This window comes from Streptomyces sp. NPDC046557, assembly GCF_040645975.1.
Classification (GTDB): domain Bacteria; phylum Actinomycetota; class Actinomycetes; order Streptomycetales; family Streptomycetaceae; genus Streptomyces.
Map to the genome: position 1 here is coordinate 1 of NZ_JBEYZH010000030.1, position 56,535 is coordinate 56,535.

The window sequence follows — 56,535 nt, forward strand, 5'->3', positions numbered from 1 at the left end:
CGCGTACGGCGAGGTCAGGGGTCGATCACCCATGTCTTCGCCAACCTTCAGGACAACCATGTCTTTCGACGAGCTCCAAGCCGCCTCGTGTGCGGGGCGTTCCGGCGTTCGCCGTAAGGTCAGCCGGTCGCGGCGGCGGCCGGCGCCCGGTCGGCGAGCGCGGCGACGACCTCCGTCTGGCGCTCCAGCGTACGGGCGAGGAGCAGTTCGCGGATCGGGACGCGGACGCCGAGCGCCGCGCCGAGCCTGCGCGCGAGGCGGGTGACGAGCAGGGAGTCGCCGCCGAGTGCGAAGAAGTCGGCGGCCGCGGCGATCTCCTGATGGCCGAGCAGCTCCGCCCAGAGCCCGGTGACGAGGGCGGGCACGTCGAGGGGGGCGGGGTCCGCAGGCTGCTCGCCGGCACCGGTGGACTGCGCCTGTGGGGCGGCCGGCCCGGGGGCGCCCGCGAGGCGGCGGGGGCCGTCCGGCCGCGCCGCGGCCTCGGGGGCGGTCCGGCGCGGCCCCGCGAAGGAGTAGCCGGGCAGGCGTACGGGGCGGCCCTCCGCGCACAGGCGGTCGGCGGCGAGCGGCTGGCCCATGGTCCAGAGCGCACCCAGCGCTTCGAGGACGTCCTCGGCGCGGGCGGCGCGGCCGGCGGCGAGCGGGACGGCGGTCAGGTCCGCGGCCTCCGCCAGGGCCGACAGCGTACGGCCGGGACCGGCCTCCACGACCAGCGCGCCGGGCAGGTGCCGGGCGAGGGCGTCCAGGGCCCGGGTGAACCGGACGGGGTTGCGGGCGGCGGCCGCGAAGGAGTCCGCGGCGACCTCGGTGCCGGGCAGCAGGAGCCGGCCGTCGTTGGCGGCCCACGGGAGCGCCGGCGGGTGCACGGCGGTCCGGGACAGCTCCGCGGTGAGCAGCGGTAGGGCCGGCTCGACGAGGGCCGAGTGGAAGGCCCGCGTGGTGCGCAGCCGGTGGGTGGCGACGCGCCCGTCGAGCCAGGTGTCGAATTCCGCGACCGCCTCGGGGGTGCCGGCCACCACGGCGGCGTCCGGGGAGTTGACGGCCGCGAGCTCCAGTGGCAGGCCGCCGGCGGCCAGCAGTTCCCGGGCCGCGTCCTCGCCGCAGCCGAGGGCCAGCATGGCGCCCTCCGGGCAGTCCTGCATGGCGCGCCCGCGCAGCGTCACGAACCGGGCGGCGTCGGGCAGTTCCAGTACGCCGGCCACGCAGGCCGCGGTGACCTCGCCGAGGCTGTGGCCGATCACCGCCTGCGGGACCAGGCCGAGTCCGCGCAGCGCGGCGGCGACGGCGTACTCGACCGCGAAGAGGGCGGGCTGGGCCAGCCGGGTCCGGGCGAGCTCCTCCTCGGGGAACGCGGGGTCGTGCAGGGCGTGTTCGAGCTCGGCGGCCAGGGCGGGCTCGAAGGTGCCGAGGCACGCGGCGAGGGCCTCGGCGAAGCCGGGCAGGGCCTCGGCGAACGGCAGTGCCATGCCCGGTCGCTGGGCTCCCTGGCCGGGGAAGGCGAGGACGAGGGGGGCGGCGCCGCTCTCGGGGACGCGGCCGCGCACGATCCCGGCGCCGGCGGTGGCACCGGCGGTGAGGCGGGCGGCGAGGTCCGCGGTGTTGCGGCCCGCGACGGCGAGGCGTTCGGGCAGGGCGGCCCGGCCCGTGGCAAGGGTGCGGGTGACGTCGGCCGCCTCCGGCGCCAGGGCGAGCAGGTGGCGGCCGAGACGGTCGGCGGAGCGCGCGAGGGCCTCGCCGTCCGCGGCGGAGAGCAGGGCGAGGTACCCGGCCCGCGGCCGGTCCTGTCCTTCGGACCGGGGCGCGGGGGCGGGCGGTGCCTCGACGACGGCGTGCGCGTTGGTGCCGCCCACCCCGAAGGAGCTGACCCCGGCCCGCCTCGGCTCGGGGCCTGACCACGGCGCCGCGGCGGAGGGGACGTACAGCGGCGAGTCCTCCGTGTCCAGCAGGGGGTTGAGCCGGGTGAATCCGGCGACGGGCGGGACGACGCCCTCGCGCACGACGAACAGCGCCTTGATCAGTCCGGCGAGCCCGGCGGCGTTGTCGAGGTGGCCGGTGTTCGCCTTGAGCGCTCCCACGGCGATCTGGCCGGGGGCGGCGCCCGCGGCGCGCAGGGCCGACGAGGCCGCGGACCACTCGATGGGGTCGCCGACCCGGGTGCCGGTCCCGTGCGTCTCCAGGTAACCGATGCTCGCACCGTCGACGTCCGCGGCCTCCAGGGCGGCTCGGATGACGGCTTCCTGTCCCCCGGCGGAGGGGGCGTAGTAACCGGCCTTGGCCGAGCCGTCGTTGTTGACGGCCGTACCGAGGACGACGCCGTACGGCTCCACCCCGTCCGCGAGCGCGTCCTCCAGGCGCCGCAGGAGGACGCAGGCCACGCCGGAGCCCGCGACCACGCCGTCGGCCTGTTCGTCGAACGGCCGGCAGGCGCCCGCCGCGCTGTGGATGCCGCCGGGCACGTGGAGGTGCCCGGCCTGGGGGTAGGCGACGCCGGCGCCCACGACGAGGGCCTGGTCGCATTCTCCGTTCAGCAGCGCCTGGACGGCGGTGTGGAGGGCGACCAGGGAGGAGGAGCAGGCGGTCTGGACGGCGACCGCGGGGCCGGTCAGGTTCAGTTTGTAGGAGATGAGGCTCGCCATGAAGTCCGGTTCGTTGCCGTGGATGGCGTCCTCGAGGGTCATGGGGTCCAGCCCGCCGCCGGCCAGCATGGCGCGCAGGTAGCCGCTGCCGCTGGCGGAGGCGTACACGCCGGTGGTGAGCGGGGTGTCGAGGGGGCTGGTCCCGGCGTCCTCCAGGGCCGCCCACGCGCATTCGAGCATCATCCGGTGCTGCGGGTCCATCATCTCGGCCTCGCGCGGGCTCACCCGGAACAGGGCGTTCTCGAAGCGGTCGGCGTCGGGGAGGTGCCCGTGCACCGGCACGAACTCGGGGTCGTCGACCAGGCTCTGGGGCACTCCGGCCTCGCGCAGCCTTCGTTTGTCGTACCGCGTGGTGAGGACCCGTCCCTCCACGAGGGCATCCCACCACGCGGCCAGGTCGGCCGAGCCGGGGAACCGGCCGGAGATCCCGGTCACGGCTATGTCGAGGGAACGGTCGCGCGTCATGTGTCCACCTTCGTGTCACGCCAGTACGGAGCAGCAAGGTTGCCAGATTAGGCAACTTGATGGCAATGTTCTTGCCATCGCCTTGTCTGACAGGTGGGTAACCGGAACAGAGGGGAGAGGGACGGCGTGCGACCAGACCCGAAGTGGACTGCCGGCCCGCGGAACACCGCGCCCGACGGGGGACTGCACGAGGCGTTCGCCCGCAGGGCGGCGGAGCGTCCCGGGGCCGTCGCCCTCGTCGAGGGGGACCGCACCACTACGTACGCGGAACTCGACGCGACGGCCGACGTCTGGGCCGCGGGGCTCGTCGCCGCGGGTGTCACCCCCGGCGCGCTGGTGCCCGTACTGCTGCCCAGGAGCACGGAGTTGGTCACCGCGCTCCTCGCGGTCCTGAAGGCCGGGGCGGCCTACGCCCTGCTGGCCCCCGAGTGGCCCGCGGACCGGCTGCGGGACGTGCTGGGCGACCTGCGGCCGCCCCTGCTCATCGCCCGCGACGGCCGGGACGCGCCGGAAGGCCACGGGCCGGCCGTGTGGTCGCCGCCCACCGCGGTGGCCTCGGCCAAAGAGGCGGCGGCCGGAGAGGCGGGAGCCCCCGCCGGCTTCACGCCCGTGGCCGTCGACGCCGGCGATCCCGCGTGCGTCTTCTTCACCTCCGGGACCACGGGCCGGCCCAAGGGCGTGCTCAGCCCGCACCGGGCGACCGCGCGCCTCTTCCAGCCGGGCACCTTCGCCGAGTTCACCGCCGACACGGTGATGCCGCTGGCCGCCGCCACCCCCTGGGACGCCTTCTCGCTCGAACTGTGGTCGGTGCTGCTGAACGGCGGGACCTCGGTGGTCGTGACGGACCCCTACCTCTCACCCGTGGCCCTGGGCGAGGCCGTGTCGCGCCGCCGCGCGGACACCGTCTGGCTGACCGCCAGCCTGTTCAACATGATCGTGGACGAGGCCCCGGACGCCTTCGGAGGGCTGCGCCAGGTCGCGATCGGCGGGGAGCGGCTCTCGGCCGGCCACGTCCGCCGCTTCCTGCGCCGGCACCCCGGCATCGCGCTCCTCAACGGCTACGGGCCGGTCGAATCCACGGTCTTCGCCACCACGCACCGCGTCACGGAGGCCGACTGTGACCTCCCCGGCGGCATTCCCCTCGGGCGCCCGGTGCCCGGTACGCAGGTCCACGTCCTGGACGGGAACAGGCCGTGCGCGGTGGGCGAGACCGGGGAGATCTGCCTCGCGGGCGACGGGCTGGCGCTCGGCTACCTGGGCGACGCGGCGCTGACCGCGCAGAAGTTCACCCATGTACGGATCGACGGCCGCGAGGTACGGCTGTACCGCACCGGCGACCTCGGCCGCTGGGACCCCGACGGCCTGCTGCACTACGAGGGCCGGTCCGACCGGCAGCTGAAGATCCGCGGGCACCGCGTCGAGCCTTCGGAGGTCGAACGCCAGGTGGAGCAGCTCCTGCCCGCCGTGCGGCACTGCCGGGTGCTGGCCCGCGGTGACGCAGCCCGCGGCGAGCGCGAACTGGTCGCGTTCTGCGTGCCGGTGCGGCAGGGGGATCCGCTGGACGGCGCACTCGCCGTGCTGGACGGGGCCCTGGTCGCCTACCAGCGGCCCGCCTTTGTGGTCAGTGTCGACGCCCTGCCGGTCACCGCGCAGGGCAAGCTGGACGAACGCGCCCTGCTGGCGCTGGCCGAGGCGGCCGGTCCGGCCGCCCCCGCCGGCCCACAGCGGGAGGCGGCGCACCCGACGCCGCCCGGCGTGCGGCCCGTCGAGCTGGGCGATCCCGTGCTGCGGGCCGTCGCGGAGTGCTTCGCCTCCGTCCTGGAACTCGACGCGGTCCCCCTCGACGTGCCGTTCGTCCGCCTCGGCGGGACCTCCCTCGGCGCGGGCCGGCTCTGCGCACGGCTCGCGGCGGCGCTGTCCCGGCCGGTCCCCGTCTCCTGGCTGTACCAGGAACCGACGGCCTCGGGCCTCGCCCGCCGGCTGGCCGCGGCTCCGGAGCAGGAGCCGGAGCCGGAACCGAAGCCGCAGCCGGAGCTCGCTGCGGCCGGCCATGCCTCGGCCGGGGGCTCCGCCGGCACTCCGCTGTCGGCCATGCAACTGGTCCACCTCACCCCGCAGCTGCTGGATCCGGCAGACCGTACGGGGCACTGTCTGCTGACCTGGGTGGTCGAAGGCGCGCTGGACCGCGCCGCGCTGGAGGCGGCCGTCGCCGAGGTGCACCGGGGCCACGAGTCCCTGCGGGCCGCGTACGTGCTCGACCCGCGGCCCGCCGCGGAGGTCGTGGACATCCCCCCGCCGCCCCTGGAAGTGCTGGCCCCCCGGGAGTCCGTCGCCGCGGCGGCCCGCGCGGCCCGCGCCGAGCTCGCAGGGGAGCTGGCCCCGGACGTCGGTGAAGTCTGGCGCACCGTCCTGGTCCCCGTCACCGGCCCGGACCCGGACGCGGACGCCGCGGTCTTCGGCTGCGTGGTGCACCACGTCGCCTTCGACGGCTGGTCCGAGGGGGTCCTCGCCGAGGACCTGAGCACGGCGTACCGCACGGCGGTGGCCTCCGGTACCCCCGTACTGGCCCCCCGTCCGACGCTGGCGGCGGTGCACCGGGAGCGTGGGGCGCACCTGCGGGAGGCTGCGGCACACACCCACCACGCCTTCCTGCGGAGCGAGTTGACGGACGTACCGCCGATGAGCTGGCCGGTCGGTCCCGAGCCGCGCGAGGCGGGGACGCCGGGTCTCGTGGAGACCGTACTGGACGCCGGGGCGCTGGCCGCGGCCGACGCCGCGGCCGCCGCCGCGGGGGTCACCCGCTTCGTGGTCCTTCTCTCCCTGTGGGCGGCGAGCCTGTCGGAGGCGACCGGGCAGCGGGACTTCGCCGTCGGCGTCCCCGTCGCCCAGCGCGACGGCGCGGAGCTGGAGCGCGCCGTCGGATGCCACATCAACATGCTGGCCCTGCGGCTGCGCGGGGCGGCCCTGGACGGGGACGAATCCGCGGTCGCGCGGGTCGCCGAGACCACCGCCCGCGCCTTCGCCGCGCAGGACGTGCCGTTCCCGGACGTCCTGGCCCTGGTGGACCCGCCGCGCGGCGGCCGGCCCCCGCTGTACCAGACCCTCTTCGCCTGCCAGGACAACGTCCCGCCGAGGCTGGAACTCGTGGGGACGAAGACCACATTGCTGCGGCAGCCCTATCTGGACTTGCCCCTCGAACTGCACACCGAGCTGTGGCCTGCGGACGACGGCGGGCTGCTCGTCCACACCGCCTTCCGGCCCGACGCGGTCGCGGAAACCACCGCGCGGGAGGTCTCCAAGCGCTTCGCGGAGCGTGTACGCACCCTCTTCCCAGGAGTCAGGCCATGACAACGACCGCCGTATCGCCCGCCGTGCTGACCGACCCCGCACTGCACGCGAGCGGTGATCCGCACGCCGTGTGGCGGTGGATGCGCGCGCACTCCCCGGTGCACCGCCACGAGGCGGCGGGACTCCCCGCGTTCTGGTCGCTGACCCGCCACGAGGACATCCGGTCGGTGTACCGGGACGCCGCCGGTTTCAGCTCGGCGCGCGGGGTGCTGCTGCGCTCCGGCGACGACCCCGGCGGCGGCATGACGCTCGCCCTGACCGACGCCCCGCGGCACAAGCAGCTGCGCGGCCTGATGGCGGACTGGTTCAACACCCGCTCCGTACGGGGCCTGGAGGGCTACATCCGGGCGGCGACGCGCAGCGTCCTCGGGCGGGCCGTATCGCTGGGCACCTGCGATTTCGCGGACGACGTGGCGGGGCGGCTGTCGCTGTCGGTGATCTGCCACATCCTGGGCATCCCCGAGCGGGACCACGAAGACCTGTACCGGTGGACGAACGAGGCGTTCGAGGCCCATACGTCGCTGGTCTCGCACCCCCTGCTCGTCGAGTACTTCATGGAGCTGCTCTACCAGCGGATGGAGGAGCCGACCGACGACCTGGTGAGCGCCCTCGTCAACGGCACCGTGCACGGTGAGCTGCTGACCGAGGAGGAGGCGGTCTTCAACTGCGAGAACCTCATCGGGGCCACCGAGAACGGCCGGCTGGCCCTGATCGGGGGCATGCAGGCCTTCCTGGAGCACCCGCAGCAGTGGCAGCGGCTGGCCGCCGACCGGAACCTGATGCCCGGCGCGATCGAGGAGATCCTGCGCTGGACCTCCAGCGCGACGCACAGCATGCGGGTCGCCACCCGCTCCGCGGAGATCCGGGGCACGAGGATCGAGGCCGGCGACCGCGTCGTCCTGTGGCTGCCCTCGGCCAACCGCGACGAGGACGTGTTCACCGATCCGTACCTCTTCGACATCACCCGCAGCCCGAACCGGCACATCGCCCTGGCCGCCGGGGAGCACTTCTGCATCGGCAGCACGCTGGCCCGGGCCGAGATGCGCATCCTGTTCACCGAGTTGCTCGACACCATGGGCCGGATCGAGCAGAGCGGTCCCGTACGGCGGCTGCGCTCGATCGAGGTGGGCGGCCCCGAGACGCTGCCGGTACGCCTCACCCCGAAGTGACGGCCGCCGCGGCCCCGGCGCCCCCCTCCCCGCGCCCTTTTCCCTGACCTCGCACACGCACACGCACCTCCCGACCCGTCCAGGAGTGAAGACATGACGGACAAGAAGGACCTGCCCGGCCTCGTACACCTCTCCCACCCCGCAGGGGTCGCCCCCAGCTCCGGTTACACCCACGTGGTCACGGGGCCGGGACGGGTGGCCGCGATCGCCGGCCAGATGCCGTTCGACGCCGACGGCGAGCTGGTCGGCGCCGGGGACCCCGCGGCCCAGGCCCGGCAGGTCTTCACCAACATGGAGCGCTGCCTCGCCGCCGCCGGAGCCACGTTCGACGACGTCATCAAGCTCACCTACTTCGTCACCGACATCGCGTTCGTCCCCCTGATCCTGGCCGCGCGCGACGAGTTCATCGACACCGAGCGCCCGCCGGCGAGCACGGTGGTCCAGATCGTGGCGCTCTACCGCCCCGATCTGCTGATCGAGGTGGACGCCCTCGCCCTGCTGCCCCTCGAGTAGATCGGACCCCGCACACCATGACTGCCACCACATCCCCCTCCTCCCCCTCCTCCTCCCCCTCCTCCCCCTCCCCCGCCGCTTCCCCGCGCCACGCCGGGCTGCAGGCTCCGCCGCCGCCCTTCGACGCCGAGTTGGTCGGGCCGATCGGCTGGATCCTCGGTGAACTCCCGATGCCGCTGACCCCGGATCTGATCCCGGACCGGCGCCGCCGCTCCGCCTCCGGGCGGCTGAGCGACGAGCAGATACGGCGCGGCAGGGCGTTCGAGATCGAGGAGCGTACGGTGCCCGGCCCGGCCGGCGCCCCCGAGATCACTCTGCTCGTCTGCCGGCCGGCGTCGGCCCGGGGGCCCGTACCGGTCATCTACCACACGCACGGTGGCGGCATGGTGGCCGGCAGCCACCGCAGCACCGAACTGGTGGGCGAGTTGGACCGGGCCCAGGAGCTCGGGGCGGCCGTGGTCTCCGTCGAGTACCGGCTGGCCCCGGAACACCCGGACCCGGCGCCCGTGGAGGACTGCTACGCCGGGCTGTGCTGGCTGGCGGAACATGCCGAAGGCCTCGGCCTCGACCCGGACCGCATCTTCCTCAGCGGCAACAGCGCCGGCGGGGCGCTCGCCGCGGGCCTCGCGCTGCTGGCGCGGGACCGTTCCGGTCCGCGCCCGGTCGGCCAGGTCCTGCAGTTCCCGATGCTCGACGACCGGTGCGGCACGTTCTCGGCCGGGCAGATGGCACGTGTGGGTCTGTGGGACGGGGAATCCAACCGGGCGGGGTGGACGGCCCTGCTGGGCGAGCGGCGCGGCGCGCCGGGCGTCTCCTGCTACGCGGCCCCGGGCCGGGCAGTGGACCTGTCCGGGCTCCCGCCCGCCTTCATCGAGGTCGGCTCCGTGGAGGCGTTGCGGGACGAGGGGATCACGTACGCGTCCCGCATCTGGCAGACCGGCGGCCAGGCCGAACTCCACGTGTGGTCGGGGGCGTTCCACAGCTTCGACGAGTGGGTTCCGGACGCGGTCGTCTCGAAGGCCGCGCACGCGGCGCGCGTGGCGTGGATGCGCCGCGTACTCGCCGGTTGAGGTTTCCGTCTCGGCCGCCTTGCCGGCGCGAACGCCCGGGGGCCCTGGCTGAAGCCAGGGCCCCCGGGGCATGTTCGGTGCGTGCGGTGCCGGGCGCCGCCGGCGGCCGGCCGGCACGCCGATCAGCGACCGGCGGGGCCGGCCTGCTCGGCGTTCTCCAGCGTCTCGGCCAGGACCCGCCAGATCTCGGCGGCGAGGTCCATGTTCGAGGCACGGCGGGCTTCCTCGCCCAGCTCCTTCAGCCGGGCGCGCCCCTGCTGCTGGTGGCCTTCGACGATCAGCAGCAGGCTGTCCAGCGTCTGCAGCCGGATCCGGTCGCGGTAGGTGAGCCGCAGGTTGTCGAAGTCCAGCCGGTCGTGGACGGCGCGGGCATCCGCGTAGCGGCCCTCCTCGAACGCGAGGTGCGCCTGGAGGACCAGCAGTTCCTGCTGCTGGACGGGCGTGCCGATGAGCGAGAGCGCCGCCTCGGCCTCCGTCAGGCACGTACGGGCCTTCTCGGTGAGGGCGGGCCTGGACTGCAGGTACAGCGAGGCCGCGGCAAGCCTGAGCCGCGCCCACAGGATGGGGTCGACACGGCTGTCGAGGGACTGCATGGCCTGTTCCAGGTAGGTGTGGACGGCCTCGTCGTCCCCTTGGCGGGAGCTGACGGTGGCTGCCGACCACAAGGCCTCGGCGCGCAGCGCGTCCGACCTGCCCGCCACGAGTTCGACGAGTTCCCCGGCGTGCGCCCGGGCGTCGGTCAGACGGCCGGACTCGGCCTCGGCCGACACCAGCGCCAGCAGGGCGGTCCCGGTGTCGGCGACAGAGAGGCCGGCGTCCTTGGCGACGCGGTACGCGCTCTCGGCGAGTTCGAGGGCCCGGGCGACCTGTCCCACCGAGCGCAGACAACGGGCGAGCTGGGTGCCGGACCGGCACTGCAGCGCGGGAAGTGCGAGCTCGTCGGCCACTTCGGCCAGTTCCTCCAGGCACGCCTGCTCCTCGGCGCGTTCGCCGTGGCGGGAGCGGTACCCGGCGATCACCCACAGGGCCTGCCAGCGCAGGAGCGGATCCTCCGCCCCGGCGGTCGCGAGCACGTCGATGAGTTCCTCGACGGACTCGTCACTGTCGGAGGAGGCGGTGATGCTCAGCGCCTGCGTGAGCGAGCTGCCGCCGGTGGCGTGGGCCGCGGCCGCGGCGGGCAGGGCGTCGAAGGCCAAACGGTCCACGCCCAGCTGTTTGGCAAGGTAGGTGATCACTCGCTCGGTGGGCTGGCGTGCGCCCGACTCGAGTCGGGACAGGTACCCGGTGGAGATCTCCTCGCCGGCCAGCGAGGCCTGGGAAAGTCCCCGTTGAAGCCTCAAAGCCTTGAGGCGCGCGCCGAAAGACGACTCGTCTGTCATATGAGTTCTGCAATCAATTCTCGGAATACAACCCTGAATCGCGCCCCCAACGCTTTGGTGGGCATCGTAGCGCTCCCCGAACCGGTTGGCAAATTATTTGCCGGGCGCCTGCCTGGCAGGACTTGCGGACCTGCGGACCCGCTCGACAGCCTTGTGACGCCCGGAAGAATGCTTGGCAACCTGTGGCAAATCATCTTGCCATCGGGGCTCGCGAGATCTAGGTTGATCGAGGCCGAGCCGCTTCAAGCGGTTTTCGAGCCAATACCTCCCACTTCCCGATCCCGTGCCATGGGATCCTCTGTTCGGAGTCGTCCATGCTCAAGAGCGTCCTCGTCACCTCCGCCGCCGCCCTGCTCTCCGTCGCGGCAGCCGCCACCGTCGCCGGCGGCACCACGCCCGGCATCGACTGGCCGGCCACGCCCTCGATCCGGATCGTCAGCGCCGGGCAGGGCGGCGGAGGCGACACCATCGACTGGCCGACGCCGCCCTCCGCCCCCACGAGCACCCGTGGCGGCCAGACCGGCGTCGTCGGCGGGCTCTGACGGCACATGGCGACCATGCACGCAGACGAAGCGCAGACGGACGAGGACCTCGTCCGGCGGCTGCTGCGCGGGCAGTTCCCGCAATGGGCCGACCTGCCGGTGCGGCGCCTGGAGTCCGGAGGCACCGTCAATGCGATCTACCGGGTCGGCACCGACCTGACCGTCCGGTTACCGCTCACCGCAGGCGGTGCCGGCACCCTCGAGCAGGAGGCCCACTGGCTGCCGCGGATCGCATCCCTGGTGCCCGTTCCCGTCCCGGAGGTCGTGGGGCTGGGTGAAGCCGCCGAGGGCTACCCGTGGGGATGGGCCGTCCACCGGTGGATCGACGGCGAGGTGCTGGTCGAGGGCCGGGGGGAAGACCCCCGGCAGTTGGCCCGCGACCTCGCGGGGTTCGTCACCGCCCTGCGCGGTGCGGAGCTCGGCGCGGGGCCCCCGGCGCACCGGGGCGAACCGCTGGCCGCCGCAGACGCGGAGACCCGGGCCGCGATCGAGGAGCTGCGGCACACGGACGAGCCGTTCGACGCCGAAGCCGCCCTCGCCGCCTGGGAGGAGGCGCTCGCCGCCCCCGGCTGGTCCGGGAAGCCGCGGTGGATCCACTCCGACCTCATGCCGAGCAACCTGCTCGGTGCCGGCGGCCGGCTGGCCGCGGTGATCGACTTCGGGACCGCGGGCCTCGGCGATCCCGCCGTCGACCTGATCCCGGCGTGGAACCTGCTGCCCTCCGCCGCGCGGCAGGTCTTCCGCGAGGCCGTGGACACCGACGACGCCTCCTGGGCCCGCGGCCGCGGGTGGGCCCTGTCCATGGCGGTCATCCAGCTGCCTTATTACCGTAAAACGAATCCGGTGATCTCCGCCAACGCCCGCTACGTGATCCGCCAGGTGCTCACGGGCTGAGGCTCCGTCACGGGGAGGGGGCGGGCGCGATGTTTCGCGCCCGCCCCCTCCTTCCGTGTTCCACCGGCTACGCGAGCCGGAACACCTCCTTGGACAGCGCCAGGACCCGGGCCTCGTCGCGGGCCAGGGCCGCCGCGTCGGCGTGCGCCATGTGCACCGTGAGCGGGCTGGACGGCAGGTCGACGGTGGGCCGCAGCCGGTCGCCGGGGCCGGGCTTGACCGTGACCGCCCGTACGGACTCGACCTCGTCGATCTGCGCCAGGACCGACGCGTTCACGGACTCCACGACGCCGGCGAGGTCGGTGGCCACGTGGTACACGAAGGCCTCCCGGAGCCGGCGGTAGGTGCGGCCCGCGAACTCCTCGGCGAACTCCTCCGGGCGCAGCCAGGCCAGTGCGCTCGCCCGGGCCTGGTCGGCGCCGCAGCACGCGGCGTCGAAGTCCGGGTGCATCGCCCCGTTCATGCGGGCGCCGATCTCGACGAGTGCGGGGCCGTCGGGGGTCATCATCACCTCGGCGTGTGCGGCGCCGAACTCGATCCCGAGGGCGTCCAGCACGTCGTGGGTGTAGGCGGTGAGCTCGGCGACCACCGGGTCCTCCGGCGGGACGAGCACGTCACGGTGGGAGACGTTGTGGGCTCCGCGGCGCCGCTTGTCGTAGCGCCAGACGCCGGCGTCGTAGCGCTCTCCCCCGCAGGAGACGGTGTCCACGATGTACTCGGTGCCCGCGAGGTAGGACTGGGCCAGCACCTCGGTGTTGGTCTCGCCGTACATGGTGACGGTGCCGAGGACGGCCCGCGCGGCGGCGCGCACCTGGTCCGGGTCGGTGCAGATGGACACGCCCTGGGCGCCGGAGGCGGCCAGGGGCTTGACCACGACCGGCCGTCCGTCCTGCTCCCGCGCCCAGGCGGCGACGGCGTCGGCGTCGTCGGACCTGAACTGGCGGGCGCAGCGCACGCCGGCCTTCCGGACGGCTTCGATCATGAGGTACTTGTCGCGGCGCGCCGCCGACAGCGCGGAGCCGTTGGTCGGCAGGCCGAGCATTTCGGACATCAGGTCGGCGAGCGGTACGCCGGGCTCCTGCCCGGCCACCACGAGCGCCGGGCGCAGTTCGACCAGCCGCCGGGCGGTCTCGACCGGGTCGGCGGCGACGAGGGCCGCGGCGTAGCTGCTCAGGTCGGGTGCCTTGAGGGACTTCAGCGGTTCGGGCGTGCTGGACAGGTGCACGACCTCCGCGCCGAGTCCGGCGAAGGCCGACCGGAGGTGTCTGCCCGTCCCGTACGCGTCGACGAGGACGACCAAGGGGTGATCAGCTCGCATGCTGCCTCCGCGGAGCACTCAGTTGCCACAGTGGGCAATGTTGGTTGCCAAGATTATTGACCACCTAGGCAACTTCTGTCACTCTTTCTGGACAGAGCCGCTCGATTGAGCCGAAGCACCCGGTCGCCGAAGACGCCTGACACCCCGTCGTGTCCCCGTGCGTGCGACCGGCCAGTTCATCAATGAAGGACGGAGCTCTCACCCATGTCCGTGCAGACGTTGCACACCCCTACCCGGCTGTCCGAACTCGACGACACGCAGAGGGCCCAGTTCGAACGGTCCGGTTTCCTCGTCTTGCCAGGCTTCCTCCCGAACGATCTCGTGACCCGGGTCAAACAGGAGGTCGACACCTGGGTCGACACCGGGCTGCGGGCCCGTTCCATCGCCGCCGTACTCGACTACGCCGCCCACGGGGTGCCGGACGTCCTGGAGCTCGACCTCCCCGGCCACGGCGAACTCCTCGCCCACGAACCGCTGCTGGACCTGGTCGGGCAGCTGCTGGGCCCGGGGTTCGGCTTCCACCACATGCACAGCGACCGGCACGCCCCCGACCTCCCGGGCAAGGGGTGGCACCACGACTACGAGCAGCGCTCGACGTCGCACCGGACCCACACGATGGTCCACGCGCTGCACTACCTGGACGGCATCGACCCGGACATGGCCGGCCTGGCCGTCCTGCCCGGATCACACCGCGAGAGGGCGGAGAAGACGGCGCTCGCCCACCGGGGCACCGACGTGCTCCCCGGTGAGGTGTACCTGGAGGAGCTGCCGGCCGGATCGACCGTGCTGCTGCACTCCGCCCTGTTCCACGCCCGCCGGGCGAAGCCCCAGTTCCCGGGCCGCCCGCGCTACTTCGTCGACGCCTCCTACTGCGAGGCCGGGGTGCTGTGGCCGCCGGTCAAGCCGTACTGGCGGGAGATGTTGCAGCGGGCGCGCCGGCTCAGGCTGGCCGGCGCGGACTGGCCGGACCTCTTCGCCGAGCACCACTTCAGCGAATACGCCCGGCCCGAGTGAGGGAGGACCAGATGCTGCACGCGGGAATCTCATGGCACGCGGGCGGATACCGCCTGGCGGTGGTCGGCCCCGACGGCCACCGCGTCCCCGTGCCGGGTGACTACGCCCCGGACCGCGCGGACGAGCTGATCACGCAGCTGCGCGGGCTCGGCGACCGGCTCGGGATCGTCGTGGAGAGCACCAACGGCACGCTGGACGGCCGCATGATGGCGGCCGGCCTGCGCGTCCACCGCGCCGATCCCTGGCTGCTGCCGGACCGGCCGCTGCTGGGCTCGGTCCCGGCGGAGGAACTGGCCCTCGCGAGCCTGCGCGGCGGGCGGGGCCTGGTACGGCTGGAGGCCCACCGGGGCACCCAGACCGGCCGTGAGGAGGAGCTGGCCGCGCAGATCGCCTCGTCCGCCGCCGCGGACCGGGAACTGGGCCGGGCGGGACGCCTCTTCAGCCACGGCGACCGCGGGCGCCGCGAGGTCGCGCTCACCTTCGACGACGGACCGCTGCCGCCCTACACCGGGCAGGTCCTCGACGTCCTGGAGCGCTACGGCGTCCCGGCGACGTTCTTCTGCGTCGGGATCAACGCGGGTGGGTTCTCCGAGGACCTGACGCGGATGCGCGAGCAGGGCCACGCCATCGGCAACCACACCTGGTCGCACCCGTTCCTGCCCGAGCTGACGCGGCCCCAGCTGGCCGAGCAGATCAGCCGCACCGCGGAGGCGATCGCCGACGCGAGCGGCGGCGAGGCGCCCCGGCTGTTCCGGCCGCCGTACGGATCGCGGACACCCCAGGTGATGGACTGGCTCGCGGACACCGACGCCACCACCGTGCTGTGGGACGTCGCGCCGGACGACTGGGCCCTGCGGCAGGCCGACGCCATCGCGCGCGACGTGCTGGCCGAGGTCCGGCCCGGCTCCGTGATCCTCCTCCACGACGGCGGCGGCGACCGTTCGCCCACCGTGGCCTCGCTCCCGCCCATCATCGAGGGCCTGCTGGAGCGCGGCTACGCGTTCGTACGGGCGGACGACATGATCGGGCGGACCCGGTCCGGTCTGGTGGCGGCGTCGTGAGGAACTGGGCGGGCAACATCGACTTCGGTGCGGCCCCGATCGCGCGGCCCGGCTCCGTCGACGAGCTGCGCCGTATCGTCGCGGGCAGCGAACGGGTCCGCGCGCTCGGCGCCGGCCACTCCTTCAGCGGGGTCCTGGCGACGGCGGGCGGGTTCGTCCGGCTCGACGGGCTGCCGCCGGCCGTCGACATCGACGCGGAGGCGGGCACCGCCACGGTGACCGCCGGAATGCGGTACGCCGACGTGGCCGCCGCACTGCACCCGGCCGGCCACGCGCTGGCGAACCTGGCGTCCCTGCCGGACCTCTCCGTCGCCGGGGCGACCGCCACCGGCACCCACGGGTCCGGTGACACCCAACGCAGCCTGGCCGCCGCCGTGGTGGGGCTGGAGCTGGTCGGCCCCGAGGGCGACCTGGTCGAGCTGCGCCGCGACGTGGACCGGGACACCTTCGCCGGATCAGTGGTCTCCCTCGGCGCGCTGGGTGTGGCCACCCGCGTGACCCTGCAGATCGAGCCGGCGTTCGAGGTGGCCCAGTCGGTGCGGGCGGCGGTGCCGCTCGAGGAGATCCGGGACCGCTTCGACGAGGTCTCCGGCGCCGCGTACAGCGTCAGCGTGTTCACCACGTGGGGGGCCGACGCGTCCGTGTGGCTCAAGCGCCGCACGGACCGCCCCGTCACCGAGCTGGACCTCGGAACCCCCGCGCCGGGCCCGCTGCATCCGGTGCCCGGGGCCGACCCGGCCCCGTGCACGGCCCAGCTGGGCGCGCCGGGCCCGTGGCACCTGCGGCTGCCGCACTTCCGCCCGGGCGCCACCTCGGACACCGGTGACGAACTGCAGTCGGAGTACTTCCTGCCGCGGTCCGCCGCCGCGGCCGCCTTCGACGCGCTGCGCGGGATCGGCGCCCTCCTGGGGCCGGTCCTGCACGTGGCCGAGGTCCGGACCGTACGCGGCGACGACCTGTGGCTGAGCCCGGCGTACGAACGCGACTCGGTGGCGTTCCACTTCACCTGGGTCAAGGACGCCGCGCGCGTGCTCCCGGTGATCGGCGCCGTGGAGGAGCTCCTGGCACCGCTGGGCGCGCGGCCCCACTGGGCCAAGCTCACGGCCATGACCGGGGCCGACATCCGGTCCCGTTACCGCCGGGCGTCCGATTTCGCGGAGCTGCTGGCGAAGTCCGACCCCGAGGGCAAGTTCGCCAACGAGCTCGTCGACGGCTTGTTCTCCCCCGGGTTCCGGTGACCCCCCTTGTCCCAGCGATCGCGGAAGGCACGCGCGTGGAAAAGCGAGTACTGACCAAGGCCGAGCGGAAGGTGTCCGTCGTCGGTCTCGGCACCTGGCAGTTCGGCGACGGATGGGCCCACGTGCGCGAGCACGACGTCCGGGCCATCCTCGACGAGGCCGCCCTGGCGGGTGTCGACTTCATCGACACCGCCGACGTGTACGGCGACGGCCGCAGCGAGCGGCTGATCGGGCAGTTCCTGCGGGAGTTCCGTACCTCGCGCGGCGAGCGGCCCACCGTGGCGACCAAGCTGGGGCGCCGCGGCGCACAGGAGCTCGGGGCGTTCACCCTCGACAACTTCCGCGCGTGGACCGACCGCTCCCGGGAGAACCTGGGGATGGACACGCTCGACCTCGTGCAGCTGCACACCCCACCGGACGCCGTGTTCGAGTCCGACGCGGTCTTCGACGCCATGGACGTACTGGTCGAAGAGGGCCGGGTCAGGGCGTACGGCGTCAGCGTGGAGACCTGCGCCCAGGCGATGACCGCCATCGCGCGGCCGAACGTCGCCTCGGTGCAGATCATCCTGAACGTGTTCCGGCGCAAGCCGTTGGAGCAGGTGCTGCCGGCCGCCCGGGCCGCGGGGGTGGGCATCATCGCCCGGGTGCCGCTGGCCTCCGGCCTGCTGTCGGGGAAGTTCCGCCGCGACACGGTCTTCGCCGCGAGCGACCACCGCAACTACAACCGGCACGGCGAGCAGTTCGACGTCGGCGAGACCTTCTCCGGCGTCGACTACGAGACCGGCCTCGCGGCCGCCGGCGAGTTCACCGGCATGGTGCCCACGGGTGCCACGCCCGCGCAGTTCGCCCTGCGCTGGGTCACCCAACAGGACGGCGTCACCACGGTCATCCCGGGTGCCACCTCGGTGGCGCAGGCCCGGTCCAACGCCGCCGTCGGGTCCATGGAGCCACTGTCCGAGGAGTCCCTCGAACTGCTGCGCGAGCTGTACGACCGCCGGATCCGCGCCCAGGTGCACCACCTCTGGTGACCGCGGGCCCCCGAACCGCCTTCCCCTTCCCAGGAGCCGCAGGATGAAGATCGCCGGAGAGACCGTCCTCCTCACCGGTGCGACCGGAGGCATAGGCCGGGCGCTCGCCGCCCGGCTCGCCGAGGCGGGCGCCGACCTGATCGTGACCGGCCGCGACGGCGAGGCGCTGCGCGCGCTCGCCGACCGGCTCGGCGCCCGGTGGGTGACCGCCGACCTCGCCGACCCGTACGACGTGGAACACCTCGCGAAGGAATGCGCCGGCACCGGGATCCTGGTGGCGAACGCCGCCCTGCCGGCCAGCGGCGACCTGCTGGAGTACACGCCCGATCAGGTCGACCGCGCCCTGGCGGTGAACCTGCGATCGGCGGTCGTACTGGCCCGGCTGCTCGCGCCCGCGATGACCGAGGCGGGCCGGGGCCACCTCGCGTTCGTGGGGTCGATGTCGGGCAAGGCCGCCACCCCGCACTCGTCGCTCTACACGGCGTCGAAGTTCGGACTGCGCGGCTTCGCCCACGCCTTGCGCCTCGACCTGCGCCCGGCGGGCGTCGGGGTGTCGCTCGTCCAACCCGGCTTCGTCGCGGAGGCCGGCATGTTCGCCCGGACCGGGGCCCCGCTGCCCCGCGGCGCGCGGGCGGTCACACCGGACCAGGTGGCGTCGGCGGTGCTCCGGGCCATCGCACACGACCGCGGCGAGATCAACATCGCGCCGCTCAAGCTGCGGCTGCGCTGCGCCCTGTCGGTGCAGTTCCCCTCCGTCGCGGCCTGGCTGCAGGGGCAGGGCGCCCCGGACGACATCGGCCGGCGCATCGTCGACGCGCAACGGGCCTCCCGGTGAGGTGCCGGGTGAACGCACGGCCCCCCACGACCTCATGAGGAGTGAGCACATGTTGGAAAGCGTTCTCGTCATCGGCTCCGGCTACCTGCACTTCCGGGAGTACGCGCTGCGCGGACTGGCGGAGCGGTACCGCGTCGTCCTCATCGGACAGCGCCCGCTGGACTGGCAGCTCCCGTATGCGGCCGAGTACCGGGAAGCCGATCTCCAGGACGAGGCGGCGGTCTTCGCGGCAGCCGACGAGTTGGCCGCCGGCAACCGCATCATCGGTGTCATAACCTGGGAGGAGATGCTGATCGCGCGGGCCGCCGCGGTCGGCGCCCGGCTGGGTGTGCCGACCATGCCGCTCGAGGCGGCGCGGGCCTGCCGCGACAAGGCGGAGCAGCGCAGGCTCTTCCAGGAGGCGGGCGTGCCGTCGGCCCGGTTCCACCTCGCGGGCTCCGTCGCCGAGGCGGTCGAGGCCGCCGGGGCCATCGGCTACCCGGTGGTGGTCAAGCCCCGCGGCCGGGCCGCGAGCGTCGCGGTCCAGATCGTCCGCTCCGAGGCCGAGCTGCGCGCGGCGTTCGACTTCGCCCGCACCTCGGAGAACGCGGCCATCGAGGACGGGCTCGTCCTCATCGAGGAGTTCCTCGTCGGCCCGGAGATCAGCGTGGACAGCTGGGTTCTCGACGGCAGGGTAGAGCCGTACGCGATCGCGCTGAAGCGCACCGGCTACGCGCCGTTCTTCGAGGAGGTGGCGCACGTCGTCGGCACGGTCCTCGACGCCGAGACCGAGGCCGCGGTCCGCGAGGTGGTGATCAGCTCCAACAAGGCGCTGGGCATCGACCGTACGGTCACCCACACCGAGTTGATGCTCACCGCCGACGGCCCCAAGGTGGTCGAGGTCAACGGCCGCCTCGGCGGCGAGCTGATCCCGCGCCTGGCCGAGATCGCGATTCCGGGCCTGTCCGCCGGGGCGCTCCTCGGCGCGGTCGCCACCGGCCGCGAGCCCGACCCGATCCCTCGCCCGGAGCGCCTGGTCGGCATCCGCTTCCTGTACCCCGCCGAGGACCTGGTGTTCGAGGACATCGAGGTGCCGGCCGCGCTCGCCGACGAGCCGTGGGTGTACGAGGTGCAGCGGGTCAGCGACCCGGGCACCGAGCTGCGGCTGCCGCCGCGTCAGTTCCTGGGCCGCGCCGGATACGTCATCGCCACCGGCTCCGGCATCGAGGAGATCGACGCGCGGCTGCTGAAGCTCGCCGACGGCACGGCCGTCCTCGGCCGGCCGCTGCCCCTGTGAGACCCCCTCCCACCCCCTGCTTCGCCCCTTCCGGCTTCCCCGCTATCCGTACAGATGGAGACACACCCATGAAGAAGGCCCTGATCTTCGGCGAGTACAAGATCGCCAGGTTCCTGCCGGTCCTGCGCGACCGCGGCTACACGGACTTCGTCGTGTACTCGGCCGTCGAGTTCGACGCAGCCCTCGAGTTCGACGCCACCGGCGTCGAGGTCAAGCTGCTGAGCCTGGACTGGGACGCGGACGACGTGCTGCGCGTGCTGGACGCCGAGCGGCCCGACGTGGCCATCGCCAACCCGTACGCCCACGGCCAGGAGCAGCTGCCCATCGTCTACGGGCGGGCCGCCGCCCGCTGGGACGGCCGGTTCGTCGCCCACTCCGCCGAGTTCGCCGAGGTGGCCTGCGACAAGGTCAAGCTGCACGAGACCGGAGTGGAGCGCGGCTGGCCGGTCCCGGCGGGAGCGGTCTGCGCGGACGTCTCCGAGGTCGCCGGCGCCGCCCGGAAGCTGGGCTTCCCGCTGGTGATCAAGGAGGCCCAGGCCCAGGCGGGCGACGGCCGGTTCTTCGCCGCCTCGTCCGAGGAGCTCGACGCGGTGCTCGAAGCGGGCCTCGCGTTCCCCGCGATCGTGCAGGCGTTCAAGGTCGGTGAGGAGACCGGGATCGAGCTGATCACCGCGGGCGGCGAGCTGATGCGCTGGCCGGTGGTCTCCATGGGCCCGCTGGACGCGGGGCTCGACCCCTCGAAGCGGGCGCGGGTCGTCCCGTACGCGCTCCCCGAGCGTGCCGCGGCGCGCCTGGAGGCGTTCCTGACCGACATACAGGACAACTTCGCCCCGTACGGCCCGTGGCAGATCGACTTCGCGGTCGTCGAGGACGACATCGTCATCCTCGAGATCAACCCGCGCCTCGGCGGTCTGTCCGACCTGGGCGCCACCGGCAGCGGCACCGACCCGCATGCGGTGTTCACGGCGGCCGCGCTCGGTGAGCCGCTGCCGCAGGCGCGGACGCGCGCGGTGGCCATCGAGCTGCCGTCCGTCGAGATCCCCGGCGTCGAGGTGCCCGCGCACCCCGAGGGCGCCGAGGTCATGCGGGTGACCGCGCGCAAGCCCACCAACCGCTGCTTCATCAACACCGACCGCATGCAGCTGGTCACCACGGTCGGTGACCTGGAGGCGGGCAAGCGCTGGGTGAAGGAGCTCGACGCCGCGGGCCTGCTGCGCTGCTCGGTCGACTCCGCGTTCCGTCAGCTGGAGCAGGGCTTCGGCGTGTTCGACGGGGAGGCGGAAGCGCTGTGAAGGTGCTGATCGCCGGACTCGGCGACAACAAGGAGTTCGGGCTCAAGTCGCTGCGCGACGCGGGGCACTTCGTCGGGATCATCGACCTGCCGCAGCGCATCCCGGTCAACCAGTGCGACTGGTGGCGCGCGGGCGACCGCTTCTCCGTCGACTCGATGCTCGAAGCGGCGAGCTCGGCCGGATTCGAGTGGGACGCGATCCTCTGTTGGGAGGAGCTGTCCACCGACATCGCCCGGGAGGTCGCGCGCAAGCTGGGCGTTCCCGCGCCCCGGATGCCCGCGGGCCACTTCCGCGACAAGGGCGTCATGCACGGCCGGCTGCGCGAGCTGGGCGTCCCCTCGCCGCAGCTCGGCGTGGCCCGCACCGTGGAGGAGTGCGTGTCCCTCGCCGGCGGCCGCTTCCCGGTCGTCGTCAAGCCGACGGACTACGGCGGCAGCGGCGGGGTCCGGGTCGTCGACGACCCGGGTGACCTCGCCGAGGCCTTCCGGGCCGCCGCGGCGCTGGCGGCGAGCGGCCGGGTCGCGGTGGACCGCTACGTGACCGGCAAGGAGTACAGCGTCGAAGCGGTGACGTGGGCACCCGGTGACTCCCAGGTCCTCGCGATCACCGACAAGTACCTGACCCGGCCGCCCTACTGCATCGAGGTCGGCCACATCTCCCCGGCGGCGGTCTCGGACGAGGAGCGCGAGCTGCTGTCCGAGGCGGCGGTCCGCGCGCTCGACGCGCTCGGCATGGAGGCGGGCGTCTGCCACGCGGAGTTCCGCATGACCGAGACGGGCCCGGTCCTGATGGAGATCGCGGGGCGCCCGGCGGGCGGCCAGATCCCGCGGCTCGTCGAGCTGGCCACCGGCTGGAACCTGCACACCGCGGAACTCGCGGCGGTGGTGGGCGAGCGGATGACGCAGGGAACCCCGGCCGCCGAGTCCTCGGCCATCCGGTTCTTCGTCGGTGACGGCCACACCCCGTTCCGCCACCCAGTGACGTGGGAGACGGCGAGCCTGCCGCCGCTGGTGGACACCCTGCGGGAACTGCGCTACTTCGCGGGCGAGGGGACGGTGGCGCGCGTGCCGCGCGGCCCGGAGGACCGGCTCGGGTACGCGATCTTCGCCGGTACCCGCGAGGAGACCGCGGCGGCGCTGGCCGCCGTCGACGACGGCGCCGAGGAGTACCGCGGTGAGTAGCACTCAGGCCCGGACGGCGAGCGCGCCGTCCGGGCCCGGCCGGGCCGACCGAGGCCTGCGGCACAACCACGACTTCCTCAAGCTCTGGTCGGGCGAGACCGTAGCCGCGCTCGGCTCCCAGGTGACCCAGCTGGCCCTCCCCCTGCTGGTGCTGGGCGCCCTGGGCGGCAGCGCGGCGGAGGTCGGCCTCGTCACGGCGATGCAGTTCCTGCCCGCGCTGTGCGTGACCCCGTTCGCGGGCCTGGTGATCGACATGTTCGACCGCCGGCTGATCATCCTGGTGGCCAACCTGGTGCGGGCCGTGGCCCTGGCCGTGGTGCCGGTGCTGTACCTGACCGACAGCCTCGGCGTCCCGGCGCTGTGCGCGATCGCGTTCGTCGTCGGCTCGGGCACCGCGGTGTTCGACGTCGGCTACCTGGCGTACCTCCCGGCGCTCGTGCCGCAGCAGCAGCTCGTGGACGCCAACAGCAAGCTGCAGGGCTCGTACGCCGTCGCCCAGATCGGCGGCTCCGGCGTGGGCGGCCTGCTGATCAAGGTGCTGGGCGCGTGGTTCGCGATCCTGGCCAACGTCGTGGCCTACCTGGCGGCGTTCGTGGCGATGTTCCTGATCCGGCACCGGGAGCCGGCGCGCGACCCGGAGGCGGCGAGCAGGCCGCGCCTGGCCGACATCCTCACCAGCTTCGGGCTGCTGTGGCGCAACCGGATCCTGCGCATGCTGAGCTTGCGGGCCGGCTGGTTCAACATGTGCGAACAGGCGATCCTCACGCTGTTCCTGGTCTACGCGGTCAAGGAACTGCACATGGACGCGGGCGGGGTCGGCTTCGTGCTCGCCTTCGGCAGCATCGCCTCGCTCGCCGGGGCCGCGGTGGCCAAGCGGGCCGGCAACCGGTTCGGGTTCCCCAGGATCCTGATCCTGGCCAGCAGCGCCTCGTCCATCGCGCCGATGCTCCTGCTGCCGACCGGGAGCGGCACCGGATGGAACTTCGCGCTGGCGACGCTGACCTTCGCCGTCTACGGGTTCGGCCTGACCATCTACAACGTCCACGTCGTGGCGTTCCGGCAGACGGTGATCCCGTCGGACGTGCTGGGCCGGGCGACCGCGGCGTACCGGATGCTCACGTACGGGCCGTTCCCGCTCGGCGCGTTCCTCGGGGGCGTGCTGGGCGAGAGGCTGGGGCTGTGGAACTCGCTCCTGGTCTTCGCGGTCGCGTCGCTCGCGGGATGGGTGCTGTTCGTCGTGGCCTGTACGAGGCTGCCGGAGGCGGAGCCGGAGCCGGCGTCGTCCTGATGGAGGGGTCCCGCGTGAAGATGCACGCCGACGAGGTGGACATCGACGAGTCGCTCGTCGAGCGGCTGGTCGCCGCGCAGTTCCCGCAGTGGGCGGGGCTGCCCGTACGGAGGGTGCGCTCGGCCGGTACGGACAACGCCATGTACCGGCTGGGCGGGGACATGGCCGTACGGCTGCCCCGCATGCCCGACGCCGCGGGACAGGTCGGCGCCGAGCAGCGATGGCTGCCGCACCTCGCCCCGCACCTGCCGCTCGACGTACCCGTGCCGCTCGGGCTCGGGGCGCCGGGTGAGGGGTACGGGTTCGCCTGGTCGGTGTACCGCTGGCTCGACGGCGAGAACCTGTACGACCGGCCCCTCCCGGAAGACGGACTCCACGACGCCGCCACCGGGTTGGGGCGTTTCCTCGCGGCGCTCCACCGCGTCGGCACCGCCGGGGCGCCGCGCTCGTTCCGCGGTGGCCCGGTGGACACCGCCGACGACGAGGTCCGCGCCGCGATCCGGGAACTGGGCGCCGACGGCACGCACGACACGGAGGCGGCGACCGCCGCGTGGGAGGCGGCCGTACGGGCACCGCAGTGGCAGGGCGCGCCCGTGTGGCTGCACGGCGACCTGCTGCCGGGGAACCTCCTCGGCCACCGGGGCCGGCTCACGGCCGTCATCGACTTCGGGCTCGTGGGCGTCGGCGACCCGGCGTGCGATGTGATGGCGGCCTGGACCCTGCTGACCGCGGAGACCCGGGAGGTGTTCCGCGGGGCGGCGGGCGTGGACGAGGCCACATGGGCCCGGGGCCGGGGCTGGGCCCTGCGGTTCGGGCTCACGGCGGAGCACTACTACCGCGGCGGCCGCAACCCCGTCCTGGCGGCGATCGGCCACCGCGCGGCGGCCGAGGCCATCGCCGACCACCACCGCGCCTGATGACTCCCCTCCCCCGTTGCCTGCCTCACGGCTGCGCAACGGGGCCTCCGGCGTTCGGGTCCGGTGCAGGTCGCGCGGACGCGCGGTCGATCTCGATCGGGGGCCCTGCCGCCCTCACGGCACCGTCTGCGCACCCCGGCCGGGCGCAGCGGCCGGTGCTCGGCGGCCTCGCCGCACGCAGCCCGAAGACAGGGGCCGTCCGTCCCCCGAAGGATCCCGCGTTGCCGACCTGCCCTGCCGGGCGGTCAGGCGGCGGGGATGCGGTGTGCGGGAGAAGCATGCGGACGGGGCAGCAGCCCGGGGCGGGTGCTCCGGGCTGCCTGAGGGGGTCATACCGGCCGAGGTCGGCATCGGCGTCCGCGTCCGCGTCGGCCTCGGCGGGCAGGGGCCCGGCACGCGGCAGGGCGCGCACGGGAGCCGGGCCGGAGGTCCGTCCTCCGACCCGGCTCCCCGCCGCGTCCGCCGCCGGGCGGTGGGCGGTCATCCGGTCGGCGCCGCCGGCCGCGTCCTGCCCGCCCAGGCCACCAGCGGTCGGCTGCCCAGGCCGACGAACAGCAGCAGAGCGCCGAGCAGCAGCCAGCCGGGCAGCCCCATTCCGAGCGGCAGCAGGCTCATCACCGCCGGGGCGACGGCCTCCACCGCCCCGCTGCCCAGCCCGAACACCCCGGCGTACTGGCCCTGCAGATGGGCGGGCGCCAGTCCGAAGCAGTACTCGGTCGAGGCGGCCGCGTACCAGAGCTCGCCGAGGGCGAAGACGGCCATGCCGCCCATGAGCAGCCCCGTCGCCACCCAGGGGGAGGGACCGCCGGCCAAGGCCATGAGCGTGAGCCCGGCGGCGAAGGCCGCGCCGGCCCAGGCCATGCGCTGACCGGCCGTGCGCACATCGTGCACCCCGCGGCTCACCTTGACCTGGAGCAGCACCACGAAGGCCATGTTGAGCACCAGGACCGCCGAGACCACCCACCGGGGCGCACTGGTGTGTGTGACGATCCACAGCGGCAGCAGGAACCCGGACACGGCGTAGTTCAGCGACAGCACCGCATGGGCGAGCGTGGCGCTGAGGTAGGTGCGGTCGCGCAGTGCGGTCCAGCCCCGCTCGCCCTTCTCGGCGGCCGCTGCCGCGATCCTCGGCAGGCGCAGGAGGATGAGACCGCAGCTCACGTACGCCAGCGCCCGGCAGACCACCAGCGCCAGGTACGCGGGCCGGCTGTCGATCTGGATCGCGAAGCCGGCGGCGACCGAGCCGAGCGCGAGCGCCAGGTTGGTCACCGACCGCAGATAGCCGATGAACACCGTGGGGTTCCCGTCGGCCACCCCGCGGATGAGCGGCGCCTTGCTGGCCACGTCCGCGGGAATGACCATTCCCGAGACCAGTGAGACCGCGAAGAAGGCCCAGAAGGAACCGACCAGGGTGAAGCAGGAGATCGCCACCCCGCCGCAGAGCATGACCGTGACGTGGACGCGTTTGGGTCCCCACTGGTCCGCCAGTCGTCCGACCAGGACCCCGGCGATCAGCCCCATCATGGCCCCGCCGAACAGTCCGACGGCGACCTGTCCGGCCTCCAGCCCCACGACGCGCGTGAAGTACAGCGCGCTCGCGGTGGTGAACATCCCGCCGCCGAAGCTGTTGGCGAAGGTGGCGAAGGTCAGGATCCGCTGCGCCGGCGATGCGGGGAGGAGCTTGCGCAGGCCACCGCGCGCGGGCGCGGTCGTCGTCACCGCCACAGTGCGTCCCCGAAGCGGACGCCGGGGCGCAGCGTGGGCTGGAGCGCGCGCAGTTCGCGCGGGGTGAGGCCATCCGGGACGATCTTCACCTGCGGGCCGAACCAGTCCCAGACCTTGGCGAACCGCTGCTGCAGTTCCTCGGCGGTGTCCGCGGCCACCATGAACTGGCCGATCCGGTGGTCCGTACCGGAGACGGCCGGGGTGCGGTCGCCGACGGGCCGCTCGATCCGGACGAACTCCACCCCCGGCCGCGCCATGACCTGGTCCGCCGAGGGGCAGTCGAGCAGCAGTCCCGGACCGGCGGTCAGGTACGCGCCGCCGATGGCTCCCGGGCGGATCTTGACGTCGATTTCGGGACGCCGCCCGAGTGCGACCTGAATGGCGCACGCGGCCAGGTCCACGTTGAACTTGGCGTGCACGACTTCCTGTACGAGTGCTCCGCCGCGGCGCGCGGCGCACTCGCCGAAGGTGAGCGCACCGGTCTCGGGGTCGTGGAAGAGCTCCATGTGGAACGCCCCGTCCCGCAGGCCCAGCGCCGCGAGCGAGGCCGTGATCACGGGAAGGGCCCGGTCGTAGGCCCAGCTCTCGTCGGCGGGGTCGAAATGGCGGAAGTTGAGCGGGCGTCCGCTGTCGACCGCGGTCAGGCACGGGTCCCCGTACCGGCCGAGGGCGCAGAACAGCAGCTCGCCTTGGTACAGCACGCCGTCGGCGATCCATTCCTCGCCCCGGACGAATTCCTCCAGGATGAAGGTGCGCTGCGCGGTGCCCTGGCGCCGGTACTCCTTGCTGCGGCTGCGCAGGTCCGCCACGGAGGACACGACGGTCGTCCGCTCGGTGGCCGCTCCCGCGACCGGTTTCAGCACGGCTTTGGCGGAGGCGAGTTCGGTGATCGCGGCGACGTCACGGACGTCGTGGACGTCGTCGACGACCACGGCTGCGGCCGTGGCCAGGCCGGCGGCCCTGATCTCGCGCTTTTGCACCGACTTGTCGCGGAAGCGCACGGCGACGTCGGGCGGTACCGCCGGCAGGCCGAGGTGGGCGGCCAGCAGACCGACCATCACGAGGGAGTCTTCGGCGGTGGTGTACACGGCGTCGAAGGACTGCGAGGTCAGCCCGGCGCGGGCGAGCGCCATGAGGACGGCCTCGGCGCTGGTGTGGTCGTCGACGCGGATCACCGTGACCTCGTCGGGTATCGCGATGTGGCCCTGGTCCCAGACGGCCGTCCCGCAGACGACGGTGACCTCCAGGCCGAGGCGGACGCATGCCCGCATGCCGTAGCGGTCGAGGCCCACGATCAGGATCCTGGGGGGGCTTGCGTTCTCCATGCGCTTCCTTCCTCGTGCTGTGCAGCCGTGCCCGGAGTTGCCAATATAGGCAATAACGTGACGGCTCATTAACCCAGCACGGGAAGCAAGTTGTCAATCAGGGCAAACAATATTGCCTAGCTCTGGCAAAGATCCGGTGCGGCACGGCGGTAGCCCTCCGGCGTTGTCAGGCGCTCCACCGGCACCGCGGAGCCGGCCGGCTGTAGGACCGGGAGGCGCACCTGTCGCAGGGTGAGGTGCTCACCTGTTGCGCCGCACGGACGGGGCGGGACCGCCGCGCCACTTCTACGAAGTCACCCACTCGCCGGCCATCGGGTCGGCGATGATCGCGAGGATGGTCTTGCGGTCCTGCTTCTGCCCAGAGCGCGATCGGCCGGCCGGCCGCGGCCGCCTGGCTGCTGGCGGTCGGCCAGGACCGGTTCCATCCCGGGGCCGTGGGCCGGAAGCCGACGCTGGTGGACCGTCTGGGAGCCCGGTACATCCACCGCCTCAACCACACGGCCATCGGCCATGGCCTGGTCGTCAGGAAGCTCACCGACGTCATGACGTTGCGCAGACCCGCGCACGTCCTGGGAATCCCGGACGTTCTCCTGGCCGCCGCCCGCGGGCCCCGGATGCCCTCGACGGTCCCGAACTGACGCCGAGGGAACGGGAGTCCTGGACCGGCCGCCCCTGCGGTCAACCGGAGCCTCCGCCGCCAGGCCAGGCACGTAAGGGAGGCATGACGTCCCGCCGGCCGGGCAACCTGCGGCTGCCCGTCTTGTGAAACGATCGTTTCGTTGCCTCCACTACCGTTTCGTGGTCTAGTGATCGGCAGGTCAGGGGGCCTCTCTGGCCGCATCCTCCCTTCGTGTCCTGATTGGAGGGTCAATGAGCGACGGATACAAGGACCTCGCCACGACCGTCGACACCCTGATGCGCCGAACGGGACTCGATCCGAGGAGTCTGTTCGACCTGAAGAGACTGTCCTTCCACACCTCCCTGTCCGAAGCCGACATCGGGCGACTGCTGGACGGTGAGGAGCCTGAGGCCGCGGAGGTCGACCATCAGGAGGTCGCCCGGCGGATCCAGTTCTTGATGGACACGCGTCTGTGCCGGGAGGAAGGACCCGGGGGCGTCACCTGGGAGCGTCAGTACACCGCCTCCGAGGTCGCCGCGGGGATCGGCATGACGCCGCAGTGGCTGAACACCCTGCTCAGCCAACGCAGGCAGAGTTCGCCGAACCTCAAGCACGCCGGACGGATCGCACGGTTCTTCGACGTACCGGTCAACTTCCTCACCGACGAGCCGGCGGAGGCGCTGAACCGGGTCCTGCGGAGCGAGGCAATCCCGGAGTCGAACGCCTCCATCGGGAACCCCCGCCCGGTTGTCAGGAACCGCTACGCCCTGGAGATACAGCACCGGCTGGGCGACGTCGTACTCGAACCGACCGTGGAGCGGGCGTTGATGCTCTTCGTCGACGGGATCGCACGGGAGAAGAGCCCTGGAGGGCGAGCTTCCCACAACCAGGGGAACGACCCCTCTTCACACGACGCGGGAACGGTCTCCGCGGGCGCGAACTACTCCTAGGCTATTACCGTAAAAGTGGGGTTCACATGGGCAAAAGGAAGATGACCAAGCTCCGGAACGAGATTCTCGCGAACCTCGGGCGGCCGATACCGTCCGATCCCGACGAGCTGTTCGAGTCACTCAGGGTTTTTCTCGAGCGACGGATCAACGAGGAACGCGGGAACGAAATATACCGGCCGGTGCAACTCCTCTTTCGTGAATTCCCCGAGGACACCGCCAGCGGTCTGACGCTCGCCTTCGACGACCGCATGGTCATCGTCGTCGAGCGCCACACCACCACGCTCCATCAGCTGGTGATCCTCGCCCACGAAATGTGGCACGCCCTGATGGGGAAGTGTCTGACCCGCGGCGCCCAGCCCGACGCGGTCTCAGCGGCCGCCCGGTCGCTCGGGGGCGAGTTGGAGCAGGCCGACATCCTCGCTTTGGCCGCGCGTACCCACTTCGACACCCGCGAGGAGAGCGACGCCGAGGCATTCGGCCTGCTCCTCGGAAGCAGTTGCAGGGAGATCCTCGATTCGGGCGCCACCTCACTCCCGAACACCGGTCTGGCCGGTCGCATCCAGTCCAGCATGGGCCGGGGCTTTTGAACATGCAGCGGTCGGACTACTACATACCCGCGTTCGCGCTGGCCATCGCGCTCGTGGTGAAGCTCCCCTCCCTCTGGCACAGTCGGCGTTCACCGATGTCCCAGGCGATCTTCGTGATCATCGTCGCCTCCGGCGGGGGATTCGTCTTCGCCGCGCCGCCGACCGTCGAACGCGTCAACAGGGTGACGGGCATCTCGAACGTGTCGGCCCTGATCGTCTACTGCTTCCTGTCGTGCCTGTCCTGCGCTTCGATGGTCCTGCTGCTGCACTGGCGCGGCGGACCCGAAGCGACCGTCCGGCGGCACACCAGGCTGTGGATCGCCGCCACCGCCTGCGTCATCTCGACCTTCTGCGTCCTGTTCAGTCTCAGCGACGTACCCGCGGAACGGCCGCGTGACCTCGACACCTTCTACGCGACCACCCCCTTCATCGGCGAGATGATCGTGCTGTACCTGACCGCTCACGCGGCCACCGCCACGGTCGTGATGACGAAGTGCTGGCGCTGGTCGGCCGAACTCCGGGCGGCGAAAGCGGGCTGGACCCGCTGGGGCCTGCTCACCCTCGTGACGGCCTTCGGCCTGGGATTGTCCTTCGCCGTCCTCAAGTTCGTCGCCGTGGCCGCCCGCTGGGCCGGAACGGACGCCTGGGACGTGCTCAGCACCGACATCGCCCCTCCCCTGGCCGGCTTGGGCGCCCTCATGACCACCGTCGGGTTCCTCATTCCGGTCGTCGGACCGCGACTGGAATCGATGTGGGACGCGTGGCACGCCTACCGCCGCATGGAGCCCCTGTGGCGCGCTTTGGAACCCTGGGTCGGCACCGGAGCTCCCATGCGCATCGCCAGGACCTCGTCTCTGGAGATGCGAGCCACCCTGAGAGCCACGGAGATCGCCGATCGCCTGCTGAACCTGGCACCCCATCTCGACGCCAGGCACCGTGCGGCGGCCGAACGCTATGCGACGGCACGGGGCTTCGAGCACGAGGCCGCCCTGGTCGTGGCGGAGGCGGCCACGATCAAGGCAGCTCTCGCGTGCGCTCCGGTCGCCTGCCCACCGGACGCCGAGCGCCCGCCGGCGGACGACACCGAGGACGCCTCGGGGCCCCTGCTGATCCGGATCTCGGGAACGAACGGGCTCGCGGAACTCAGCCGGCATTTTTCCAGGATCCACTCGACGGACCTCCTGGTCGACGCCGCCCATTCGGAGAGCAACTGATCATGCGGACTCCTCCCCACGGTGCTCGGGTCAGGGCGATCCACACCCCCACGCCCCCCACCCCGGTTTTCGGCCACTCCGAACCCGGTGGCCCGCAGTGAGCGGCGGCACCGCATTCATCTGTTCGGCCGGCGGCCTTCTGGTCGCCACGCTCATCAAGCTCTGGGACTTGCGAAAGAACCCGAAGGACCCGATCCTTCGAGCCGTCTGCGGGACGCTGTTCCTCGGGGCGCTCATCTTCGTCACCGCGGCCCCGCCACATCTGGCGAAGATCAACAGCTGGCTCGGCACACCCAATATCGCAGCGCCGATCGTGTACTGCATTCTCACCGCGTTCGACGGCATCAACATCGTCTTGTTGATCCACTGGCGGGGAAACGACAACGAGGCACGCACCCGGCGGCAGACCCGTCTGTGCCTCACCGCCTACGTGGTCGTGATGGCGGCGATCGCGCTGCTCTTCGCGCTGGGCGACGCACCCGTCGAGCGGCTCCGCGACCTGGACACGTACTACGCCACCACGCCCTTCATCCGCGAGATGATCGTGCTCTACCTGGCCGCGCACACGGTCGCGGCAGTCACCATGACGGCGCTGTGCTGGCGGTGGTCCCGCCAGGTACCCGGAAGCCTGCGCATCGGCCTGCTCACCATCGCCACCGGTTCGTCCTTCGCGTTCGTCTTCGACCTGCTGAAGTACACGGCCGTCGTGGCGCGCTGGTTGGGCGGGAACCTCGACTGGCTGAGCACCCACGCCGCGTTCTCCCTGGCCGGCTTCGCCGCCCCGTTGGTCGCCGCGGGTTTCCTCATTCCCCCCATCGGGCAAGGGGCCAGCTCCCGCTGGGGGATGTTCCAGCAGTTCCAACAGCTCAAGCCGCTCTGGCTGGAGATCCAGTCGGAAATCCCCCGCACCCGCCCGAAGCCCATGAGCTGGTGGCGGCCGATGGACCTGCGCCTCATGCAGCGGGAGCGGGACATCCACGACGCCGTCCTTCGCCTCGGCCCCTATTTCGACGCGTCGACCGGCAGGAGGGTCTACGCGGAGGCCCTGGCCGAGCACGCCGAACGCCGCCGGGCGCGCGGCGAGGCAGACGCCTCGGTGATCGCCGGTGCCGTCATCGCGAAGGCGGCCGCGCGGCCGGCGGTCAATCCGGAAGACAGGTGGACGTTGACGTCCACCGAAGACGCCGAAGACCTCGTCCGGCTGTCCGACGCCCTGGCCCGTTCCCCCCGGGTCCAGGAGATCCGGCGATCGGCCGCCCTGACGGGGAGCCACACATGACCCCGCACGTACCACAACCGACCCGGTATGGGCGGACGCGGGCTGTCGGTGACCGTGTCGCCGGTCGGCTCCTGGGGCGCCGGGCCCGGTAGAGCCGTACCCGATCCTCCCGTCGGCCGGTCTCCCCCTCTGACATGGCCACGGCTCACCCGGCAACCGCTCACCCAGCCACCGCACAGGCGACAGGACACAACCAATACCGACTACGAGTCGTCAGGGACGAGATCCAGGAGGAACTCCCATGCATCTTTTCGCGCCTCTTGAACTGCCCAACGGATCCTGGCTGCCGAACCGGGTGGCAAAGGCCGCCATGGAGGAGAGCATGGCCCGCCAGCCCGGACAACTGCCGGGGGCCGAGATCGAGGATCTCTACCGCCACTGGGCCCGAGGGGGAAGTGGCCTCGTCATCACGGGCAACGTCATGGTGGACAGACGTGCGTTGACCTCACCGAGAACGATCGTGCTCGACGCCGATACGCCTCTCGAGCCGTTTCGCCGTTGGGCCGCGGCCGCCGGATCGGCCGGCGCACAGGTCTGGATGCAGATCAACCACCCCGGCCGGCAGGTCCGCGCCGACCTGCCCGGCGTTGCCTGGGCGCCGTCCGATGTCGGCGTCAGCCTGGGCAAGCACACGTCGGCGTTCGCCCGGCCCACGGCCATGGACGAGTCGGACATCGAGGCCACCATCGCCCGCTTCGCCACCACCGCCGGTCTCGCCGAGGAGGCCGGCTTCCACGGCGTCCAGATCCACGCCGCCCACGGCTACCTCCTGAGCCAGTTCCTGTCTCCACGGGTCAACCGGCGGGGCGACCGGTGGGGCGGCAGTCTGGAAAACCGGGCCAGGCTGCTCATCGAGATTGTGAAGTCGGTCCGCGCCCGGGTGTCCGAGGACTTCGCCGTGGGCATCAAAATCAACACGGCCGACTTCCAGCGCGGTGGCTTCGACACGGACGAAGTGGCACGAGTGCTCGGGTTCCTGGACGGCCTCGGCGTGGACCTGGTGGAACTCTCCGGCGGCAGCGTCGAGAGCGCGGCGACCATGGGCCGTACCGCCGACGCAACCCTGCTCGACAGGGAGGCGTTCTTCCTCTCCCTGGCCGAACGGCTCGTGGAAGTCGCCTCCATGCCGCTCATGCTGACGGGAGGGATCTGCCGCCGCACGACTGCCGAGCGGGTCCTGGAACGGGGCTTCGCGGTGGTCGGCGTGGCCACGGCCTTGGCCATCCGCCCCGACCTGCCGGCCCGGTGGCTGGCGGGCGAGGACACGCATGTGCCACCGCCCCGGCTTCGCTGGAAGGACCAGGACCTCGCCAGCGCCGCCGTCCTGGCCATCGTCCGGGCCCATATGAGCCGCCTCGTTCGCGGCAGTGAGCCTCGGTTGAAGATCCCGCCGTCCCTCCTGCTCGCTCTGGACATGCTGCGGGACCGGGGCAGTGTGCGGGCTTACGGAGCCTGGTTGGCGGAGAATCCGACACCGCAGGAGACGACGCCGCTCCCTGGGTGAGGGCCTGGCGTGCACATTCCCGGAGTCCTGTTCAGCGAGACCCGTTCACCGAGGGTCCAGGGCTTTCCTCCACCGGCGGTTCGTTCCCTTCGGCGTCAGAGGGATGCCACTGGTAGACAGCGGCGCCGGCTCCGTCAGGCCCGGGTACGTAGCTTCCGATCAGCTGCCCGTGTCTGTGTACCTTCACTGAGACCTTGGTGGTCTGTTCCCCCATGAAGCCGTCGAGAGGTCCTCCGGCGAACCGCGCTTTGATCATTGCCAAATCCTATGGCTCGGAGGTGGGTTACCATCGGTCGCCCCTGCGCTCCTGGGGTGCTGTTCGCTCCCCGGCCATTGCGGTACGCCGGCCGCAGCAGTGCGCGCTCCCCATGGCGACATTGTCGTCGGGGAGCGGTACGCGCTGCCAGACCGTCGCGGGCCGAGCCGCCGGCGGCGGGCTTGCGGTGGGCCGCCGAAGAGGGCGGGCACCGGGTGTGCGGGGTGGCCGCCGGGGCCGGGTGTCGCGTCTGCGGTACCGGGGACGGGCGGGACGCGGGATAATCACGTCCATGGTCAAGCAGCTTCCCTCCGGCAGTGCGGCGCCCTCGGCGGCCGAGGTGTTCCACGCCCGGTACGCGAGTCGGCTGCCCGCCTCCCTGGAGAAGCTCGCAGGTCCGCGGCACGGGGTGGTCGAGCTGCCACTGCACGTGGCCTGGTCCGGACTGCGCGCCTACGACCTGGACCGCCCGCGCCTTCGCATGGGCCTGTACCGCACGGTCCTCGCCGAAGGGCAGTACGAGGACCTCGTGACCCTGCTCGACCGCGACCTGCTCATGCAGCAGTGGCCCGTGCTGCGCACCCTGGTCAGTCGGCACGTCCGGCAGGTGTGGGAGGAAGCCTTCCCCGAGCTCGCGACCGCGAAGTCCGCCGCCGCGTGAAGCTCAGCGACCTGCACCGTCGACTGCTGGCCGCAGTGCTCGACATCGGTGCTCCCTACCCCCTGGTGATCACCGGCGGGTACGCCGTCCAGGCCCACGGCCTCGTCGAACGGCTCAGCCAGGACCTCGACGTCGCTACCGAGAATCCCGCTCCGATGGCAGAGATCGTCACCAGCCTGGAGCAGGGCCTTGCCGAGCGGGGCTGGCGGGTCCGCGTGATCGACGTGGACGCCCTCATGGCCCGGCTGGTGGTCGTCGATCCTGCCACCGGCGAGGAGTGCGAGGTCGACGTCCTCAAGGAGCACTTCTGGGCGCCGCCGGCCCGGACGGAGTACGGTCCGGTCCTCGCTTTCGACTCCGTCATCGGCACCAAGGTGCGTGCCTTGGCCGACCGCGGCGCCGTCCGCGACCTCATCGACGTGCACGCGGCGTCCCGCCACCGCACCATAAACGAGCTCGAACGCCTTGGTGAGCGGCACGGCCGCGACGAGTTCCGCCTCCACGACCTCCGCGACCGTCTGGCGGGCGCGGACTGGGCCGACGATGCCGAGTTCGCCGCATACGGGCTGACGGAGGCCGAGACGGCCGAGCTGCGGGCCTGGGCCCTGGGTTGGGCCGGCGACCTTGACGAGCGTCTTCACGAACAGGACGTGGACGACGAGGTGGATGAGGAGTGGGGCCAAGAAGGGGCGTGAGTCGCCACGTACCGCGCCCACGACCGGCGGTCAGCGGTGTCGCCGGCGCAGGAGCACGAAGGTGGCGAGGGTCGCGGCGGTGGCGAGGGTCAGCAGGATCGTGCTCTCGACCAGTTGCAGCGGCCAGAAGTGGGACTCGGGGTGGTAGAGGGGCGCGCTTGCGTCGGCCGCGGCGGAGACGTCCCAGATGCCCTCGGCGCGCGGGTGTCCGTCGAGGGCGGGCCAGAGCCGGGGGCGGAGCAGAACGAGGGTCGCCTCAACGGCCCCGACCGCGGTCACGGCGGAGGCCATGGCGGGCACCGTGCGTCCGGTCAGCAGGCCGGCCAGGGCGCCGACGGCGATGCCGAGAAGGGCGTAGCCCATCGCGACCGGCCCGATCATCCGGTAGACGGGGAGGTCGTCCCACGGCACCGGGTACCAGGTGTCCAGCGATCCCCGCCGGATCCAGGCTGCCAGGAGTACGAACGCGGGCAGGACGAGGAGTACGGCGGCGACCGGCACCGCCAGCTTCGCGGCGAGCCAGCGGGCCGGACTGACCGACTGGGTCCACTGGAGTCGGTAGGTGCCGGACTCGAACTCGCGCCCGATCAACGGGCCTGCGACGAACGCGGCGAGGAACAAGGGCAGTACCCCCACGGCGATCCCGATGTAGCTGAACATCTTGTTGACGTACAGGCTGCGGGAGAGGAATCCGCGGACTTGGATCCCGCAGCCGTGCACCGTGTTCTCCACCTTGCAGCCGGTCGCCGCGAGGTCCGCGGTCAGTGACTGGACGTACCAGCGGCCGGCGGGCAGGGCGATGGCGGCGAGCAGCACGAGGGCGAAGGCGGCCCACAGCACGTGGCGGTGCAGGCCGATATTGACCCTAAGGGGTCCACGAAGATCGAGGAGGGTCATGCCACTGCCTCCATGGCCGGGGTGAGCAGGGCCGGAACGTGCGGGGCACCCAGGTAGGCGAGCAGCAGTTCCTCCAAGGTGGGTTCGACGGCCTGCCGGCCGTCGCCCTCGATGTCGCCGTCGCCGTCGCCGTGACCGTCGGTGCTCGATGGTCCTTGCGGACGGATCAGGGCGGTGAGTTGGCGCCCGGTGGAGCGCGCCGTGATCACCGTGTGGGGGGTCAGGTCGCGGGTCGGGCCGGAGACCAGGGTGTGGGCTCGCAGGAGGTCGTCGACCGAGCCGCCGAGCCGGACCCGTCCGCCGTCGATCAGGAGCACGTGATCGCAGGCGTCCTCCAGCTCGGAGAGGATGTGCGAGGACATCAGGACGGTGGTGCCGTGTTCGGCGGCCGTCGCCAATACGCTCCCCAACAGTTGGCGGCGGGCGAGCGGGTCCACATCGGAGAGCGCCTCGTCCAGGAGCAGCAGCGTGGGCCGCTTGCCGAGAGCCAGGGCCAGGGCCAGTCGGGAGCGCCCGCCGCCGGACAGGGCGCGGACGCGCATGGCCGGGTCCAGGCCGCCGGCCTCCACCACCTTGCCCGCGGCGGTCGCATCCCAGCGGCCGGGATTCAGATCGGCGCCCATCCGCAGGGTTTCGGCGACGGTAAGTTGGGGGTAGAGCGGCTTGTCCTGGGCGACGTAGGCGATGGCCTCGCGAGGTGGGGTCGTCAGGGTGCCCTCGGTGGGCTTCAGCACGCCCGCGGCCAAGGCCAGAAGGGTGGACTTGCCGGCCCCGTTGCGGCCGACCAGGGCGCATATGCGGCCGGCGGGGAGTCGGAAGGAACAGTCCTTCAGAGCCCATCCACCACGGCGGAACCTCCGTCCGAGGCCGTGCGCTTCGATGGCTGCCGTCATTGTTCGTCCCCCTGGTTCGGTTCGCTGTCGGATTCGCTCAGTACGGAGGTGAACAGTGCGGTGATGTCGTCCTGCTCCAGGCCCGCCCGCCTGGCCCGTGCCAGCCACTGGGCGAGCTCGGTGCGCAGCGCGCCGTCTGCCGCCCTGCCGTCGCCCAGCGTCCGGCGGACGAAGGTACCCAGCCCCCGGCGGCCCTCCACCAAGCCTTCGCGTTCGAGTTCTCGGTAGGCCTTGAGCACGGTGTTGGGGTTGATGGCCAGGGCCTCGACCACCTCGCGGGCCGTGGGCAGCCGGTCGCCCGGCTCCAACAGGCCTAGGCGAAGCGCCTGTTTGGTCTGCTGCACGATCTGGAGATAGGTGGCCACACCACTGCGCCGGTCGATGCGGTACTCGATCACACCGTTCATCCTCCTTTCACTAAGGAAGTAGTGAAAGGGTGGCGTGCCGGAGTCTCGGTGTCAAGGGGCGCGGTGTTCGGTGGGGCGGTGGCGCGGTGGGCCAGGTCGGCGCCGTACGCGGTCGGGCCGCCGTTGCGCATCACCTCGCGCGTGATCGTCGAGGTCGGGCGGTCCAGGCGGCTGGCGATCTACGCGTAGCCGAGGCCGTCGGCCAGTCCCGGCGCGATCTGCCGGCGTTCCTGCCGTGAGTCTGCCTCCCGGCATCGCGGTCTCCTTCGTGTCCGTGGTGCGCCGGCATAGCGTTCGCCTCCAGGCCATTGCAATGATCGCCGAAGCCGTTGTTGCGTTACGTTCGAGAACATTGCAATGAAATCCATAGCTTTATCTGCATAGACTCCAGATACACGCAACGGTAGCGTTGCTAGATCTGTGAATGCAACGTAGCGTTTCCACCACGAGAAACGGCGGTCCGGGAGGAGCGCACGATGCAGAAGGAGAGCACCATGCCAAAGTTCGACACGCCCGCCCCCGTCTCGGTCGTCCTGGACGTCCCGGCGGGACGCATCCGCTTCGTCGCCGCCGACCGGGCCGACACCTCGGTCGAGGTGCAGCCCGCGGACGCCTCCAAGGGCCGCGACGTGAAGGCCGCGGAACAGACCACGGTCGAGTACGGCGACGGTGTCCTGCGCATCGCGACCTCGAAGGCGAAGAGCCGGCTCGTCGGCGCCACCGGCTCCCTGGAAGTGACGGTCAAGCTGCCCGCCGGCTCGCACATCGAGGGGAAGGCCGCCAGCGCCGAGTTCCGGGGCGTCGGACGGCTCGGCGAGGTCACCTTCGAGGGCGCGCAGGGCTCGGTCGAGCTCGACGAGACCGCGGGCGCCCGACTCGCCCTCCTCGCCGGCGACATCTCGGTCGGTCGCCTGGGCGGCCCCGCCGAGATCAGCACCCGCAAGGGCGACCTCCACATAGCCGAGGCCGTACGCGGCACGGTCACGCTGCGCACCGAGGCCGGCGAGATCTCGGTCGGCGCCGCCCGCGGCGTCTCCGCCTCCCTCGACGCCGGCACCTCCTCCGGCCGGATCCACAACGCCCTGCAGAACACCCGCGGCGCCGCCGAGCTGAACATCCACGCGACCACCTCCCACGGCGACATCACCGCCCGCAGCCTCTGAACCGCAGCCCCTGAAGGAGCACCCCTCATGATCGACCTGGCCATCGCGGCGAACGGGCTGCGCAAGTCCTACGGCGACAAGACCGTCCTGGACGGCGTCGACCTGGCCGTTCCCACGGGCACCGTCTTCGCACTGCTGGGCCCGAACGGCGCGGGCAAGACCACCGCCGTCAAGATCCTCTCCACCCTCACCGGCGCCGACGCCGGCGAGATCCGCGTCGGCGGCCACGACCTCGCCGCCGACCCGCAGGCGGTGCGCGGGGTGATCGGCGTCACCGGGCAGTTCTCCGCCGTCGACGGCCTGATCACCGGCGAGGAGAACATGCTCCTCATGGCGGACCTGCACCACCTCTCCAAGAGCGAGGGCCGGCGGGTCACCGCCGAACTGCTGGAGCGCTTCGACCTCGTCAAGGCCGCGAAGAAGCCCGCCTCCACCTACTCGGGCGGTATGAAGCGACGACTCGACATCGCCATGACCCTGGTCGGCGGCCCGCGGATCATCTTCCTCGACGAGCCGACCACCGGCCTCGACCCGCGCTCCCGCCACAACATGTGGCAGATCATCCGCGAACTCGTCATGGGCGGCGTCACCGTCTTCCTCACCACCCAATACCTGGAGGAGGCCGACGAACTCGCCGACCGGATCGCCGTCCTGAACGACGGCAAGATCGTCGCCGAGGGGAGCGCCGAGGAGCTGAAGCGGCTCGTCCCCGGCGGGCACGTCCGCCTCCGCTTCACCGACCCCGTCGCCTACCGGTCGGCCGCCTCCGCCGTGCCCGAGGCCGGCCGGGACGACGAGGCCCTGTCCCTGCAGATCCCGAGCGGCGGCAGCCAGCGCGAACTGAGCTCCATCCTCGACCGGTTGGACGCGGCCGGCATCGAGGCCGACGAGCTGACCGTGCACACCCCCGACCTCGACGACGTGTTCTTCGCCCTCACCGGCAGCGCCAAGATCCCCCACCAGACCGGCCAGGCCGACAAGTCCAAGGAGACCGTCCGATGAGCTCCCTCTCCCTCGCCGTGCGCGACTCGTCCACGATGCTGCGCCGCAACCTCCTGCACGCCCGGCGCTACCCGTCGCTCACCCTGAACCTGCTGCTCACGCCGATCATGCTGTTGCTGCTGTTCGTCTACATCTTCGGCGACACCATGAGCGCGGGCATCAACGGCGGCGTCCCGGACCGCTCCGCGTACATCGCCTACCTCGTCCCCGGCCTGCTCCTGATGACCATCGGCTCCACCGTGATCGGGACCGCGGTGTCCGTCTCCAACGACATGAGCGAAGGCATCATCGCCCGCTTCCGCACCATGGCCATCCACCGCCCCTCGGTGCTCGTCGGGCACGTCGTCGGCAGCGTCCTGCAGTCGATCATGAGCGTGGTCCTCGTCGGCCTGGTCGCCGTCGCCATCGGCTTCCGCTCCACCGACGCCGGCGTCCTGGAGTGGCTGGCGGCCTTCGGGCTGCTCGTCCTCTTCGCCCTGGCACTGACCTGGATCGCGGTCGGCATGGGCCTGGTCAGTCCCACCGCCGAGGCCGCGAGCAACAACGCGATGCCGCTGATCCTGCTGCCGCTCCTGTCCAGCGCCTTCACCCCCACCGAGTCCATGCCGGGCTGGTTCCAGCCGATCGCCCAGTACCAGCCGTTCACGCCGGCCATCGAGACCCTGCGCGGTCTGCTGCTCGGCACCGAGATCGGCTACAACGGGTGGCTCGCCGTCGCCTGGTGCGTGGCCCTGACGGTACTCGGCTACTTCTGGTCGACCTCGAAGTTCAACAGCGACCCGAAGTAACGACCACGACCCCGCACACGACACCGCACCCAGGTGGGCCGCGAGGCGGACTTGAGTCGGTCACGAGTCCGGGCACCCAAACTGTCGAGCGAGGTGCACAAGGTGGGGAGACGGAAATGGGTGTTCAAGCAGGGCCGTACGTCGCCACCAGGGCGTGGATCGGCCGCGACACCCTCGACGCGCGCCCGGACACGCGCCTGGACGCACACGTGGACGCGCATGTGGACATACCCCCGGACGCGCACCTGAGCGTACCGCCGGCCGCCAACAGCAACGCGTCCGCGCTGCTCTGCTCCAGCCTTTGGGCGTCGTCGACCACGCAGAGCACCGGGCCGGGCTCGGCGAGGCGGGCGAGCAGGGCGAGCAGCGCGCCCCCGATCGTGTACCGGTCGGGGGCGGGCACGGCGGAGCCGTGCAGCACGATCAGCAGCGCCCGCGCCTGCGAGTCGGGCAGCTGCTTCTCGACCGACTCACCGACCCGGCCCAGGAGTTCCAACAGGGCGGGCTTGCCGATGCCCGCCTCGCGGCGCGGGACGAGCGCGCCCCCGCGCCCCTCCCGCGCCGCCTCCCGCGGGAGGCGGTGTGCCCGGGCGCGCTGCTCGTCTCGTCCGAGTACAACGGCACCATCCCCGCCGTGCTGAAGAACGCGATCGACCGGGTGTCCCGCCCGTACGGGACCGGCGCGACCATCGGAAGGCCGGTTGCCGTGATCGGCACCGCCTTCGGTCGCTACGGAGACGTCCGGGCCCAGGGCGAGGCCCGCGAGCCCGTCCGCGTCGCCGGCGGCCTCGTCCTCGAACCGGCCCGGTTGCGCGTGCCCGGATCCCTCACCCGCTTCGCTACCACCCACCCCGCCGACGACACCGAAGTCGTCACCGGGCTCCTCCAAGTGCTCGACCAACTCGCCACCGAAGCGGACACGTAGACCGCGAAGTCCGCGGCTGCCGGTACCGCTCACCCCGTGGCCGGCTCACCGGCCGGAAAGGAACACCGTCATGCTGACCCTGACTCCCCGCGAGGGCGCAGCCCCGTACGTCTTCGGCCCGGCCCCGCACGGCCAGGGCTCCCAGATCTCCCCGATCATGCTGCAGGAGGAACTCTGGGAGAGGATGCGCGCGCTGCCCCACGTCTACATGGCCCCGACGCTGGTCTCGGTCCCGCACGCCCGTGCCCTCTTCCTGCCCGAGGGCATCGGCTCGGGCCCCGCCGAAGCCTTCCAGCGCGGCCGGGAGTGGGGCCACATCCACCCCCACCACGACGGCTCGCTCCACGTCACGCTCCCGAAAGAGGCCGAGGACGACGTGATCGAGGCGGGCTGGGGCGTGCACCACCCGGTCCAGGACGTGACGCTCGTCTACGGGCCCAGGACCGCCGCGGAGTTGGAGACGGTATGGAGCATTGTCCAGGCGTCGTACCGATACGCGATCGGCGCGAAGTGAAGCACCGCGCCGTGTGAGGCCCCGGCCGCGGCGGGGGCGGCTCGAAAGGCCTCCCGCGCGGCGGCCGCCCGGTCGATGTCCGGATGTCCGGCAGAAGACCGCGCCGTCATTGACCGATGACGGTGCGCGCCGCGAACAGCTCGGATCGCCACCCCCCCCCCGGTTCGGTTCCCCCCGGATCAGGCCGACAGCGTCAGGTCCAACCCATGCAGGCGGCACAGGCGCGCCCCGCACCGAGTGGTCGCGGGCCTCGCAGTGGTGGACCGTCGGTCCCGGCCGGGGACCCGATCGGCTCAGCGTGCTCGTGAGCGGTACGGGTCCCCACCGCCGGACTGGTCAGCGCCCGGTGAACGCGCCGGCGTTCTCCTGAGCCCACTGGCGGAAGGTGCGGGCGGGCCGGCCGAGGAGCGTCTCGGTGGTGTCGGCGATGGCGGCGGGACGATGGTCCGCGGCTTTCCACAGGTCGAGCAGCGAGCAGGCCATCGGCGCGGGCAGGTAACCGCCCATCTGCCGCTCGGCCTCGGGGCGGCTGATGTGCTCGACCGGGATCTCACGGCCGAGTGTGTCGGCGAGGACGGCGAGCTGCTCACGGAAGGAGAGTGACTCCGGACCGGTCAGGGTGAGCGAGCGGCCGGTGAGGGCGCCGCCGGTCAGGGCCTCGGCGGCGATGTCGGCGATGTCCTCGGGGTGAATCAGCGCTACGTGCGCGTCAGGGTAGGCGAGTTGGACCGGCATCGACCGGCTGATGGACCCCGCCCAGCCGAAGGAGTTGCTGGCGAAGGCGTCGGGGCGTAGGAACGTGTGGGTGAGGGCGGAGTCGGCCAGGGCCCGCTCGATCTTGAGGCTGTGGCTCGCGAGCGGGTCGTTCTCGGCGTCGGGTCCGAGGACCGAGGACGAGGAGAGCAGGACGACGTGCTCCACGCCCGCGGCTTCGGCGGCCTTGACGAAATCGTGGATGCCGGCGGGCTCGGGGTAGAGGAAGACCTGGCGGACGCCGCTGAGCGCTGGGGCGAAGGTCTCGGGGCGGTCAAGGGCGAGTTCGGCGGTCTCGACACCGGCCGGGACGGTCAGTTCGGCGGGGTGGCCGCTGGCTGCGCGGACGGCGAGGCCGGCGGAGTGCAGGCGGGCGATGACCGCCTGGCCGACCTTGCCGCGGGCGCCGGTGATGAGGATGGTCACGAGATCTCCATTCGTCTGGTGTTGGGTATGTACGCTTCCATGCATGTAATTTCGTATTGAAAGCCCGGTTTCCCGCAAGGGCCTGAACCGCACCCTGGTTCTCCGGATCGTCCTGGAGGCGGAGCGGCCCGTCGGATGGCCCCCTTGTCCGCCTCGGGTGCTGTGGCAGCCTTGAGCGGACTCCTTGCGTGGTGTGGTGACGGGACGGGACGTGGCCGGCCGCGTGGCCCGGCGGGTATGAACGGCCAGAGGCGGGCATGGGGGCGCGCGAGAGCGCCGGCGTGGCGGCATCGCCGCCCGTCCGGGGTCCGGTTTCGAGGATGCGGTGTGAGCGCACCGGGGGCGACGTGACTTCGCCGGGTCACCGCGCGTTCGACGGGGCTCCTGCCGGCCGGGGCATGACTCGGCCGCCGCGGAAAGCGTGCCAAGGATCGTCCGTGGCGGTCAGCCGGTCCGCCGGATGCTGTGGGATCAGGCCGGTACGGGCGCGGAGCACGACGCGGGCCCCCCGTCCGAGCAGGCGGGGCAGTTCGCGTTCGCGGACGAAGAAGTGGCCGCCCGGCAAGGTGCGCTGGACGGTGCGGGCGGTGGTCCAGCGCGACCATCCGGCCAGGGTGGCGGCGCTCGCGAGCCGGTCCTCGGCGCCATTGACGGCGAGCAGCGGCACCGTGACCCGGCCGGCGGCCGCGCCGCGAAGGGCCAGGGCGAGGCGCAGGTCGTCCCGGAGCACGGGCAGCACGCAGCGGTGCCAGAGGTCCCCGGGCTCCGCTCCGGGCGGCGCGGCGCCGAATCCGTCGAGCACCCGCAGGAGTTCCGCGTCGGGCAGCTCGGCGCAGCTCGCCAGGACGGCCGGGGTGTCGGGTGGCGGGCAGGCGCCGATGGCGAGCAGTGCGGGCCCTGGCAGCCCGGCCTCTTGGAGCGCATGCGCGACGGTGTAGGCGACGGCTCCGCCGAGGCTGTGGCCGTACAGCACGTACGGCACCTCGGGTGCGTCCGCCACCTGCTCGAACAGTGGTCGCAGGTCGGCGAGCAGAGCCTCGCGGGTGGTCACCCGGGGCTCCCCGCGTCGTCGGTCGCGCCCGGGCAACGGCCAGGAGACGGTCTCTGCCCCTCCCCCGGTGTACCGGTTCCAGCGCCGGAACGCGGACGCCCCGGCCCCCGCGTGTGCGAAGCAGTGCAGTCGTACCTTCATGGGCCGCCACCTCTCTGTTGTCACATCTCGTCCCGAGCCTCTCGGAGTCTGCTGGGGGTCGACTCAAGACGGGCTCCGACCGCGGTGCGGTGGCCGGGCAGGGCGGCGGTGAGGTGGCCGGCGCGGCTGTGGCGGCTCCGCCCGCTACGCCGCGTACAGGTCGAGGTCGACTCGCGGCGCGGGCTCGCCACCGTGTCCAGCGCCGGGTCCGCCCTCAGCATCGCTCGCGCACCATTCGACCGCTGTACGGGCGCCCGCGTCACGACCGCGGGTGCCGAGCGGCGCACGCTGCCGGCCGCCCTGGTGGTGGGTGCCTGTCAGATGCTGTCGGTCGAGCGGCTCATCGACGAGCTGTGGGGCGACCGGCCGCCGGCGGCCGCCGCCAACGCGCTTGAGCCCCACATGGCGCGGGTGTGCCGACTACTGCCGGTCGGCCCTCGTGCTGTGGCGCGGACCTTCGTCCGCCGGGAGCGGTCGCGGCCCGACCCGGTAGACCTTCCCGGTCACTGCACCGGCTGCGGCCGACCACCCTGGAGACGTTGCACGATGCGGCGCTGCGCAGGGGCCGGCACGGCGAGAGGGCCACGCAGCCGGAGCGGCTGACGGCGGCGCGCCCGCTGCGCGAGCGGTTCTACGACCGGCTGATGCCGACCTTGTACCGGGGACGAACGAGATCGGTCGGATGCGGGACGTGTCGAAAAGCCGGGCCGGAACAGGAATCGCTCGTTCGGCTTTTCGACGTTCTGGCCCCTACCACTCCGGCCGGCCTTGACCACGGGCGGCGGTAACCGGACCCGGTGAACACGCAGAAGGCCCTTGGAGGAACTCCAAGGGCCGACGTGTACGGGCCCGGAAAAGGCCGTCTGATTCGTCGGCCGGCGGCCGAACCGGTCATGCCTGGGTCGGCGCGCCGGCGTTCGCCTCGTCTATCAGGACCGCCAGCAGCGCGGCGATCTCGGTGACCGAGTTCTCGCGCAGCAGGTGGGTCGTGCGGACCGGGATCCGCAACGCGCTCTCCAGCTTGCGTTGCAGCGCAAGGGCCGTGATCGAGTCGACTCCCTGGCTGTAGAGGGGACGCGTCCGGTTGATCCGATGGGCGGGCGGCACGTCCAGTGTGCTCTGGAGCTTCTGGCAGAGGTAGGTCTCCAGCGCACGGAGGCGGGCGTCGCCGTCCCCGTTCGTCGAGGAGAGCAGTTCGGGCATGTCGGGGAGGGTCCCCGCCCGGTCCGTCAGGGGTTGGTCCAACGTGTTCGCAGACTTCGCTGGCACAGTCTCATCCCTTCATCGGGTGTGCGGTTGGTCCTCGGGACGGGGGCGGGGCTGGGACCGGCGCAGCGCACGCGGTTCGGGTCCCGGCCGCGGCCCGTCGCCCGCCGACCATTTGAGGTTGAACTTCCAAGAACGCAGCCGCCAGCCGTCGAGGGTGCGCACCGCCTCGCCTTCCGAGTACCCGCCGATGTCGAACCGGCCGCCCGGGTCGGGGCCGTCGTGGAGGTGCACGTGTGAGGCGATCAGGTGCACGCGCAGGATTGCCACGTCACCCTTGAGGTTGATGCCGTAGTTGGCGGCCAGGTGGTGCGTACGGTCGAACTTGGCCTTCTTCTCGAAGTGGAAGTGGGCCAGCCCGTCCAGTCCTTCGAATCGGCCGACGGGGAACTCCAGCCGGCAGTCCTCGGTGAAGACCGACCGGGTCCAGGCGTCGTCGAACCCGTAGTCGTCCTGCGTGTCGAGCAGCGTGACGTAGCGGTCGACGAGCTCGACGATCTCGGCTCGGTCGGTCAGCACACGCAACTGCGCGCGCAGGTCGGCGACCTCCTCGTCGGTCACAGTCATCCGTACTCTTCCTCCGGTTCCGGTGGGGCTCCGCCGCGGATGCGGGAGCAGGGCTCGGGGTGTCGCTGGAGTGGTCAGGCGGCCCGGCCGCCGGAGAGCTGCCAGCCGCGCGGATCGCGGTGGGCCGTGCCCCGGTGGTCGACGCGGGGGCGCCAGCCCGCCGCGGGCCTGCCTTCCTGAAGTCCGGGGCCGGCTCCGGCGAGGGCCGCGGCGCGGGCGAGCAGCACGGTGGTGAGGGCGGCGACGTCCAGGGCGGTGGCCTTCCCCTTCACGACGCGGATGACCAGCGCCGTGTCCTCGGAGGTCGGCGTGAACGCGTCGGCGGTCGGCCCGGACGCCGTGCGCACGTCCGCGGGACGGACGGTGGCCCCGCTCACTGGGGCGGGTTCCCGTGCTTGCGGCACACCATGTCGGCGTGCTTGTTGCGCAGCATCGCCAGGGACCGGATCAGCACGTGCCGGGAGTCGCGGGGGTCGATGACGTCGTCGACGAGTCCGCGCTCGGCCGCGTAATAGGGGTGCATCAGCTCGGCCTGGTACTCCTTGATCTTTTGCTGGCGCACCGCCTCGGGGTCCTCGGCCGCGTTGATCTCACGGCGGAAGATGACGTTCGCCGCGCCCTCCGCGCCCATCACCGCGATCTCGTTCGACGGCCAGGCCAGTGCCAGGTCCGTGCCGATGGAGCGGGAATCCATGACGATGTACGCGCCGCCGTATGCCTTGCGGAGCACGAGTGAGATCCGCGGCACCGTTGCGTTGCAGTACGCGTAGAGCAGCTTGGCGCCACGCCGGATGATGCCGTTGTGCTCCTGTTCCACGCCCGGCAGGAATCCGGGGACGTCGATCAGGGTCACCAGCGGGATGTTGAAGGCGTCGCAGAACTGGACGAATCGCGCGGCCTTCTCGCTCGCGTCGATGTCGAGTACACCGGCGAAGGACGCGGGCTGGTTGGCGACGATGCCCACGACCTCGCCGTCGAGGCGGGACAGCGCGCAGACGATGTTGGTCGCCCAGGCCGGGTGGATCTCGAAGAACTCGCCGTCGTCGACGATCTCCTCGATGACCCCGCGGATGTCGTAGACCCGGCTCGGGTCGTCCGGCACCAGTTCGAGCAGCCGGTCGGTGCGCCGGTCGGCCGCGTCGCCGCTCTTGGCGGACGGCGGCAGCTCGCGGTTGTTCGCGGGCAGCATCGAGAGCAGGAAGCGGACGTCCTCCAAGCAGCTGTACACGTCGTCATACGCGAAGTGCGCGACGCCCGAGGTGGCCGCGTGGACGTCGGCGCCGCCGAGCCCGTTCTGGGTGATCTCCTCACCGGTCACCGCGCGGACCACATCGGGGCCGGTGATGAACATCTGCGAGATCTCGCGGACCATGAACACGAAGTCGGTCAGGGCCGGGGAGTACGCGGCGCCGCCGGCGCAGGGGCCGAGCATGACCGAGATCTGCGGGATGACGCCCGACGCCTTGGTGTTGCGCTGGAAGATGCCGCCGTAACCGGCGAGGGCGGAGACGCCCTCCTGGATGCGGGCGCCCGCGCCGTCGTTCAGGGAGACCAGCGGGGCACCGGCCGCGATGGCCATGTCCATGATCTTGTGGATCTTCGTGGCGTGGGCCTCGCCCAGGGCGCCGCCGAAGATCCGGAAGTCGTGCGCGTAGACGAAGACCGTGCGGCCCTCGACCGTGCCCCAACCGGTGATCACACCGTCACTGTAGGGTCTCTTGTCCTCCAGGCCGAAGCCGCTCGCCCGGTGCCGGCGCAGCGACTCGACCTCGTTGAAGGAGCCCTCGTCGAGCAGCAGCGCGATGCGCTCGTGCGCGGTCAGCTTGCCCTTTGCGTGCTGGCGCTCGGTCGCCTTCGGGTCGGGCCCCCGGCGGGCCTCCTCCTTGATCAGGCTGAGTTCTTCGAGCCGTTCGCGCGAGGTCCAGTGCCCCCGGTGCTCACGCTCGGAGAGTTCGGACCATGCCTGGGTCTTCGTCTTCTCGTCAGTCGACATAATTGGGTCACGCTCCCGAATCAAGTTCCTTGGGTCGTTCTGTCACCGGCGCCGATGTCCACGATGCCGCCGACGTAGAGGGCCTCGGCGGGCAGCCAGCGCACGGTGACCTCCTCGGGGACGCCCCCGCGGATCGCTACGGCGGCGTTGTGACGCGGTCCCGCGTGGAGGTCCAAGAGGGTCCATCCGGCGGGCCTGCGCCGCGGGTCGGCGCCGAGGTAGTCCTTTTCCGGGCCGCGGGACAGGCCCGTGCCCAGTGCCTTGAGGTACGCCTCCTTGCGGGTCCAGATCCGGCCGAACGCCGCGCGCCGCCCCTCCACGTCGAGGTTCTCCAGCTCCTCGCGCTCCCCGGGGTGCAGCGCCGGGGTGCAGACGTCGACGGTCTCGTCCCGCGGTAGCCGTTCCACGTCGATCCCGGCCACGGCCGAGGACACCGCGACGGCGGCCATGCCGTGGCTGTGCGCGAGCGAGAAGTGCAGCGGCGGGTCGGGATGGGCGACGGCGGGCCGGCCGTGCGGCTCGGCGCACCCCGGGCAGGGCTCGCGGACGAAGGGAACGTCCTGCGGGGCGGTCCCCAGGTAGGCTCCGAGCAGCCGCCGGAGCCCGATGTGCGCGGACGCGTACGTGATCCCGTCGCTGGGGCGTACGAAGGAGGCGGCGCGCTCGCGCTCCGCGTCGCTGAGTTCGCCCGTCTCCAGCAGCTCCGCGGCCTCGTCGAGGCGTGGCCTGCGCAGCATCCAGATGTCGAGCCGGCCGTCGGCCGGCAGTGTTCCCGAGCCGGACTCGGGGACACTGCGCACCAGCACGTCGGCCGTCACACCGCGCTCGCCACGCCGTGGGCCGCCGCGTGCGCGACAGCCGCGTGGTCATGCTTGTGCGGGCTGTCCTCGGGCCCGAGCTGCCCCGCCAGGCATTCGACGAGCTCGGCGGCGCTGTTGGCCCGCAGCAGCCGCTGGAGGTTCACGTCGACCTGGAGGGCGGCCTCCATCCGACTCTGGAGTTCCAGGCCGTTGATCGAGCCGATGCCGAGACTGTTCATCGGACGGCCCACGGTGTCGATGGTGTGCGGTGGCACGCGCAGCACGCGCGCGAGCTCCTGACGGACGTATTCGTCGATCATTCTGGTACGGGTTTCCAGGTCGCCGGCGGCGAGGGCGGCCAGGGTCGGCGGGACCACCTCGCGCACCGGGTAGTCCTGCTCGAACTCGACATCGAAATCGAAGTCGTCGAAGGCGTCGAAGTCGTCGACGCTCCAAATTTTCTGGGTCTGATCCATGGTCATGATCTGTCCTCGGGAAGAGGGTGGAGGGGGCCAACGAGTCAGCGGCGCCGCGCCGGCACCCCGGTGAGGCCGACGAGCAGCCCGAGGGCGCCGATCCCGGCCACCAGGACCAGCGCGGGCCGGCACGCCGCGAGGGACTCGGCGGCCGAGGCCCCGGGGGCCGCTTCGCAGCCGGCGAGCAGGGCAGCGACCAGCGACAGCACCAGGGCCGCGCCCATCTGGACGGCGGTCTGGTAGAGGCCGGTGGCTGCCCCGCGTTCGGCGGGCGGTAGCTGCGAGGTCGCCTGCATGTTGAGCGCGGCGAAGGACAGCACGAAGCCGGCCCCCACCAGCAGCAGCGTGGGCAGCAGACTCTCCGCGTAGCCGACCGGCCAGGTCTGACGCAGTTGCAGCAGGTAGCCGGCCAGGGGCAGGACCGCGCCGGCCGCGATCAGCCGGGGCGCGCCGTAGCGCGCGACGATCCGCCCGGACAGCAGCGCGGTCACCATGAGCGGCGCCGCGGCCGGTACGAAGGCGAGCGCCGCGCGCAGCGGCGACCAGCCCGCGAGGGTCTGGAGCTGGTAGGTGGCGACGAACAGCAGCCCCAGGTACGAGCCGTTGAGGGCGGCGGCGCCGAGCGCCGAGCGCACCATCGCGGCACTGCGGAACGCCTCGAACCGCACCAGCGGATCCGCGGTGCGGCGTTCGACCACGACGAACAACGCGAGCAACGCTGCGGCGACGCACAGCAGCCCCGAGGAACGCGGATCGGCCCATCCGTGCACCGGCACCGAGACGATGCCCTGCACCAAGGCGAGCAGCCCACCCAGGAAGGTGGCCGCGCCTGCCAGGTCGTAGCGGCGGTGGGCGGCCCGGCCCGGCAGCGGCGCGTCGGGTTCCGGGCCGGGGATCAAGCGCAGCCCGAGCAGGAACAGGACGAGCACCACCGGGGCCGGGAAGGCGAAGGTGAGCCGCCAGCTGAATCCGGTGAGCCAGCCGGACAGCAGGAGGCCCGCGGTGAAACCGCTGGCCCCGAAGAGGGTGTAGACGGACAGCGCCCGGTCGCGGGGCGGCCCTTCGGGGAAAGTGGTGGAGATGATGGCGAGCCCGGTGGGCGCGGTCAGTGCCGCGCAGAAGCCCTTCACCAGCCGGGTCCCGAGGAGCAGCCCGGGGTCCTCGGCCAGTGCGCCGGTCAGGGATGCCGCGGCGAACCCGAGGAGGGCGGCGAGATAGACCCGGCGCCGCCCCAACAGTGCGACGATGCGGGCGCCGAACAGCATGAGCCCACCGAAGCCGACGGCGAAGCCGGTCATCGTCCACTGCACGGTGACCAGCGGCAGCGAGAGGTCCGTGGCGATCGAGGGTAGGGCCACGACCGCCACGGACACTTCGAGGGCGTCGATGAGCATGTTGCCCGCGAGGACGAACAGCAGCCCCCACAGCCGGAGGCTCCACCGCTCGACGGGCACCGGGGCGACGGTCTGCGGCGGGCGGAATGAGCTCTTCACGGTGCTGCGCTCCAGCTCGTGGGGGTTGTCGTACGGGGCCTCGTGCTCCGCGGGGGGCGAGCCCGCGGCGGGTGGCGCGCCGGCGGGCGGCAGTCAGCCGAGCAGCGTGCCCCCGCTCGCGTCGACGAACGAGCCGGTCACCCAGCGCGCGTCGTCGGAGGCGAGGAAGGCGATGACGTCGGCGACGTCCTGCGGCTCACCGATCCGGTTGAAGGTCGACAGGCCCGACATGGCCTCGACGGCCTCCGGGATGTCGAACAGCGGGTTGCCGTTGCGGGTGATACCCGGCGCCACCGAGTTGATGGTGATGTTCCGGGGGCCGAGGTACTTCGCGTAGTGCAGCGCGAGCATCTCGACCGCGCCCTTCGTCATGGCGTACGCGATCTCGTCCGGGTTGGCGAAGCGGGTCAGCCCGGAGGAGATGTTGATGATCCGGCCGCCGTCGGGAATGTTCGTGAGCGCCCGCTGGATGATGAAGAACGGGGCCTTGGCGTTGACCGCGACAAGGCGGTCGAACTGCTCTGGGGTGGTGTCCTCGGGCTTGACCCCGCCCATCACACCCGCGTTGTTGACGAGGATGTTCAGCTCGGTGGAGCCGGTGCGTTCCTTGAGGCCCCGCTCCAGCCCGAGGAACAGCTCGTGCACGTCGCCCGGTACGCCCAGTTCGGCCTGGACGGCGAAGGCACGTCCGCCCTCCCGCTCGATCCCGGCGACGACCTCGGCCGCTGCGTCCGCGCCGGTCGCGTAGTGGACGGCGACGAGCGCGCCCTCGCGTGCCAGCCGTTCGGCGGTGGCCCGCCCCATACCCCGGCTCGCGCCCGTGACGAGCGCCGTCTTGCCGGTCAGGTTCCCCATGTTCCTTCTCCTGCCGTTGTGTTGGTCGTACGAGTGGTGCGGCGCGGTGCGCGCGGTGGCGCGCGCGGTACTGCTCCCGGCCGTGCGGGACGGCCCGACGGACCCGTCCCGCCGGGCCCGCTCGCTCTGCGCGTCGGTGACGAAGAGGCGGCCGAGTTCGGCTGCCAGGCCCCGCGCCGAGCCGCCGGCCCAGGCGACGTAGCCGTCGGGCCGGACCAGCAGGGCAGCGACGCCCGACAGCGGGCCGTCCGTCGGGGCCGTGGCGGTGACGGTGTCCAGCGTGCGCTCCCACGGGGCGGCGGCCTCGGCCAGTTCCTCCCGTAGCGCGCCGTCGCCGGTCAGGACGAGCAGCACGCCGCGCGCTGCGCGCAGCAGCGCGAGGGTGCTGACGGGGCGGGGCCCCTCACCGGCGGCGGTGGACCGCGCGGGCCGCTCCGGGAGCAGTTCCGCGTGCGGGAGCCGCGCACCGGCCAGTGGGTGCCGGTCGGGCTCCGGGCCGGCGGCGGTATCCGCGAGCGGGTGGCCGGTGCCGGCGGCCGTGGCCGTGGCGGCGTAGCGGATATCGAGACCGCTGATCATGCCCGCCAGGTGGGTGCGTACGTTCTCGTGGGCGATCAGCTCGCCCATGACCGCCCGCAGTGACTCCGTCTCGGGGCCGCCCAGCAGGAGCCGGGCCTGCGCCCGGATGTTGGACAGGACCCGGCGGCCGACACGGTGGCGTTCGTGGTGGTAGGAGTCGAGGAGGCCGCCGGGCGAGCGCCCGGTGGCGGCGGCCGCGAGTTTCCAGCCGAGGTTGGCCGCGTCCTGCAGACCCAGGTTCAGGGCCTGTCCGCCGATCGGCATCTGCTGGTGCGCCGCGTCCCCGGCGAGCAGCACCCGCCTGTCGCGGTAGCGCACGGCCTGCCGGGAGGCGTCGCCGAAGGCGTTGACCCACAGCGGGGTGCCGCCGGAGATGTCCTCACCGGTGACGTGGCGCCATGCCTTGGTGACGTCCGCGAAGTCAGCGGCTCCGGCGCGCGGCGGACGGCCGATCTGGTGGACCATCACCCGGGTGACGCCGTCGCCGCGACGGGCGGCGATGGCCAGCCCGCCTGGTAGCCGCTCGAAGCGGCGGTTCCTGATCTCGATGCCGTCGATGTCGGCCCGGATCAGCTCCCGTTCGGCGGGGTCGCCCGGGAAGTCGAATCCGCCGAGGCGCCGTACGGCGGACTGCTCGCCGTCGCAGCCGACTGCGTAGCGGGCGGTGACCCGGACCGGCCCGGCGGGGCCCACCGCCTCGACCTCGACGTGGTAGGGGTGCTGGCTGATGCCGGTGACCTCGTGCCCGCGGCGCAGCTCGGCGCCCAGGGCCAGGGCCCGGGCGCCCAGCAGCTCCTCGGTGCGAGCCTGCGGCACCTTCCACTGCCCCGGGTAGGGACTGGGCAGGCTCAGGTCCAGGGGTACGCCGCCGAAGTGCCCCATGGGCTCGTGCGGCGGCGTACCGAGCTCCCCGAGTAGCCCGCGCTGGTCGAGGAGTTCCATGGTGCGGGCGTGGAGGGTGGAGGCGCGGGACTCCGTGGTGGGGGCGTCCCGCTGCTCCAGGACGATGACGTCGGCGCCGCCGAGCCTCAGCTCGACGGCGAGCATCAGCCCCACCGGTCCGGCGCCGACCACGATGACATGGGTGTCCACGGCGGGTGCGGCGGGCACGGGGTCAGCGCCTCGCTTCGGCGTAGCTCTTGGCGTAGCCCAGCGTCGCCCGGCTGTTGGTGCTCAGGGCCGTCCGTACGTACTCGCGGGCCTCGGCGACGCCTGCCTCGGCGCCGAGGATCTTCTCGATGTTCTCGGCCCGCAGCACAACGGTGTGTTGGGAGGACGCGGCAACACCGGTGTCGGTCTCGCGGAAGGTCCAGTAGCCGGTGTGCAGGTTCATCAGCGCGGGCAGCGTGGTTTGCTTGTAAGCGATCTTCTCGCCTTCCAGGCAGACCCGGTACGACTTCGTGGTGTGCACGGAGCCGTCCTTGGCGCGGGTGTCCATCTCCAGGGTCTGGAGTCCGGGCACGTCCTCGGTGAGGCGGACGACCGCGACGTGCGGCAGCCGTTCCGACCACAGGCCGGCCTCGTTGATGAAGTCGTAGACGTCCTTGGCGGATCCGTCTATCTCCACGGTGTCCTCGAAGGAGAAGGTGAGCTCCTCGGAGGCGGTGGCGAGTTCGACGTTGGTCTTGAGGGCGGCCAGCTCGGAGCGCGAGTTGCGGTCGACGGCCTCCTCGATCCACCGCAGGCCCGCGGGGTCGTCGTCGACGGCTGTGTAGTCGTGCAGCAGCCGGATCCGGGACTCGCTCTCGCTGATCGACTCGATGATCCAGGTGCCGCCCATGGTGGCCACCGGCGGGGTGGAGACCTGCTGGCGGAAGGTGATCCGAAGGCCCTCGGGGTCCAGGACGCGGCGGGAGGTCCAGTTCTTGGCCTCGCCGTTGGCCGTGGCCCAGATCCGGATGAGCTCCTCGTCGCCCGTGCGCTCCAGGTGGTCGACGTAGATGGTCGGCGGGAAGATGCGCGGCCAGTTCGCCACGTCGGCGATCAGTCGGTAGACGGCAGCGGCGGGGGCCGAGACCGTGATCTCGTGCTCCACCTGGCGCGGGCCGGACTCAGACATGCTCGTGACTCCTTGGGGTCTCAGGGGTGATCAGAAGTTGCCGAGGCCGCCGCAGACGTTGAGCGCCTGTGCGGTGATGGAGGCGGCGGTGTCGGAGGCGAGGTAGCCGACCAGGCCGGCGACCTCTTCCGGGGTGGAGTAGCGGCCGAGCGGGATCTTGGAGGTGAATTTCTGCATGATCGCGTCCTCGGAGGTGTCGTACGCCGCCGCGTAGCCGGCCCGCACGCGCTGGGCCATCGGCGTCTCGACGTATCCGGGGCAGACCGCGTTGACGGTGATCCCGGTCGGGGCCAGCTCGTTGCCCAGGGCCTTGGTGAAGCCGACGACGCCGTGCTTGGAGGCGGAGTACGGGGCGCCGAGGACGACACCCTGCTTACCGGCGGTGGAGGCGATGTTGATGATCCGGCCGCGTTCCTTGTGGCGCATCCCACCGGTGGTGAGGGCGGCGCGGGTGAGGCGGAAGACGCTGTTGAGGTTCGTCTCGATGACGTCGTTCCACAGGTCGTCCTCGATGTCGGCCGTGACCCCGCCGCCGCTGCGGCCCGCGTTGTTCACCAGGACGTCGACCGTGCCGAACCGGTCCACGGCGGCCCGGACGAACGACTCGACCGCTTCCGGGTCCCGCACGTCGAGGATGGTGCCGTCGACTTCCAGGCCCTCCTCCCGCAGCTGCTTGACGGTGGCGGCGACGTTCTCGGCGTCACGGGCGCCGATGAACACCCGGTGGCCCTGACCGGCCAGCAGTCGTGCCACCGCGAGGCCGATTCCGCTGGTGGCCCCGGATACGAGGGCGACCCGCTGGTCGTTGTTCGACATGTGTACTACTCCCCTTGGCTGAGCGACATGGGACGGACCTGCCGACGTGTACCGGCCGCCGGGCGCGGAGGTCTCCGCGGCCGACGGCCGGAGGTCGTGCGGGCTCGGGTTCCTGTGTGGTGAGAGGTGTTGCGAGGCTCTGGTGCTGCCTGTTTCGAGGGAATCAGGCCGCGACCGGGGCGACGGGCGCGAGGTACTCGTTGACCGCCGCGACCAGGGCGCGGGGCGTCTTGGCCTCGCTCATCACGGAGTCGTCGAGCGTGATGGCGTACTCGCGCTCGATCCGGCCGCAGGTCTCCAGCAGGGCCAGCGACTCGTAACCGAGCTCTTCGAACTCGGTGTCGAGGATGTCGCCGTTCAGGTCGACGTTCTCGTCGGCGCCGGCGCCTTCGAGCAGGATCCGCTTGAGGTCCTCAAGTGTGAAGTGCTGGGTAGCCACGTGTCGGGCCTTTCTCTCGGTGTCTCGTGATGGACCGCCCGCACGGGTGCGCGCGGGCGAAACGCCCGCCACCGCGGACCCGGCGGGAGAGCGGGGGGCGGGGCGGCAGGCGCCGTCTGAGGTGCCGGATCGCCGGCCGCTAGCCGTGGGCGCGGACGACCACGGCGGAGTTGAATCCGGCGTGGCCGCGGGCGAGCACCAGGGCGGTGCGGACATCGGCGACCCGCGCCTGGCCGGTGACCAGGTCGAGGTCGTAGCCCGGGTCCGGCTCGACGTTGGTGGTCGGCGGGATCAGGCCGTCCTCGATGGCGAGGAGCGCGGTGGCGACGTCCAGCGGCGCGGCGCCGGAGTACAGGCGACCGGTCATCGTCTTGGGCGCGGTGACCGGGACGCCGTGCGGGCCGAACACGTCGGTGAGCGCTGCGGCCTCGATGCGGTCGAGTTCCGGCACCGCGGCGGCGTCGGCGAAGACGACGTCGATGTCGCCCGCCTCGACGTCCGCGTCGGCGAGGGCGATCTCGATCGCCTTGCGCAGGCCGGGGCCGCGGCTGCTGCCGGGGGCCGGATCGAAGGTGGAGCCGTAGCCGGCGATCTCCCCGTACACCTTGGCGCCTCGGCGGCGGGCCGCGTCGGCGTCCTCCAGGATCAGCATCGCGCCCCCCTCGCCGGGGACGTGACCGGCCGCGTCGGTGTCGAAGGGCAGGTACGCGCGGTCCGCGTCCTCGACGGTGGAGAGCCGACCGCCGGCGAGCTGGGCGACCCATCCCCAGGTGCAGATCGAAGCGTCGATGCTGCCGGAGACGATGAGCGGGGTGCCCTTGCGGATCTGGCGCCGGGCGTGGGCGAGGGCGTCGAGGCCGCCCGCCTGGTCGCTGACCAGGACGCCGCTGGGTCCCTTCATGCCGTTGCGGATGGAGATCTGGCCGCTGTTGACGGCGTAGAACCACGCGAAC

The 56,535-nt window shown here is 72.2% G+C and carries 52 protein-coding genes and 2 pseudogenes (1 of these 54 only partly in view); 30 read left to right on the plus strand and 24 right to left on the minus strand.

The window, feature by feature from the left end; all coding sequences use genetic code 11:
* Positions 1-119: 119 nt before the first annotated feature.
* Entirely contained in the window at positions 120-3,101 is a 2,982-nt protein-coding gene (locus ABZ934_RS30065) for a type I polyketide synthase (RefSeq protein ID WP_361319134.1), read from the minus strand.
* A gap of 126 nt (positions 3,102-3,227) precedes the next feature.
* On the opposite strand from ABZ934_RS30065, the gene ABZ934_RS30070 reads away from it, so the two are divergent.
* The 4 genes from ABZ934_RS30070 (at position 3,228) to ABZ934_RS30085 (ending at position 9,201) form a co-directional block, all read left to right on the plus strand.
* A complete protein-coding gene (locus tag ABZ934_RS30070) occupies positions 3,228-6,449 on the plus strand; it encodes an amino acid adenylation domain-containing protein (protein ID WP_361319136.1) in 3,222 nt (1,073 codons plus the stop codon).
* Complete coding sequence (locus ABZ934_RS30075) at positions 6,446-7,618, plus strand: cytochrome P450 (RefSeq protein WP_361319138.1); 1,173 nt, start codon at positions 6,446-6,448, stop codon at positions 7,616-7,618. Before ABZ934_RS30070 ends, ABZ934_RS30075 begins: the two co-directional genes overlap by 4 nt.
* A gap of 93 nt (positions 7,619-7,711) precedes the next feature.
* Positions 7,712-8,131: a RidA family protein gene (locus tag ABZ934_RS30080; protein WP_361319140.1), complete on the plus strand. Its 420-nt coding sequence runs from the start codon at positions 7,712-7,714 to the stop codon at positions 8,129-8,131.
* Between the two features lie 17 nt (positions 8,132-8,148).
* Complete coding sequence (locus ABZ934_RS30085; RefSeq protein ID WP_361319142.1) at positions 8,149-9,201, plus strand: alpha/beta hydrolase; 1,053 nt, start codon at positions 8,149-8,151, stop codon at positions 9,199-9,201.
* A 122-nt stretch (positions 9,202-9,323) separates the two neighbouring features.
* Here ABZ934_RS30085 and ABZ934_RS30090 read toward each other — a convergent pair whose 3' ends face one another.
* Entirely contained in the window at positions 9,324-10,580 is a 1,257-nt protein-coding gene (locus tag ABZ934_RS30090) for a helix-turn-helix domain-containing protein (RefSeq protein WP_361319144.1), read from the minus strand.
* A 314-nt stretch (positions 10,581-10,894) separates the two neighbouring features.
* On the opposite strand from ABZ934_RS30090, the gene ABZ934_RS30095 reads away from it, so the two are divergent.
* Positions 10,895-11,122 carry a hypothetical protein gene (locus tag ABZ934_RS30095; RefSeq protein ID WP_361319146.1) on the plus strand — a complete coding sequence of 76 codons (228 nt, stop codon included), beginning with the start codon at positions 10,895-10,897 and terminating at the stop codon, positions 11,120-11,122.
* Between the two features lie 15 nt (positions 11,123-11,137).
* Complete coding sequence (locus ABZ934_RS30100) at positions 11,138-12,016, plus strand: aminoglycoside phosphotransferase family protein (RefSeq protein ID WP_361319148.1); 879 nt, start codon at positions 11,138-11,140, stop codon at positions 12,014-12,016.
* Positions 12,017-12,083: 67 nt separating this feature from the next.
* Here the strand turns inward: ABZ934_RS30100 and ABZ934_RS30105 are convergent, their stop codons facing one another.
* Positions 12,084-13,334, minus strand: coding sequence for an ATP-grasp domain-containing protein (locus ABZ934_RS30105; RefSeq protein WP_361319150.1), 1,251 nt, complete (start codon positions 13,332-13,334; stop codon positions 12,084-12,086).
* A 204-nt stretch (positions 13,335-13,538) separates the two neighbouring features.
* Here ABZ934_RS30105 and ABZ934_RS30110 point away from each other — a divergent pair, with 204 nt between their 5' ends.
* The 10 genes from ABZ934_RS30110 to ABZ934_RS30155 all read left to right on the plus strand — a co-directional run bounded on the left by ABZ934_RS30110 (position 13,539) and on the right by ABZ934_RS30155 (position 24,464).
* Positions 13,539-14,348 (plus strand): phytanoyl-CoA dioxygenase family protein, encoded by an 810-nt coding sequence (locus ABZ934_RS30110; RefSeq protein ID WP_361319152.1) that lies wholly within the window; start codon positions 13,539-13,541, stop codon positions 14,346-14,348.
* A gap of 11 nt (positions 14,349-14,359) precedes the next feature.
* Positions 14,360-15,409 (plus strand): polysaccharide deacetylase family protein, encoded by a 1,050-nt coding sequence (locus ABZ934_RS30115; RefSeq protein ID WP_361319154.1) that lies wholly within the window; start codon positions 14,360-14,362, stop codon positions 15,407-15,409.
* Positions 15,406-16,647 carry an FAD-binding protein gene (locus ABZ934_RS30120; protein ID WP_361319156.1) on the plus strand — a complete coding sequence of 414 codons (1,242 nt, stop codon included), beginning with the start codon at positions 15,406-15,408 and terminating at the stop codon, positions 16,645-16,647. The genes ABZ934_RS30115 and ABZ934_RS30120 overlap by 4 nt, the downstream gene beginning before the upstream one ends.
* 35 nt (positions 16,648-16,682) lie before the next feature.
* Positions 16,683-17,675, plus strand: a complete 993-nt coding sequence (locus ABZ934_RS30125; protein ID WP_361319158.1) for an aldo/keto reductase — start codon at positions 16,683-16,685, stop codon at positions 17,673-17,675.
* A gap of 43 nt (positions 17,676-17,718) precedes the next feature.
* Positions 17,719-18,510 (plus strand): SDR family NAD(P)-dependent oxidoreductase, encoded by a 792-nt coding sequence (locus tag ABZ934_RS30130; protein WP_361319160.1) that lies wholly within the window; start codon positions 17,719-17,721, stop codon positions 18,508-18,510.
* A 49-nt stretch (positions 18,511-18,559) separates the two neighbouring features.
* Positions 18,560-19,786, plus strand: coding sequence for an ATP-grasp domain-containing protein (locus ABZ934_RS30135; protein WP_361319162.1), 1,227 nt, complete (start codon positions 18,560-18,562; stop codon positions 19,784-19,786).
* Between the two features lie 68 nt (positions 19,787-19,854).
* Positions 19,855-21,078: an ATP-grasp domain-containing protein gene (locus ABZ934_RS30140; protein ID WP_361319164.1), complete on the plus strand. Its 1,224-nt coding sequence runs from the start codon at positions 19,855-19,857 to the stop codon at positions 21,076-21,078.
* Positions 21,075-22,259: an ATP-grasp domain-containing protein gene (locus ABZ934_RS30145; RefSeq protein ID WP_361319166.1), complete on the plus strand. Its 1,185-nt coding sequence runs from the start codon at positions 21,075-21,077 to the stop codon at positions 22,257-22,259. Before ABZ934_RS30140 ends, ABZ934_RS30145 begins: the two co-directional genes overlap by 4 nt.
* Complete coding sequence (locus ABZ934_RS30150) at positions 22,252-23,547, plus strand: MFS transporter (protein WP_361319168.1); 1,296 nt, start codon at positions 22,252-22,254, stop codon at positions 23,545-23,547. Before ABZ934_RS30145 ends, ABZ934_RS30150 begins: the two co-directional genes overlap by 8 nt.
* A gap of 20 nt (positions 23,548-23,567) precedes the next feature.
* The gene (locus tag ABZ934_RS30155) at positions 23,568-24,464 is read left to right on the plus strand and encodes an aminoglycoside phosphotransferase family protein (RefSeq protein WP_361319244.1); all 897 of its coding nucleotides are present in this window, start codon (positions 23,568-23,570) and stop codon (positions 24,462-24,464) included.
* A gap of 480 nt (positions 24,465-24,944) precedes the next feature.
* On the opposite strand, the gene ABZ934_RS30160 is transcribed toward ABZ934_RS30155, so the two are convergent.
* Positions 24,945-26,183: an MFS transporter gene (locus ABZ934_RS30160; protein WP_361319170.1), complete on the minus strand. Its 1,239-nt coding sequence runs from the start codon at positions 26,181-26,183 to the stop codon at positions 24,945-24,947.
* Positions 26,180-27,514, minus strand: coding sequence for a hypothetical protein (locus ABZ934_RS30165; protein ID WP_361319172.1), 1,335 nt, complete (start codon positions 27,512-27,514; stop codon positions 26,180-26,182). Before ABZ934_RS30165 ends, ABZ934_RS30160 begins: the two co-directional genes overlap by 4 nt.
* 434 nt (positions 27,515-27,948) lie before the next feature.
* Here ABZ934_RS30165 and ABZ934_RS30170 point away from each other — a divergent pair, with 434 nt between their 5' ends.
* From ABZ934_RS30170 to ABZ934_RS30205, 8 genes are all read left to right on the plus strand, one after another.
* Positions 27,949-28,152, plus strand: coding sequence for a hypothetical protein (locus ABZ934_RS30170; protein ID WP_361319174.1), 204 nt, complete (start codon positions 27,949-27,951; stop codon positions 28,150-28,152).
* Positions 28,153-28,384: 232 nt separating this feature from the next.
* Positions 28,385-29,083, plus strand: a complete 699-nt coding sequence (locus ABZ934_RS30175; RefSeq protein ID WP_361319176.1) for a helix-turn-helix transcriptional regulator — start codon at positions 28,385-28,387, stop codon at positions 29,081-29,083.
* Positions 29,084-29,109: 26 nt separating this feature from the next.
* Positions 29,110-29,670 carry a toxin-antitoxin system, toxin component gene (locus tag ABZ934_RS30180; RefSeq protein WP_361319178.1) on the plus strand — a complete coding sequence of 187 codons (561 nt, stop codon included), beginning with the start codon at positions 29,110-29,112 and terminating at the stop codon, positions 29,668-29,670.
* Between the two features lie 2 nt (positions 29,671-29,672).
* Positions 29,673-30,884, plus strand: coding sequence for an MAB_1171c family putative transporter (locus ABZ934_RS30185; RefSeq protein WP_361319180.1), 1,212 nt, complete (start codon positions 29,673-29,675; stop codon positions 30,882-30,884).
* A gap of 97 nt (positions 30,885-30,981) precedes the next feature.
* Positions 30,982-32,163, plus strand: coding sequence for an MAB_1171c family putative transporter (locus ABZ934_RS30190; RefSeq protein ID WP_361319182.1), 1,182 nt, complete (start codon positions 30,982-30,984; stop codon positions 32,161-32,163).
* 241 nt (positions 32,164-32,404) lie between these two features.
* A complete protein-coding gene (locus ABZ934_RS30195; protein ID WP_361319184.1) occupies positions 32,405-33,667 on the plus strand; it encodes a 2,4-dienoyl-CoA reductase in 1,263 nt (420 codons plus the stop codon).
* A 548-nt stretch (positions 33,668-34,215) separates the two neighbouring features.
* Positions 34,216-34,584 (plus strand): hypothetical protein, encoded by a 369-nt coding sequence (locus ABZ934_RS30200; protein WP_361319186.1) that lies wholly within the window; start codon positions 34,216-34,218, stop codon positions 34,582-34,584.
* Positions 34,581-35,279: a nucleotidyl transferase AbiEii/AbiGii toxin family protein gene (locus tag ABZ934_RS30205; RefSeq protein ID WP_361319188.1), complete on the plus strand. Its 699-nt coding sequence runs from the start codon at positions 34,581-34,583 to the stop codon at positions 35,277-35,279. Before ABZ934_RS30200 ends, ABZ934_RS30205 begins: the two co-directional genes overlap by 4 nt.
* A gap of 30 nt (positions 35,280-35,309) precedes the next feature.
* Here ABZ934_RS30205 and ABZ934_RS30210 read toward each other — a convergent pair whose 3' ends face one another.
* The 4 genes and pseudogenes from ABZ934_RS30210 to ABZ934_RS30225 form a co-directional block, all read right to left on the minus strand.
* Positions 35,310-36,176 carry a hypothetical protein gene (locus tag ABZ934_RS30210; protein ID WP_361319190.1) on the minus strand — a complete coding sequence of 289 codons (867 nt, stop codon included), beginning with the start codon at positions 36,174-36,176 and terminating at the stop codon, positions 35,310-35,312.
* Positions 36,173-37,069 carry an ABC transporter ATP-binding protein gene (locus ABZ934_RS30215; RefSeq protein WP_361319192.1) on the minus strand — a complete coding sequence of 299 codons (897 nt, stop codon included), beginning with the start codon at positions 37,067-37,069 and terminating at the stop codon, positions 36,173-36,175. The genes ABZ934_RS30210 and ABZ934_RS30215 overlap by 4 nt, the downstream gene beginning before the upstream one ends.
* Positions 37,066-37,476 (minus strand): GntR family transcriptional regulator, encoded by a 411-nt coding sequence (locus ABZ934_RS30220; protein WP_361319194.1) that lies wholly within the window; start codon positions 37,474-37,476, stop codon positions 37,066-37,068. The genes ABZ934_RS30215 and ABZ934_RS30220 overlap by 4 nt, the downstream gene beginning before the upstream one ends.
* A 77-nt stretch (positions 37,477-37,553) precedes the next feature.
* Positions 37,554-37,731 (minus strand): annotated as a pseudogene (locus tag ABZ934_RS30225) (helix-turn-helix domain-containing protein); the annotation flags it as partial.
* 239 nt (positions 37,732-37,970) lie between these two features.
* Here ABZ934_RS30225 and ABZ934_RS30230 point away from each other — a divergent pair.
* Genes ABZ934_RS30230 through ABZ934_RS30240 form a run of 3 tightly spaced genes read left to right on the plus strand, consistent with a single transcriptional unit; the run spans position 37,971 to position 40,429 of the window.
* A complete protein-coding gene (locus ABZ934_RS30230) occupies positions 37,971-38,639 on the plus strand; it encodes a DUF4097 family beta strand repeat-containing protein (protein ID WP_361319196.1) in 669 nt (222 codons plus the stop codon).
* 27 nt (positions 38,640-38,666) lie between these two features.
* Complete coding sequence (locus ABZ934_RS30235; protein ID WP_361319198.1) at positions 38,667-39,641, plus strand: ATP-binding cassette domain-containing protein; 975 nt, start codon at positions 38,667-38,669, stop codon at positions 39,639-39,641.
* Positions 39,638-40,429, plus strand: a complete 792-nt coding sequence (locus tag ABZ934_RS30240) for an ABC transporter permease (protein ID WP_361319200.1) — start codon at positions 39,638-39,640, stop codon at positions 40,427-40,429. Before ABZ934_RS30235 ends, ABZ934_RS30240 begins: the two co-directional genes overlap by 4 nt.
* A 124-nt stretch (positions 40,430-40,553) precedes the next feature.
* Here ABZ934_RS30240 and ABZ934_RS30245 read toward each other — a convergent pair whose 3' ends face one another.
* Entirely contained in the window at positions 40,554-40,925 is a 372-nt protein-coding gene (locus ABZ934_RS30245; protein ID WP_361319202.1) for a hypothetical protein, read from the minus strand.
* Positions 40,926-41,024: 99 nt separating this feature from the next.
* Between ABZ934_RS30245 and ABZ934_RS30250 the strand changes: the two are divergent.
* Together ABZ934_RS30250 and ABZ934_RS30255 are read left to right on the plus strand one after the other, a co-directional pair.
* Positions 41,025-41,354 (plus strand): annotated as a pseudogene (locus tag ABZ934_RS30250) (NAD(P)H-dependent oxidoreductase); the annotation flags it as partial.
* Between the two features lie 70 nt (positions 41,355-41,424).
* A complete protein-coding gene (locus tag ABZ934_RS30255) occupies positions 41,425-41,868 on the plus strand; it encodes a luciferase family protein (protein WP_361319204.1) in 444 nt (147 codons plus the stop codon).
* Between the two features lie 336 nt (positions 41,869-42,204).
* On the opposite strand, the gene ABZ934_RS30260 is transcribed toward ABZ934_RS30255, so the two are convergent.
* Both ABZ934_RS30260 and ABZ934_RS30265 read right to left on the minus strand, forming a co-directional pair.
* The gene (locus ABZ934_RS30260; protein WP_361319206.1) at positions 42,205-43,047 is read right to left on the minus strand and encodes an NAD(P)H-binding protein; all 843 of its coding nucleotides are present in this window, start codon (positions 43,045-43,047) and stop codon (positions 42,205-42,207) included.
* A gap of 361 nt (positions 43,048-43,408) precedes the next feature.
* Positions 43,409-44,239, minus strand: coding sequence for a thioesterase domain-containing protein (locus tag ABZ934_RS30265; protein ID WP_361319208.1), 831 nt, complete (start codon positions 44,237-44,239; stop codon positions 43,409-43,411).
* Between the two features lie 413 nt (positions 44,240-44,652).
* On the opposite strand from ABZ934_RS30265, the gene ABZ934_RS30270 reads away from it, so the two are divergent.
* Complete coding sequence (locus tag ABZ934_RS30270; RefSeq protein WP_361319210.1) at positions 44,653-45,027, plus strand: BTAD domain-containing putative transcriptional regulator; 375 nt, start codon at positions 44,653-44,655, stop codon at positions 45,025-45,027.
* Positions 45,028-45,130: 103 nt separating this feature from the next.
* On the opposite strand, the gene ABZ934_RS30275 is transcribed toward ABZ934_RS30270, so the two are convergent.
* The 12 genes from ABZ934_RS30275 to ABZ934_RS30330 form a co-directional block, all read right to left on the minus strand.
* The gene (locus ABZ934_RS30275; protein WP_361319212.1) at positions 45,131-45,508 is read right to left on the minus strand and encodes an acyl carrier protein; all 378 of its coding nucleotides are present in this window, start codon (positions 45,506-45,508) and stop codon (positions 45,131-45,133) included.
* 12 nt (positions 45,509-45,520) lie between these two features.
* Positions 45,521-46,072: a nuclear transport factor 2 family protein gene (locus tag ABZ934_RS30280; RefSeq protein WP_361319214.1), complete on the minus strand. Its 552-nt coding sequence runs from the start codon at positions 46,070-46,072 to the stop codon at positions 45,521-45,523.
* A 74-nt stretch (positions 46,073-46,146) separates the two neighbouring features.
* Positions 46,147-46,449, minus strand: a complete 303-nt coding sequence (locus tag ABZ934_RS30285) for an acyl-CoA carboxylase epsilon subunit (RefSeq protein ID WP_361319216.1) — start codon at positions 46,447-46,449, stop codon at positions 46,147-46,149.
* Complete coding sequence (locus tag ABZ934_RS30290; RefSeq protein ID WP_361319218.1) at positions 46,446-48,065, minus strand: acyl-CoA carboxylase subunit beta; 1,620 nt, start codon at positions 48,063-48,065, stop codon at positions 46,446-46,448. The genes ABZ934_RS30285 and ABZ934_RS30290 overlap by 4 nt, the downstream gene beginning before the upstream one ends.
* Before the next feature lie 20 nt (positions 48,066-48,085).
* Positions 48,086-48,883, minus strand: a complete 798-nt coding sequence (locus ABZ934_RS30295; RefSeq protein WP_361319220.1) for a 4'-phosphopantetheinyl transferase superfamily protein — start codon at positions 48,881-48,883, stop codon at positions 48,086-48,088.
* Entirely contained in the window at positions 48,880-49,347 is a 468-nt protein-coding gene (locus ABZ934_RS30300; RefSeq protein ID WP_361319222.1) for an acyl carrier protein, read from the minus strand. Before ABZ934_RS30300 ends, ABZ934_RS30295 begins: the two co-directional genes overlap by 4 nt.
* Positions 49,348-49,385: 38 nt before the next feature.
* Entirely contained in the window at positions 49,386-50,834 is a 1,449-nt protein-coding gene (locus tag ABZ934_RS30305; RefSeq protein ID WP_361319224.1) for an MFS transporter, read from the minus strand.
* Positions 50,835-50,927: 93 nt separating this feature from the next.
* On the minus strand, positions 50,928-53,378 hold the full coding sequence (locus tag ABZ934_RS30310) for an SDR family oxidoreductase (RefSeq protein ID WP_361319226.1): 2,451 nt from the start codon (positions 53,376-53,378) through the stop codon (positions 50,928-50,930).
* A gap of 4 nt (positions 53,379-53,382) precedes the next feature.
* Positions 53,383-54,327 (minus strand): aromatase/cyclase, encoded by a 945-nt coding sequence (locus tag ABZ934_RS30315; RefSeq protein WP_361319228.1) that lies wholly within the window; start codon positions 54,325-54,327, stop codon positions 53,383-53,385.
* 30 nt (positions 54,328-54,357) lie between these two features.
* The gene (gene fabG / locus ABZ934_RS30320) at positions 54,358-55,143 is read right to left on the minus strand and encodes a 3-oxoacyl-ACP reductase FabG (protein ID WP_361319230.1); all 786 of its coding nucleotides are present in this window, start codon (positions 55,141-55,143) and stop codon (positions 54,358-54,360) included.
* Positions 55,144-55,306: 163 nt separating this feature from the next.
* Positions 55,307-55,582 carry an acyl carrier protein gene (locus ABZ934_RS30325; RefSeq protein WP_361319232.1) on the minus strand — a complete coding sequence of 92 codons (276 nt, stop codon included), beginning with the start codon at positions 55,580-55,582 and terminating at the stop codon, positions 55,307-55,309.
* A 139-nt stretch (positions 55,583-55,721) separates the two neighbouring features.
* Positions 55,722-56,535, minus strand: the 3' portion of a protein-coding gene (locus ABZ934_RS30330; protein ID WP_361319234.1) for a ketosynthase chain-length factor. 407 nt of this gene lie beyond the right edge of the window; only the last 814 of its 1,221 coding nucleotides appear in the window; its start codon lies beyond the right edge, outside the window; the stop codon is at positions 55,722-55,724.

Excerpts from the sequence above, each read along its gene's own strand:
- ABZ934_RS30065 (WP_361319134.1), bottom strand. The coding sequence starts at position 3,101 with ATGACGCGCGACCGTTCCCTCGACATAGCCGTGACCGGGATCTCCGGC.
- ABZ934_RS30075 (WP_361319138.1), top strand. The coding sequence starts at position 6,446 with ATGACAACGACCGCCGTATCGCCCGCCGTGCTGACCGACCCCGCACTG.
- ABZ934_RS30080 (WP_361319140.1), top strand. The coding sequence starts at position 7,712 with ATGACGGACAAGAAGGACCTGCCCGGCCTCGTACACCTCTCCCACCCC.
- ABZ934_RS30085 (WP_361319142.1), top strand. The coding sequence starts at position 8,149 with ATGACTGCCACCACATCCCCCTCCTCCCCCTCCTCCTCCCCCTCCTCC.
- ABZ934_RS30090 (WP_361319144.1), bottom strand. The coding sequence starts at position 10,580 with ATGACAGACGAGTCGTCTTTCGGCGCGCGCCTCAAGGCTTTGAGGCTT.
- ABZ934_RS30095 (WP_361319146.1), top strand. The coding sequence starts at position 10,895 with ATGCTCAAGAGCGTCCTCGTCACCTCCGCCGCCGCCCTGCTCTCCGTC.
- ABZ934_RS30100 (WP_361319148.1), top strand. The coding sequence starts at position 11,138 with ATGCACGCAGACGAAGCGCAGACGGACGAGGACCTCGTCCGGCGGCTG.
- ABZ934_RS30105 (WP_361319150.1), bottom strand. The coding sequence starts at position 13,334 with ATGCGAGCTGATCACCCCTTGGTCGTCCTCGTCGACGCGTACGGGACG.
- ABZ934_RS30110 (WP_361319152.1), top strand. The coding sequence starts at position 13,539 with ATGTCCGTGCAGACGTTGCACACCCCTACCCGGCTGTCCGAACTCGAC.
- ABZ934_RS30115 (WP_361319154.1), top strand. The coding sequence starts at position 14,360 with ATGCTGCACGCGGGAATCTCATGGCACGCGGGCGGATACCGCCTGGCG.
- ABZ934_RS30130 (WP_361319160.1), top strand. The coding sequence starts at position 17,719 with ATGAAGATCGCCGGAGAGACCGTCCTCCTCACCGGTGCGACCGGAGGC.
- ABZ934_RS30135 (WP_361319162.1), top strand. The coding sequence starts at position 18,560 with ATGTTGGAAAGCGTTCTCGTCATCGGCTCCGGCTACCTGCACTTCCGG.
- ABZ934_RS30140 (WP_361319164.1), top strand. The coding sequence starts at position 19,855 with ATGAAGAAGGCCCTGATCTTCGGCGAGTACAAGATCGCCAGGTTCCTG.
- ABZ934_RS30155 (WP_361319244.1), top strand. The coding sequence starts at position 23,568 with ATGCACGCCGACGAGGTGGACATCGACGAGTCGCTCGTCGAGCGGCTG.
- ABZ934_RS30165 (WP_361319172.1), bottom strand. The coding sequence starts at position 27,514 with ATGGAGAACGCAAGCCCCCCCAGGATCCTGATCGTGGGCCTCGACCGC.
- ABZ934_RS30175 (WP_361319176.1), top strand. The coding sequence starts at position 28,385 with ATGAGCGACGGATACAAGGACCTCGCCACGACCGTCGACACCCTGATG.
- ABZ934_RS30180 (WP_361319178.1), top strand. The coding sequence starts at position 29,110 with ATGGGCAAAAGGAAGATGACCAAGCTCCGGAACGAGATTCTCGCGAAC.
- ABZ934_RS30185 (WP_361319180.1), top strand. The coding sequence starts at position 29,673 with ATGCAGCGGTCGGACTACTACATACCCGCGTTCGCGCTGGCCATCGCG.
- ABZ934_RS30195 (WP_361319184.1), top strand. The coding sequence starts at position 32,405 with ATGCATCTTTTCGCGCCTCTTGAACTGCCCAACGGATCCTGGCTGCCG.
- ABZ934_RS30200 (WP_361319186.1), top strand. The coding sequence starts at position 34,216 with ATGGTCAAGCAGCTTCCCTCCGGCAGTGCGGCGCCCTCGGCGGCCGAG.
- ABZ934_RS30210 (WP_361319190.1), bottom strand. The coding sequence starts at position 36,176 with ATGACCCTCCTCGATCTTCGTGGACCCCTTAGGGTCAATATCGGCCTG.
- ABZ934_RS30215 (WP_361319192.1), bottom strand. The coding sequence starts at position 37,069 with ATGACGGCAGCCATCGAAGCGCACGGCCTCGGACGGAGGTTCCGCCGT.
- ABZ934_RS30220 (WP_361319194.1), bottom strand. The coding sequence starts at position 37,476 with ATGAACGGTGTGATCGAGTACCGCATCGACCGGCGCAGTGGTGTGGCC.
- ABZ934_RS30230 (WP_361319196.1), top strand. The coding sequence starts at position 37,971 with ATGCCAAAGTTCGACACGCCCGCCCCCGTCTCGGTCGTCCTGGACGTC.
- ABZ934_RS30235 (WP_361319198.1), top strand. The coding sequence starts at position 38,667 with ATGATCGACCTGGCCATCGCGGCGAACGGGCTGCGCAAGTCCTACGGC.
- ABZ934_RS30240 (WP_361319200.1), top strand. The coding sequence starts at position 39,638 with ATGAGCTCCCTCTCCCTCGCCGTGCGCGACTCGTCCACGATGCTGCGC.
- ABZ934_RS30255 (WP_361319204.1), top strand. The coding sequence starts at position 41,425 with ATGCTGACCCTGACTCCCCGCGAGGGCGCAGCCCCGTACGTCTTCGGC.
- ABZ934_RS30265 (WP_361319208.1), bottom strand. The coding sequence starts at position 44,239 with ATGAAGGTACGACTGCACTGCTTCGCACACGCGGGGGCCGGGGCGTCC.
- ABZ934_RS30280 (WP_361319214.1), bottom strand. The coding sequence starts at position 46,072 with ATGACTGTGACCGACGAGGAGGTCGCCGACCTGCGCGCGCAGTTGCGT.
- ABZ934_RS30290 (WP_361319218.1), bottom strand. The coding sequence starts at position 48,065 with ATGTCGACTGACGAGAAGACGAAGACCCAGGCATGGTCCGAACTCTCC.
- ABZ934_RS30300 (WP_361319222.1), bottom strand. The coding sequence starts at position 49,347 with ATGACCATGGATCAGACCCAGAAAATTTGGAGCGTCGACGACTTCGAC.
- ABZ934_RS30315 (WP_361319228.1), bottom strand. The coding sequence starts at position 54,327 with ATGTCTGAGTCCGGCCCGCGCCAGGTGGAGCACGAGATCACGGTCTCG.
- fabG (WP_361319230.1), bottom strand. The coding sequence starts at position 55,143 with ATGTCGAACAACGACCAGCGGGTCGCCCTCGTATCCGGGGCCACCAGC.